Here is a 43,504-nt window from a genome sequence, read left to right on the forward strand (position 1 = left end):
TAAGGAGCGCATCGAGTGGCATCGCGTCGTCGTGTTCAACAGCCAGATCGCGGAGGTCGCTGAACGCTTCCTGAAAAGGGGTGCGAAGGTCTACGTCGAGGGCCAGCTTCAGACGCGGAAATGGGTCGACCAATCCGGCATTGAGCGCTACTCCACCGAGATCGTGCTCGCTCGCTTCAAAGGCGAGATGACGATGCTTTCGAGCACGAATGGTGGCCATCGCCAGACCGCCACGGCGGATGAAAGCATGGGCGATGGAGACCTGCCGCACACAGGCCGTGATTTGGACGACGAAGTTCCATTCTAGGGCTGCGCTCGCCAACGACCCGCGCTCCACGTGCGGGTCGTCAACCCTTCATCTCAATGTGGCGGATGCAAGTGAACCGCGCGACGGTCAATCGGATTGGGAGCCTCGCCAGCGTCGGCGCTTGTTGCGTCCTAAGATCGCGGCTTCAGGACGCGGCCGTGAGCCCCGGCCCCGGCCTGTTCCGGCGACATCCAGGATGTGTCGGCCCGTCCACGTCGCGCAACTCATCCGTCTAAGACCGCGGCCGATACCCTCTTCGGTGCAGGACGCTCACCCTCTGCTCCCGAAAGCCGCCTGTTCCACGCAGTGTCGGTAGGGTCTGGCCTGTGCAGATCCTCTCCAGCCTCCTCACCCAGCGAAGCAGAGGCAGAGGCAGGATCAGCATTTTCGGCAGCCGGTCGGGCAGCCCGCTCCGCTACGTCAATCTTGTGACAGCACTCCTTAGCCAACTTTCGACACGGTCGCGCTAAGAGTCGCGGCGTCGCAGCCTCTATGCCGATCAGTTTGGAATGGCGGTCAGTGAGGTTGAATTACTGCTCAATCCCCCGTGCGCTGAAGGTCGTTCCGAAGAACCTCCCATGCAAACCCGCGCCTTCGGCAGCCACGTTGCTTTGGCAAAAACCAGGTGCCGGTCCTCGATGACAGTCAGACCCTGGTGGCGAGAGACGGCCAAGGGGGCTCGGAGAATAGGGAGGCATGGGGCACAGGCTGGCACTCAATGCCGGGGGCGGTTCTCAAGGGACGGTGCAAGCACGGGCGGCGGTCTGGTGCGGGTCTTGCTGACCATGGGGAATCTCGATCGCATGCACCCACAGTCCTCCTGGTCTGCCCTGTCCGGTCTCACCCCTCGGGCTGTTGTGGTCTGAACCAGGCGTCACTCACTCCAACCCCCGCTTTGCCAAGCGGCAAAGCGCCTGCGGTTCGGACGGCACCGGGTCGCTGCGCTCCCGCACCACTGCCGTCCTCAGAGGCTTCCGCTCCCTCCTACCCGGTTCTGGTCGACCACACCCGAGGGGGAGAGCCGGCACTGGGCCGGCGAACCTTTCCGGCGCAAGAGAGATCGAAATCATGGCCAGCAAGACCCGCACCCAGACCGCCGCCCGCACCACCCAGACCCGCCAGCCCGTTACCCTCGAACTTGCCGCCAGCCTGTGCCCCCACAGTGCCCTCGCCGAAAACCTCTCCCGCACCTTCGGCCTCGAGCCCGTCGACACCGCCGGCATCCGCGAAGCAACCGAAGAGCACCTGGCCCTCGCCTCCAAGGAACTTCCCCTCTCCGAAAAAGCCCTCGAGATGCACCTGCAACGGATCGTCGGCGCTTATGTCAGCTCCGCCTTCGGGGCCGGCCAGTTCTACACCGGCAAGGTCACCCAGGCCCGCGACCTCACCATGAAGGTCGCTAATGAGGACCGCGACGAAGACCACGATGGCGTGAGCGGCTTTGAAAGCCGGGCTGAGCGCGCTCGCATCTTCGCCGGCGAAATGGGTCTCCAGGCGCATGCTCTCCTGGCCGCCGCCGAGGGCGCGGTCTCCGCCTACGCTCACCTTACCGGCAATGAGTGGAAGCCCTACGAGGCCCCGAGCCAGGCCCCGACCACCAGCCGCGCCAGCGCAACCGCCCAGATGGGCGCCTTTGGAGGCTAACACTACGGCGGGAGCTTCGGCTCCCGCCTCTACCTGCCAAGCAAACGAGTCTCGCACGTTGCGGTGCCCAACCGCGTGATGGCGCCGAACGCCGGCGCCACGAGGCAGTCTCCAAGGGCGAGCGTGCGCGGCCGCTCCACGACCCCCCTTCCGTCAGCGCCCCCAAGAGCGAGGGGCTGCCGGTTGCACGAAGCAGTTTTGGCACGTCAACGCCAAACTATGCGGGACAGTATGCTCGTCCAGTTTTCGCCGCGCGTAGCCGCCTTGTTCAAAACGAGATCATTGGCGCTCAGAGCCAAAGCTCCGCCGCTCCCGCACCAAATCCAGGTGCTCCTCACGACGTGACTCCGCATCGGCCGTCACGCGGATGAGCCGCTGCCAGGCGATGTCCAGATGCCGCGGATCGTGGCGGCACTGCACTGCGGGACGAAAGACCTCGCCCAGGCAGGGCAACGGGACCACGCTGCCTTGAATCTCATCGCAAAATACCGCCGAACCCGCCGAGACGATGATGCCGGCGATCGGCACGTTCAATCCCGCCAAGGCCGTCTCCACGTAAGCGTCTTCCGATCGACGCGGTTGACATAGCGTTGTGCCGAAGGTGACGATCGCACTGGCAGGGTCGGTTTGAGGCTGCAGTGATGGAGATTGACACAGACAAGATCGACGATGCGGTGCTGGCACTGCTTTGCCTGACGTTGCACGACAAGGTCAGAGCGTGGAAGGGTCATGATTGGGATGCCCTTGACCGTTTGTACCGCAAGGGGATGATTTATGACCCTGTCGGCAAGGCAAAGTCGGTCTTGCTGACGGATGAGGGCCTGGCGGCGAGCAGGCGATTGTTCGAGGAGTTGTTTGTCAAGTCTGGGGCGTAGAAGTGCGCCCACCAATTGACGGCTATTCCGCTCAGGCGGCGGCTGCGATCTGCGGTTGGAAGTTCCAGGGCAGAAGCTCATCAAGGCGGCTGATCGGATGGCCCCGCGCGAGGAGATCCAGAACGCTGGCGAGATAGGCCTCGGGATCAAGACCGTTCAATTTTGCTGACTCAATAATGGTGTAAGTTACCGCGGCGCGGGTCCCGCCACGATCGGAACCCAGGAATAGAAAATTCTTTCTTGTGACAGCGATTCCTCTGAGAAGCCTCTCCGATAAATTGTTATCGATACTGAGGCGGCCATCTTCAATGTAGCGCGTCAGAGCGTCCCATCGGCTCAGCGAATATTGGAATGCTTTCCCAAGCGGCATCTTGCTCGAGAGGCGCCGTCGTTGCGCGACAGCCCAGGTGTGGAAGGCGTCGAGGAGAGGCTTTGCCTGGGCCTGCCGCGCGGCCCGGCGTGGGGTCGCTGATTTGCCGCTGATCTCTTCCTCAATGGCATAAAGCTCTTGGATGCGCTGCAAGGCTTCTCCGGCGATCGGCGATTTGGTGGCCTCGAAGACGTCGAACAGTTTTCGTCGGGCATGAGCAAAGCAGGCCACATGCTGGATCCGGGGCGCGTTCCGGCCGTTCGGCCGGTACAATGCCTGGTAACCGGCGAACGCGTCAGCATGCAGATAACCGCTGAAGCCCTCGAGGTGCCCCTGAGGGCGCACACCCTTGCGGTCGGCGCTGTAGCGATAAAGCACGGCCCGATGGCCTGCCCCGCCATAGGGACGCGGATCCACGGCATAGCACCAGAACCGGGACAGGTTCGTTCTGCCCTTACCTGGCGCCAGCGTGCGGATTGGTGTGTCGTCGGTCCAGAGCACCGACTGAGCCATGACGTATTGGCCGATCCTCTCGGCCAAGGGGGCCAGCCACCAAGCGACGTGTCCAATCCATTCGGCCATCACGGCGCGCGAGATGTCGATGCCCTCGCGCGCCAGGATGCCTGCCTGACGATAGAGGGGGAGGCCGTCGCAATATTTCGAGACGGCGATGTGAGCCAGCAGACCAGGGCCAGGTCTCCCTTTCTCGATGGGCAATTCAGGCGCCGGCGACTGGAACACCATCTCGCAGCGGCGACACGCATATTTGGGCCGGACATGACGGATGACCTTCAGCCGGGCCGGGATCTTTTCCAACACCTCGGTTGTCGTCTCGCCGATCTTGGTCAGGCGGCCCGGGTCATAGTCGCCGCAATGACAGACGATCTGCGGCTCATGCACCACCACTTCCCGTGGCAGGTGCGGCGGCAGCGGCTTGCGACCAGTGGGTTTCCGACGTGGGTTGGATTGCTTGTCATTGGCTCCGTCGAGGCGGGGATTGGCAGCGTGTTGCTCCCCGACATTCTCCTCGAGATCCTCCAGGCGCAGTTCCAACTGCACGATTTCGCCGTCGAGCTTCTCCGAGGAATGCCCGTAACGTTGCCGCCGTAGCACCGCCAATTGCATTTTTATCTGCTCGATCTCGAGCAGCGCCACCTTCAGCCGGGCTTCAGAGGCCGCGAGTTCCGCCAGCCTGGCATCGCGTTCCGCCAGTTGGCTCCGCAGTGCCGCGATTTCTTCCTGAAGTGCCTCGACATCGGACATGAGCCGAGCTTATCAGTTCCGGCATCGATGTACAAAGACTCTCTCAGAGTTTTTGAAACGTCTGTGCTCAGACCACGACTTCTGGCCGGATCGTCCATGCCGTATTGCGCCAATCGATCGATTCCAGAAGCATGGAGAACTGCGCCATCGTCAAAGAAACAACGCCGTCCTTAGCTTGAGGCCATACGAAGCGGCCACGGTCCAGCTTTTTCACATACATGCACATGCCCTGGCGATCCCAAAATAGGCACTTGATCAAATCACCTCTGCGACCTCTGAAGAGAAAAATCGCGCCACTGTAGGGATCATGCTGCAGCACCGTCTGCACCTGCGCGGCCAAGGAATGGAATCCTTTCCGCATGTCCGTGATACCGCAAGCCAAGTAGATGCGGACCTCTCCTGCGGGCAGCATCATCCGCCGCCCAACGTTGATAGAACTCCGCGCAGCACAGACTCATCGGCAGCGCCATCTACGCGCACCCGGATGCCGTTCGGGAATTCAATCTCGATCCGTCCGGAAGAAGGCTTCAGCCGCACCGAGGCCCCCGGGATCGGCGGCGCCGCCGCCGCCTCGGGAGGTATACCTCTTTGAACCTGCACGGGAGCAAAGCCCGCCATCGCCGTCGACAACATCTCCTTCCGCCAAGTGTAAAGCAGGCCAGTCCCAACTCCATGGCGGCGTGCCACTGCCGCAATCACTTCGCCGGGGCGTAGCGTCTCCTGCACAATCCTCAGTTTCTCTTCTGGGCGCCAACGTCGATGCCGCTCTCGCCGCACACGCAGCTCAATCTCTTCCGTAAGAGCACTCAAACGACGGTCGTTCGACCGCTCGGTTCCATCCTCGGCAACCAATATCTCTTCCATGACCGCAAGGGTCGCCAATTCCCTCCCGAGCACGCAAGGCGCCAATCAGATGACGCTTACGGGCGACCGGAGGAGGCGCCGCTGTATCGGCCGGCTATTCCGGACCTCTGGCGCGTGGTGGATGCCTTGGCGCGGATCCAGACGCTGCTCGCCGAGTACCCGGCGGGCGGCGACCTCGCCGCCTTCTTGCCGCTCGTTGCCGAGGCGGCTACCGACCGCCCGCTTCGCGCACGGGCAGCGGTGGCGAGTACCTTTCTGGCGGGGCTCGAGCTGGGGCGCGGAGGCGCTCTGACTTTGGCGCAGGACGTGCCGTTCCGAGAGCTGCAGCTTGCCGGCGCCCCTCGAGCCTCGGCAAACGAGTCGCGGCTTCAGCGGCGGCCGCCTGATAACGGATCGACCACCAGCAGCCGCCTGACTAGACGCCGGTATATCGCTAGGGTTCGCCTATCAAAAAGATCGGCTTCCTCTCATTCGGGATTGGACGCCGTCTGCGCAGTCGCAGACACACTCTGCCGCCGATGCCCTCCTTCTATCGATCGACCCTCGCCGTTGCAGCGAAGGAGTAGAGGGCGGCCGGGTGAGGCATCGTTCTAACTGCCGACGATCCGCTGGCGCTTTGGGAAGATGAACTCGTTGCCCAGTTCCGACTCAGAGCTTCGGGTGGAGATTGCGAACGGGGCTCACCCGTTCCGGTAGTGCAGCCAGGTGTAGGATCGTGGGATTAGGAGCCGATATCTGGAGGGTAAGATTGTTTTACCTTGCCTAGACGGGCGGGGAGGGCGGGTTGCCGCGATTGGACTACAGTGATGACCGGGAATTGGGTCGCCGAGCCGGCGCGCCCCGCCCTTTAGAAGCCTCGGTGCCGTCCCAGATAGAGCGTAGTGTTGATCAGAACAGGGGCGAGGGAGCTCACCTCGGCTCTCTACTGCGCGTCTCTCTCTTGCTGTCGAGCTTGCCGACTCCAGCAGCTATTTCCGACGGTCATCGCAGAGGTATCTGAGGCAGCTCGGGATCGGCGCAGAACACCGGGAAGCCAACGAAAACTGAAATGACGCCGTTACAAACAACGATGAGGGTGATTGCGTTGACAAGGACGTCAATCTAGTGGCCTGGCCGGCTGGAGACATAGTTGGTCTCTGGCAGCCGGCGGAATAAAACGTGCAGGTCTGTCATGAAACGTGCTTACTGGCCGACACTATTGACGCTTTGCCTGATCTTGTATGGCTGCGCTGCCAATACCGGGCCTTCGACCACACCGACTGCGGAAACTGCCGCTGATACCGATGGCGGCCGCGATCTTATCAGGTGGATCCCCGTCACCGACGATTCGGGTGCGACCACGAAGATGGAAGCTCGTATTTGTCGCCCAGATGACGCAGCCCCAGCTCATCTGGTGGTCATCAATCACGGCTCGCCGCCGCATGCGGATGAGCGTCCTACGATGCAGTTGGAGGAGTGCAGCCAAAGAGCTGTGCGCTGGTTTGTCGACCGTGGTTTTGTCGTCGTGGAGGCCCTTCGTCGAGGCTATGGCGCGACCGGCGGCGTATGGGCTGAGGGCTACGGTTCCTGCGAGGATCCAGATTATGTTCGTGCGGGACTCGAGACCGCTCGCGATATCGGCGCCGTCGTCACCTACGCCACCGCGCTTCCCTTCGTTATTCCCGACGGTGTCACCGTGGTCGGGCAGTCGGCCGGCGGATGGGGAACGATTGCCTATGATAGCGTCCCCCACTCTCGGGTCGCCGCCTTCGTTGTAATGGCTGGAGGGCGGGGCGGTCATCATCGGGACATTGCCAACAATAACTGCCGGCCAGATTTGCTGGCCCAGGCCGCCGGACAGTTCGGTCGGACAGCGACAACGCCGATGCTGTGGATCTACGCAGAGAACGACAGCTTCTTCGGCCCGCCTGTCGCCAATTCCCTCCTTCAGGCCTTCACGGCTTCGGGTGGCCTGGTGGACTTCCACCGCCCTGGCCCCTACGGACAGGACGGCCACCATCTCTTCTTTGGAAAAGGGGGCACCGAGGTATGGGGGCCTCTGATAAAGAACTACCTCGTTCAGCGAGGAGCGCTTTCGCAGGCGGATTGGGACGCGGGAGGGTGACCCTGGACTGCGGCTCACTGGGTGCGTCTCCCGCATCTATATCCGGAGATCCGACGCCTTCGAAAGGGACGCGAAGAACTGCGGTCTGTCGCCGCTCCCCGTCACCAAAGCGCCACCGGCCGCGCGTGCTACATCTCACGCCCGATCGAGGCCGCCCATGCAAACGGCATTTAGCTTCGGTCACGCTTTCGATGCGGGCGATGGCGGCGTCTGCAAGTTTGCGGGCTGAAGTTTCTCTGGCTGCCAGCGCTATCGCGTGACACTAGTCGTTTCCGGCTGTCTTCATGTCACGGGCATTCAGCTCGGACTTCCGCCTCACCGTGAATACCCGTCAAAGTGCTGCTATACTGGAACAGCCTCTGAAGGAGACCATCTTCGTCGAACAGCGAAATCAGTTCCCGTCAGCAATCACCCTGAAGCAGTAGGTACGCTCAGACTTCCGCCGGCGGATAGTTTCGCACAGTCGATCGTGGTCGGCTTTCCATGTCCCGCCACCGTATTGCACAGGTGGATCTCCCTTCAGCAGCGATGAGTTTGAAGCTCGCGTGAACTCCTCTCGCCAGGATTAGCGCCTCTCCCCAGGGCGCTCCGCCCCGCGCTTCATGCCGACAACCGATACGCTTTCGAAGGCCACACACAACGGTACGTGAGAGCGAAGCCGAGCAGCATGTTCGGTTCGACCGCAGCGGGCGGTCCAGCCGAGTTGAAGATATTCACCCAGCGCTGCTGGTCCATGATTGTTTTCTGGCGGCCGGCACCGATTGTGATATTGGTCTTCCCTCTGAGTTCAGGATCGCTTCCACGAACGGCATGCCAAAGGCGCATCGCTCAGCGCCGACGGCCGCCTGCAGCCTCTCCGGATCGAATCTCTTGCCCATGAACTGGATGCAGGTCGCCGCACTTCGCTGCAGGTTCGGCAAAACCGCGTTGGTTTGGTGAGCTAGGAGCGTTACGATCACGAGATCATGGGGTATCGTTTCTTCAAGTCCATCGGAGACCGAGACGGGTGCCCGCTCGCCCTTGACGTCCGGCAACTCGACTAGGGTCGTCCACGTTGGTCGACAAGCGTAGAGTCAACGAAGACCGACTTTGGTAAGCTGCTAGATATCCCCACTCGCCGCTTCGGCATCAGGTGACGACGAACCCGTGAGCAAAGGGATCACGATCATCGATGAAGATCGTGTTGTATCCGGTCATCCTTGCCCACCCGGTGATCGTCGGGATAATCGCGGGTCGGTCTGCGACCGTTGTTGCCGCTTCGACGCGACCTTTGAAGACCGAGCCGATGATCGATTCATGCCAGAAGGGGTCTCCTACCTTGAGTTTGCCTTTGGCCTCAAGCTGCGCCATCCGGGCCGAGGTTCCAGTACCGCATGGCGACCGGTCGATTGCCTTGTCGCCGTAGAAGACCGCGTTCCGCGCGTGGGCACCCGAGACCGTGGGCTTGCCGGTCCACTGGATATGCGACAACCCATTGATCCCGGGATAAGCCGGGTGGACGAATTCGTATCTTGTATTCAGCGCCTTCCGGAGCACCGACGAGAAGCCGATGAGTTCTCCTGCCGTGAAATCGGCCATGTCCCGAAAATTTCTCTGCGGCTCGACGATCGCATAGAAATTGCCGCCATAGGCTACGTCGACAACGACCTCACCCAGCCCATCAACATGCGCCGCAAGACCTTCGGCATGGAGGAAGCTCGGCACGTTCGTCAGGGTCACCTCCTCAACGAAGCGGCCCTCCTGTCGGTACCGGATGTCGATCTTACCCGCAGGGGCATCCACAGAGAGCGCACCGGGCTCTCGTGGCGTGATCAAGCCATTCTCGATGCCCATGGTGATCGTTCCGATCGTGCCGTGGCCGCACATCGGAAGACAGCCCGAGGTCTCAATAAACAGCACGGCGACATCACAATCCGGCCGCGTAGGTGGATACAGGATCGATCCGGACATCATGTCATGCCCGCGCGGCTCGAACATCAGGCCAGTGCGGACCCAGTCGAAAGCTCGCAGGAAATGCGCTCGCTTCTCGAGCATGGTCTCGCCTTCGAGGCGCGGACCGCCGCTGGCAACTAAGCGTACCGGATTGCCGCAAGTGTGGCCGTCGAAGCAGGAAAAGGTATGAACCGTCATTTCAAAACCGTTGCGGAGAGAAGGGGTTGAGATCAATTGGCGGACGGTGACCGGTAAGTAAGTCGGCCACCACCCGTGCCGTGCCCGCCGACTGGGTCAAGCCCAGATGGCCGTGACCAAAGGCGTAGATGACGCGGCTGGTTGCTTTGGCGTAGCCCAGGGCCGGCAGGCTGTCGGGAAGCGAGGGGCGAAGGCCCATCCACTGGACGCCATTCCCGGTCTTCAAGCCTGGCAGGAAAAGCGCCGCCTTGCTCAGCATCGCCTCGGCACGCTTGAAATTTGGCGACAACGACAATCCTCCCAGTTCCACCGCACCACCCACACGAATGCCGGTTGAAAGGCGGGAAACCACGAAGCCGTGGCCTCCGAAGGTCACCTGGCAGCGCAGGTCGAACGCACAGGACGGTAAGGTTGTGTTGTAGCCGCGCTCGGGCTCCAGCGGGATCACCTCACCGATACTCCGCGCAATGCGATGCGAGAATGCACCTGCTGCGACCACGACTTGGTTCGCTGAAAAGGTTCGTCCAGCCATCACCTTGACGTCCGATTCTTCCAGCCGAAGGCCGCTCACTTCCGCGATCTCGGTCTTGCCGCCGCGCGCCCGGAAATGGCCCGCGAGCGCAAGCACGTATAACTTCGGATCGGCAATCGAATACCAACCTGGCGTGAAGGTTCCCCGCGTGAAGCGACGGGCGAGCCCGGGCTGCAGCTTGGTCATCTCGTCCGCGGTTAGGTGGCGGAAGTCGATGGCGTGCCGTGCGCGCGTCTCCCAGTTTGGCTGCGCCGCGCGAAACTCGCGCTCTCCTTCGTAGACCTCCAGGTTACCGTCGTGGCGAAGCATCGGCAGCGTACCGGTCACGGACAAAAAGTCCTCAAGTTCGGCCTTCGAAAGTTCCATCATGGCAGTTTGGGCGGCGGTCGAAGCTGCCACCCGCGTCGGCGTGCTCGCGCGCCAGAATTTGTATAGCCAGGGCATCATTTGCACCGCGTATGCGGGCGGAAGTGTGAGGGGTCCAAGGGGATCAAGCAGCCACCGCGGAGCCTTTCGCACTATTCCGGGCGAGGCGAGCGGAAAGATGTCGGTGAAGGCAAAGGCGCCCGCGTTACCGGCGGAGGCGCCTGCGGCAGGGCCCTCTCGGTCGATCACAGTAACCGAGAAACCGCGTGTGAGAGCGGCGATGGCCGCTGAAAGCCCTATCACCCCCGCACCAATGATGATTACCGTCTTACCACTCATGACCGAATGCGTCCCCAACGCCCCATATGATCCGCACCGGTTTCCGGCTCGCGGCAGCGAGCCGGCGCGCAGACGGGTTTACCAGGGCGTCGGCGACGCGCGGTCAGGCGGCCTGTCTCTGGCTCCCGAACTGCTTCGACCAATCGGCGTACCAAACCTCAAACAACTTGAGCTGAGTTTCAATGAAGCGCTTCTGGCTAACCGAAAGTTCGTCGGCCGCATTGAAGTTGAGGGAATATTCCGGGGCACCCTTCAACACCATCATGTGTTTGAAGAACAGAACGAGATCCGGGCCTGCGTCGACCACCGACAGCACATGAAGGGCGTCATCCAGCTCTTTTGCCTGGAAACGAGCCTTCGCATCACCTGCCGCCGCGGCCTGGCAAAGCGCAACCAGATGCAAAATCTCGCGCGGAAGCACGTTGCCGATTCCCGTGATAGCCCCGGCGGCGCCGCAATTGACGAACCCATGATAGACAGCAGTGTCGACGCCGATCATCAGTGTCACGTCGCTATCCGCATTGGTGATGTTTTCGGCGGCGTAGGAAAGATCGTCGTGTCCGCCGAATTCTTTGAACCCAACCAGGTTTGGATGCTCGGCGCGCAGAGCGAAAAATAGATCGGCACGGGTCGCGAAACCATAGTATGGGCTGTTGTAGATGACCGCAGGCAGGTCAGGTGCGGCTGTCAGGATGGCCTTGAAGTGTGCCTTCTGCGCCGCGATGACGGATCCACGCGATAGGACCCGGGGAATGACCATCAGGCCTCTTGCGCCAACCTTCTGTGCATGGGCGGCGTGCGCTACGGCAGTCGTGGTATTAACTGCGCCAGTGCCCACGATCAGGGGAATCCCCGCCTGCACCAGCTGCTCGACGCCTTCCATCCGCTGTGCATCCGTTAGCAACGGCCAATCACCCATCGAACCGCAATATACTACCCCGGACATTCCCAAGCTAATGAGATGCTTGGCTCTTCTGACCAGCGCCCCGAAATCGGGCGTACGGTTTGCCGTGCAGGGCGTCATCAGAGCAGGGATGGTCCCAGAAAACATTTTTGATTTCATTCGTCTCTCTCCTTGTGACGGGTTGAGTCTAGATGGTTCGGGCAGGCATAGGAGCCGCGGAACTGGGGACAGGGTCCTTTGGGATGGGTATACAGTCGACCGCTCTGCACCTTCGGCTGCAGATCACAATCCTCCGCCCGGTTCACGGATCGGCGTTAGGGATGGTCTCACTGGCAACCTCCACTTCAAGCAGTGGGGTCGAGCCTTTGGCTGAAGCGCCTGGTGAAGCGGTCGATAAGGATTGCGAGCACAACGACACTCAATCCCGTTTCCACTCCCCTGCCTACCTGCAGGCGAGAAATCGCGCGAATGATCTCATCACCAAGGCCACCGGCACCAATCATTGAAGCTATGATCACCATCGAAAGCGACATCATAATGCACTGATTTACGCCTGCCGTGATGGATTTGAACGCGAGAGGAAGCTTGATCAAGAAAAGAATAGTCAATCGTCCCGCGCCAAACGCCTCTCCAGCTTCGACCGCTTCGGGATCTACCATCCTGAGGCCGTGCGCCGTCAGCCGGATTGGCAATGGCATGCCAAAGAAGATCGTCGCGACAACGCCGGGTACGGTGCCCACACCAAAGAAAAAGACAGCCGGCACGAGCAACACAAATGGCGGCATCGTCTGCATAAAGTCGAGAACCGGATCAAACAGGGTATTCATCCTGGATGATTCCGCGACCAGCATACCGAGGGGAATGCCAATTGAGAGGGAAAATAGCGCCGACGTCAGAACCAGCGATAATGTAAGCATCGCGGGTGTCCACAAATTAAGGACGAGTATGAAGACGAGCCCAAGAGCACCGAAGACCGCCAGCGAATAGTGTCTCATCGAAACGCCGATCGCTGCGACCACCAGGATGATCAGCCATGCCGGAAGCCCAGTCAGAACGGCCGCCAAAGGTTTCTCGACGCCTAATATTACAGCGGAGATCGCATTGAACAGGCCAGCATAGTTGAAAGACAAATAATTTGTGAAGTTGTCGATGGCTGTGGCTATCTGCATAGAGAAATCGGAGAAATCCATCATTGTCCTCCATTCGCCGCCACGCTGTCGATCGCAAGTTGAGGCGGCGGTGGCGCGGGCGGATCTTTGGAAGCTTCGTGGGCATAGTGGGCGGAAAGTGCCCGGAGCATGGAATTCGGCGTTATCATCCCCACGAAGGTGCCGTCTTCCCTCGCCACCACAACCGACCGCTGCTGCGCCAAAGTGTCCAGATGAGGCGCAATTGGTGCATCGGGAGCGAGTCGTAGGTAATCCTGCGACAGCGTCGGCGTCAGCTCTCCAGGACGATCGGCTAGTCCAAGCATCTTGCCGCTCGCATCTGTCACCGGTAACGGGCCAACGAAGGGCCGGGCCAGTGCGAACGGCAAGACTTTGCTGCCGCTCAGTACGGCGGCAGGGCGAGTCGGATCGGTAACCTGCTCCGCACGAAGAACTCTGAAGATATCGATACCCCGGACGAATTCGCGGACGTAGTCGTTGGCAGGGGCCAACACCATATCCATGGGACGGCCTTGCTGAATTAAACGGCCTTTGAGCAAAATAGCGATTTTGTCTCCGAGTATCACGGCCTCGTTGGGATCATGCGTAACAAACACAATGGTTTTGCGCAGTGTTGCCTGTAGCCGGATCAACTCCTGCTGCATTTCGTCGCGGATGAGTGGGTCAAGCGCGCTAAACGGCTCGTCCATCAGCAGAACGGGGGTATCCATAACAAGTGCCCGCGCAAGTCCCACACGTTGCCGCATGCCGCCGCTGAGGCTCGCCGGCTTTCTGTCCCCCCAACCGTTGAGCCCTACCAGTTCCAAGGCTTTACCTGCGCGCTCGCGCCGTTTCTTGCGTGTGGTGCCGGCTATCCGGAGGCCGAGAGCAACATTTTCTACAACAGACATGTGCGGCAGCAGCGCAAAATGCTGGAAGACCATGCCGATACTTGAGGACCGGATGTTTCGCAACTCTTTGCGCCTGGCGTTCGTCACCTCTCGCCCGCAAACCGAGATCTTGCCAAATGTAGGATCAATCAGACGGTTGATACAGCGCAGCAGCGTAGATTTGCCGCTGCCGGACAAACCCATGACGACGCAAATCTGTCCGGGATTGATCGTGAGGTTGATGTTACTGAGGGCCACGAAATGGCCGGGGTCTAGCTCGGCCTCCGGATTGGCCCGCAAACGATCAACCGCCTGCTGCGGCCTAAGCCCATAGATCTTATAGAGATCCTGAATTCTGATAGCAGGCTCAATCGCTTCCATGTTGCTTATGTGAGCCAGGGCTCAATGATGCCTTTTCCTTTGGCTCCGTCGATCCACTTGGCGGCAGCGTCCTCCGGCGACATCCCTTTGTCGATCCAGCCCATGATCTTTGCTTCCTCGTCGTTAGGGAGGTGGAACTTGGCAAAAAAATCATAGGCTTTGGGAAGGTTCGTCTTAAGATCCTTACGAACGGCGTGAAAGCAATAGTACGGCTCGGCCATCATCGACTGCTTCGGGTCCTCCAGATAACGCATTTTATATCTTGTCCACATAGGCAACGGTTGCCAGGTGGTCACCACGACCCATTGCTTCCGGGCGTAAGCACGCTCGAACGCTGCTTCCATTGCAGCCTCACTGCCCTCCACCAGGTTGAGTTTCAACCCATAGGCTTTCACGGTCTTGTCGGCGGACTGCATCAATCCCGAGCCGGGATCGATCCCAATTATACCGTCCGGGAACTTGGCCGCGTTGTCGTTGAGTTGCTCGATACTATCGACAGTAACATAGTCTGGCACAGCGAGACCCTGTGTCATCGGACCCTCTGAGACTCCGACAATATCTATTGAGGAGGCTACCCGCTTGACGTAGTCGGCTTGGCCACCTTCGTATACGCCTTTGAGTGGACCTAGCCCCTGCATGTAGGAGTTCGAAAATACATCTACTTTGCCGGTCTGCATGGCGGCGTAGACGACTGCCGGCTGCGCTTGCAGCGTTTGGACTTTGATACCAAAATTATCTTGGATTAGTTTCGTTCCTACGTAAGTGATCGCGAGTGCATCAGACCAGTCTACATAGCCATAAACCATTGTACTTGTATCAGCCCGCGCGATTGCAGGCAGACCCGTTACGAGGGCTGCAGCACCGCCGGCTTTCAAGAGCGTCCGGCGGGAGATGGTTCCTTCGCCGATAGATGGTGTCTTCGACATGCCAGCCCCTTCAGATGCGTCTGTTGTTTCAGCATGACTGACGGGGTACACTTGTTACCTGCCGCCATCCGGGAAGGCTCTATTCATCGGAAATTCTTGGGGGTCGCAAGGTTTTTCGACCGGATGCCGGACCCGCCATGGCGCAAAAAACGCAAGTGGCACGTGATTTAATCTCTCTGGACAGCTCTTGCTTCCCTGCGGCACTTGTCATGCTTAGGTTGGTTCCGGCGTTTACTGTAAGGCGTCAGGAGACGATGGATGAGGGACGTTGGCAGGTGCGTCGCCGCCTCTTCGCTCCCGGGAGGCAGCCTCACGTATCCAACTACGAAGGACTTCCGCTGCCGGCGACAAGGCCCGGCCGTCATTCCAAGTCATATAATAGCCTCCCGGTGCCATGATCTCAAGATTAGTCAGACGCACCAGCTTGCCCTCTGCGAGCGGTCGCCGCACAAGCCGATGCCACCCAACTGCCACGCCCTGCTCTGCCTGGGCGGCTTCAATTGCGGTCGTGAACTTGCTGAAGCGGCGCCCCTTATTTGGACCATGAGGGATCTGCGCCCTGCCCAGGATCTCGTCCCAGTCCGGCCAGTCGGAGTCGGCCCAATCCACATGCAGCAACGGGAGCTCAGGCAGATCCTTAGCCAGGGAGGCTGAGTGCTGAGCGCCGAAGGCGGGACCGCACACTGGATAGATTGTATCATCGAAGAGAAACTCCGTCGTCTCGCCTGCCCAGGCACCAAATCCGTAGCGTACTCGCAGTTCCACCTCTACCCGGCGATAGTCGCGTGTATTATCCGAAATAAGATGGTCAACTGTGAGCTCAGGGAATCGCTTCCAGAAGTCAAGCATGCGGGGAATGAGCCACATGGCCGCAAAAGCGTCCGTGCAGGCGAGCGTGACATTGCGAGTGCGATCACCCCGCTTGATCATTCGCACCGCTTCAGATGTCCGGGAGAATGTGCTCGACAGCACGGCATAAAGGTCCTCGCCGGCTCCGGTCAGTGAAACCCCCGTTCCGAGCCGGTTGAACAGCGGCACACCAAGCTCCTCCTCAATTGCTTTGATCTGGCGGCTAACCGCGCCTGGAGTAACGTTTAGTTCGTCCGCCGCCAATTTGAACGACCTATGGCGTGCCGACGCCTCGAAGACGGCGAGCGTGGTTAGAGACGGCAGGTCGTAATAGCGACGAACCATGAGAATCCCTCCAGAGCCAAGCCGCCTAAGAGGCAGCCTTCCCGTAAACCGCCGCATGAGAATTTTGCAGGAGGATATTGGTCTGGCAGGCACAAGGCAAATGGATCTCATGCTGTATAAACTCTGTCTTTCCCGCGGAGTGGAGAATCCCGTGCAGAGCCGTCCGATTCCCTCAATCTCGACGCTGCTTTCGCAGCGGACTTCAGGTCACGCCCTTCCGGCGGGTCTCTACACGCGCGATGATGTGTTCGAGGCCGATATGGACATCTTCTTCCGGAACCACTGGATTTGCATTGGCGTGGAATGCGACGTGCCGGAGCCCGGCGATGCGATGGGCGTCAATATAGGAAGCTCAAGCGTCATCCTGCTGCGCGACGACGACGGCGACATCCGCGTTTTCCACAATGTATGCCGTCACCGTGGATCCCGGCTGATAGGCCCGGGAACTACGGTGGTCTCCAAGCTGGTCTGCCCGTATCATCAATGGACGTACGAGTTGAACGGCGAGCTCGCCTATGCCCCTCATATGGGCTTGGATTTGGATAAGACTTGCAGGGGTCTGAAGCCCGTGACGTCCAAATCGATCGGCGGACTGATCTACGTCTGCCTGTCCAACAACCCGCCAAAGGATATTTCGAAGCTCGAAGATGTGATGGAAGCGAGGCTGGAGCCCTACGACATCCGCAACGCAAAGGTTGCCTACCAAACAGACGTGATAGAAAACGGCAACTGGAAGCTCACGATGGAGAATAACCGGGAATGCTACCATTGCTCGGGAAGCCATCCGGAACTGTGCGTGTCGTTCGTTGACCTGGATTTTGGCTATGATCCAGAGAGCTTGAGCGTCGAGGACCGGGCGGCGGCTGTGCAGCATGAGGCACTCTACTCTTCGCAGACGGCGCGATGGGAAGCAGCAGGCTATCAATCCTCTCCGGTCGAACAGCTGGTTGACTGTGCGACAAACTTTAGGACACAGCGCCTGATCATTGCCGGGAGGGGAGAATCTCAGACTCTCGATGCCACTGCGGCGTCGACAAGACTGCTCGGAAGGATGACCCGCACCGACCTCGGCGACACTCACTTATGGGGTCACAATAGCTGGAACCATTTCATGGGGGATCATGCTGTTGTTGCTACTGTAGTGCCACTTTCCGCTCACAAGACGCTGGTGCGCACTAAATGGCTTGTACACAAGGATGCGGTAGAAGGAGCTGATTACGATCTGGAGAAGCTCACGAGTGTGTGGATTGCCACCACCGATCAAGACGCCGAGTTAATCGCGCGTTCTCACGCCGGCGTGCAGGACAACGCCTACGAACCTGGGCCTTACTCGCGCTTCGCGGAACAATACCTTGATAAATTTGCAGGCTGGTACATCGATCGCATGCGCGCCCACGGATACTGAGCGCTCTCTCCTGGAACTAATGTGCGCCACCATAGTCGTCCGTGTTCTACGCAATTGTGGCTGGACATCGGGCCGCTATGACTGCGCCAGAAGTATCCACATCGCAAAAAGCGGGGTGGGACCTGAGCGCATGGCGTGCCGAATTCCCGGGCTGTTATAGATCGTGCCGCCGATACCCGGTGAAAACCAGTCGCTTGCCGCATGCTGAAACTCGCCGTCGGAAAGAACGAGGTAAACCTCCTCGGGAGGGTGTCTGTGGTCCGGGTAGCGCACATGCGGAGCCAGAAGCGAAAAGCCGATTTGCACATCAGCCCGTTCCTCGAGCCCTCCGGGACCGAGGATCATCACATTTCCATGTCCGTCAAAAAAGTTCGGGCTCGCCGTCGCGTCGTAACTCTCGCGATGGCGCCAATGCAACATCGGTTCTATTATTGCAAAGCATTTCAGGAGCTCAACAAGTGCCTTATCGGTTGTCCCGATGCCAAGAGCAGCGCTAAGATTTGCGCAAGCGGGTAAACGCCGCGGATCAGCCACCCCAACTGCCTGTGGACTCTCCAACCTAGCGAAGATCTTTCGACTAGCTTTAAGGCCATTGGGTTCGCTTAGAAATCGGTCATAGGCGCCCTCAGCTGCATGGACAAAGGCCTGAAGTTCAGGATTTCGGCTTCTCATTTGGATTGTTCACCAGTGACCATTGCCCAGATAGGAGCGGAGCAGCGATACCTTTAACTAGGATGAAGAGGCCACGCCAGACAATTTGCTGCTTAACAGATGTTAGATGATAGGACCTTACATGTCACGGGGGACGCCAAACCAAGGGAGCCGCATTCTCGGGATGGCTATGCCTGCAGAGAGCAGTGAGGCCCGTCCGGTTGCTCCAGTCGACAAAAATATCATCGCCAGCATCTCGCGGATCGATCAAAAACGTCTTTCCCGTTATCGCCTCGACCGGCTGCGAGCAGAGTTACGAAGGCGGGACTTCGCGGCTTCGATTCTCTCGGACCCAATTAATATCCGCTATGCAACGGGCACCAGGAATCAGGCTATCTGGTCCATGCATGCACCTGGACGATACGCCTTTGTTGCGACAGATGGTCCAACTATCCTGTTCGAATTTGAGTCATCGAAGCATGTTACAGCCAACTCACCAATTGTGGACGAAGTGCGCCCTTGCACGCCGTGGCTTTACTTTCTTTCTGGTCCCCGGACGGAAGAAAAGGCGCATCACTGGGCTGGAGAGATTGACAGCCTGTTGCGCCAGTTCGGCGGTAAAAACCGCCGGCTTGCGGTTGATCGCTGCGACCCGCTGGGCGCCGCCCACCTGCAATACCTTGGCGTTCAGCTATTTGACGTTCAGGAAGCTGCCGAGCAGGCGAGGATGATAAAATCGACGGAAGAACTTGCGTGCATGCGGGTCGCCATGAATGTGTGTGATCTTGCCGCAGGCCGGATGCGGGCCGCGCTTGAGCCCGGTGTGAGCGAAAACCAGATTTGGGGCTTGCTTCACGACACGAACATAGCTCACGACGGGGAGTGGATAGAATGCCGCCTTTTCGCATCCGGCCCGCGGACGAACCCTTGGTTTCAGGAGTCGAGTAACCGCAAGATCCAGGCTGGTGACATGGTTGGCTTTGACACTGATATGGTAGGCCCGTTTGGATACTTAGCTGATATTTCGCGCAGCTGGCTCTGCCCTGGCGCCAAAGCCACAGATCGGCAGAGGAGGTTGTACGATCTCGCAACCGAGCAGGTACTCCATAATGTATCGCTTCTCCAACCAGGCCTAGGTTTCCGGGAGTTCGCGGAAAAGTCTTGGCCGGTTCCTGATGAGTTCATCGCTAACCGGTACGTCATGATGGCGCATGGCTGCGGTTTTGTAGATGAGTATCCTTCAGTGCCGTACACCGTGGATTGGAATGACTGGGGCTTTGACGGTACGTTTGCCCAAAATATGGTCGTTTCTGTGGAGAGCTTCATAGGTGAGGTCGGCGGCCCGGACGGTGTGAAGCTTGAACAACAGGTCATTATCGGTCCTAACGGCGCGGAAGTCATGTCCCAAACGCCTTTGTGCGACGCATTCACCCTGTGAATAGTGGAACGGCTAAATAGCTAACTCTTTCTGAGAAGCCTACAAACGTCTCTCCAAACGAAGGCACTCGCATCGGGCACTGACCGGGCGTGGTTTGTAAATAAAGCTTCGGGGTTTTGAAAATGACCGGTCGGGATCCAATTCTGCAGCCTTTCCAGCTGAAGACGCTCCGCATCAAGAATCGCATCGTCAGCACCCCGCACGCGCCGGCCTATGCGGAAGACGGCAAGCCGAAACTGCGCTATCAACTCTATCACGAAGAGAAGGCTAAAGGCGGCATTGGCATGACAATGTTTGGCGGATCGTCCTTTGTATCCGCCGATTCACCTGCGGTCTTCGGCCAAATCGACGTTAGCAATGACGACGTTATCCCGTATTTTCGAGAATTCTCGGAGCGTATTCACAAGTATGATTGCCGCCTTGTGTGCCAAATATCGCATCTCGGCCGCCGCACAACCTGGAACGTGGCCGACTGGCTACCGGTCGTAGCGCCTACGCGATTGCGTGAAGCGGCGCATCGCGGTTTTCCCAAGGAGATGGACCATCACGACATAAAGCGAGTTGTCAAGGACTACGCGGCAGCCGCATTACGCTGCAAGGAAGGTGGCTTAGACGGCTGCGAAATCCTGAACCATGGCCATCTGCCAGAGCAATTTCTCTCGCCTGCCACCAACAAGCGGACCGACAAATATGGAGGCTCGCTGAACAACCGGCTGCGCTTCACCCTGGAACTGCTGGAGGCGGTGCGCGCTGCCGTGAGCTCCGACTTTATCGTCGGTCTGCGGCAAGGGATCTCGGAGAATTTCGAGGGGGGCCTGACGAAAGATGAGGGACTTTGGGCTGCGGAAAAAGTCGTTGCCGAAGGCCTAATCGACTACATGACGGTTAACTTCGGCCACATCGATACCGATTATGCGGTGGCACAGCATATACCTGGCATGTGGGCGCCACTCGCTCCTTGGCTCGAAGCAATTCGCGCCTTCCGGGCGGCGATCAACATCCCCACCATTCATGCCTGTCGCATAGCTGACCTCTCAACGGCTCGCTACGCTGTGGAGTCAGGGATCCTCGATCTGGCAGCCATGGTGAGGGCCCATATTGCTGATCCATACATCGTCAGGAAGCTTGAGGCCGGGCAGGAGGACCAGATACGGCCTTGCGTCGGCGCAAATTACTGCCTCGACCGGATCTATCTCGGACAAGACATGCTGTGCATGCACAATGCCGCCACCGGACGGGAGGCGACGATGCCGCATATCGTTACGACAACCAGGGGGCCTACACGGAAGATAGTTGTGGTCGGTGGTGGACCGGGCGGCATGGAAGCGGCGCGCGTTTGCGCGGAGCGCGGTCATGCAGTCGTCCTATTTGAAGCGAGCGATCGTCTAGGTGGCCAGCTTAACATAGCGGCAATGGCCAGCTGGCGCAAGGATCTTGCGAGCGTCACTGGATGGCTTTCTCTGCAACTGGAAAGGTTGAATGTCACTGTCCGGTGGAACACGCTGGCGGATGCTGATGACGTGCGCGCGGAAAACCCTGATGTCGTGATCATAGCGACAGGCGGGCTTCCAGACATCGACTTGATCCCGGGCAGCGACCTCTGTATCAGCGTTTGGGACGCGCTCTGTGACCCGACTCTCAAAGGAACGGTGCTCATCTACGACGATAGCGGCCAGGCGCCCGGTGCGTCGTGCGCGGATGCGCTCAGCGACAGGGACGACGCGAGAGTAGAACTAGTCACGCCCGACCGCATGGCCGCGATGGAGATGGGCTCACAGAACTACCCGATTTTCCTGGAACATTTCTACCGCAAAGCTGTGACGATCACGCCCGACCATCGGATTCAGTCTGTACAGCGCCGTGAAAATCGCCTGAAAGTTACCTTCACCAATGAGTATGGCGGTCCCGCTATCGAACGGGTGGTGGATCACCTGGTGGTGGAGCACGGTACAATCCCGCTCGATGATCTGTTTATCGACCTCAGATCGCAGTCTGTGAATGACGGCGTTACTGACTATGACGCGCTGCTGACAGGCAAGCCTCAGCCGCTTAAGGGCATTGCCGGTGCTTTCGAACTCTACCGCATCGGCGATGCCGTCGCGAGCCGAAATGTACATGCTGCTATTTTCGACGCTCTTCGCTTGTGCAAAGATCTCTGATCGAACCGCCTGCTGAGCGTGTCCGGATATTGGCGCGACCTGATTACATCGCACGTGCTGTCGGGTAGGGAGCTGCGACGCCAGGTACGCCGATCGTGCGCAGAAGGCGGCCATCCAACGAACATTGCCTCACGCAGTGATTCCAGTCGTCCGTGAGCCACATTGTCTGGTCCGGAGCGACATGAAGGCCATGGGCGTGCGGAAACAGTTCATGGCCCCAGGATCGAAGAAACTCCCCTTGTCGTGAAAGGACCACGACGGGATGTTTGCCGCGATTGACGACCTAAACACAATCCTTGTCGTCGACCGCGACCGCGGCGACTTCGCCAAGCTCAATCTCGGCGGGTAGTTTTTCCCGTGCGTCGGGCGCCATCATTGCCAGGGCAAGTAACGGCACCGGCCAGGTCTTCTGGGCGCATTTAGACCGGCAGAGCTGTTCAAACCTTTTTCGCTCAAGCGGCGCAGTGCAAACCTTCCTGCGATGGAAGGGCTTGAACGGCTTCGATGGTCCGCGAGAAATATTAGCAACTCTGGAAATGTCCGGCTCTTAAAAGTCATTTCAGCTTGGGTTGGCTGAAGAAAGAGTTTTGCAAGACGGCCGGCTAAGCTCACTCTTAGCGCGGCTTCTTTTCCGTAAACACCTTTCAACAAGCCAAATCGCCTCGGAGAGCGGACCAGGCGCCTGTCTGGCATCAACGCGGCGAAGGCCGGTCCGGCACTTTGCGGGGGACGCCCAATAAGTTGTGGGGCAGCGCCCTGAGGTAGTCCCTGGCACCTCACCGAATCAAAGGCCTCCCGATTGCGCCACCTCAGATCGCGTGGCTTCTAGCTCGGGAATGCGACACTGCTGCCATCCGCACTAGATGGGGCTGTCGCCACTACGTGACGCAACTTATGAAGAGTCCTGAGCTTCGGCGGCATCGGCTGCTCAGGAAAGCACTGTGACCAGGTGCTGAGGGCGACATCTGCCACGTACATGTCTCCTTGACTGTCCAGAGCTATCCCGTGCGGCGCGATGAACTGCCCGGGGCCGGTGCCCGCTACGCAATCGCCAATTGTTGCAAGCCGTTCTCCGCTCATATCGAGCCCTGAAATTCGCGGACCGAGACCGGGCGCGGCTCGGTTAACCGGAAGGGTTGGCGGGAGCTCTCCGACGAGGCAATAGGGGGCAGCTGCCCTTTGCGAGGTGGATTGTGCAGGGCCGGTGCAGGTTGTTCCATTGTCTGGTAGCTTCCGTTTCCGTCGAAGGACTGAATGCGATGGTTCTCACGGTCCAGCACATAGACCCAGCCTTGAGCGTCACAAGCGATATTGTGCACGACGTTGAATTCGCCCGGACCCGATCCCGACTGGCACCAGGACCTGATCAATCTCCCGTCGGCGGTGAATTTGTGAATTTGTGAACGCGGGCGTTGCGGTATCCAAGGGTCCACCTTTGCTCGCAGAGACTGGACTCGGATTGCTTTCGAAGTTGAACTCTTGAAAGCCCAATCTACCTCCACCACCCAGCCAGCATGCGTTCATCAACACGCGATAACCTCCCTTGATCGGGATAGGGGGATGTCTCGCGACACCACCCCTCCCACACCACCGGGCATACGGGTCACGTACCACGGCGGTTCGACCGAGTTAAGCCGATGCCGGAACATAGAGTCGGGGAAGACCGAGTGAGTCGAAGTGGTGGTTGCGCAGGGCGGCTTGGACCGCCGGGTGTCCTGACATGCGCCAGAATACCGTCGGTGAGCCGGCGGCAACGGCTGCTCTGAACTGCGATACGCCGCGGCGTCAGAAGCATGCCTCCTCCGCTTCATGAGCGGCCAATCGGCGTCGCGCGCAAACAGACTCTCTGTAGAACATCAAGGGCGCCGGCGTTCTGCGCAGCCTTCCTAGCCCGATGTCGAAGATCCTAAACGCCTGTTCACTGACCTCGAAGCGAACGACCACGAGTTCGGCTAGGCCGAAGGTAAGGCATACCGTCGTTGCTCGAGCCAGCAGCTCCGAGATATTGCTCCTGCTTGGCAGTCGTCCCGTGCCGCCCGGGACGACTCGCGCGTGCGGAGGGCCAGCGGCGGGCTACTGGATAAGGCGCGGCGCACCCGTCTCCGCAGCCGACGCGCTCAATCCATTTGCGACGAGGATGCCGGCGATTGCACCGTTGGCGTGAAGCACGGCGATATCGTCGTCGAACGCCTTGGCCATAGCAACGTTGTCCTTGGTCATCGGATAAGTCGCCTGACCGGCTTCGAGACTCGCCGCGACACGCGGATCAGGTTTGATCACCTTGATAATGATCCCTTTCAGCGCCCCGTGCGCCTGCGCTACCACGCCGATCGAGTCGCCGTCCACACCGACTTCGATGCGGCCAGCCGTCAGATCCTGCTGCATGTCGACCGAGATCGGATATAGCTTAAACTTATCCCCCATCAAACGCTGCAAATCGGCATTCCAGAGATTGCCCTCTGTACTGCCGAGAGTTTTGCCAATCAGTTGATCAACCGTGTCGAGGCCCGTCTTCGAATACACGGCCATCTGATCGACATAGAGCGGCGCCGAGAGATGGACTACGCGTGCCCGCGCCGCTGTACGATACCAGTCTCCTGTTGTGGTGTCTGCCTTGTGGGCCATCACATACTGGATGCCGGCGCCCCCGTCGGCGAGCACCGCTTTGATCTTCAAACATTCCATATCGGCGATTTTGCTCAGAATATCGCCGTCGATCCCACCGAGCTGTCCTGAATTACCTATGTAGGAGAAAGGTGCGTAGGTTGTAGCCGCCACCGTGATGAAACCAGGCTCTACGACACTGAAATCGTGCCTCGGCGTGCAGGACGCCGCGTAGGCTGATGTAAGACCACACAATGAGGTCACCAGAAGAGCTGTTCCGACAAATTTGATCCACTGCGTCATCTTTTACATCCTTTGCTGTTGACTTAGCGGCGCGAATACTGGCCGCTCCGATGCTCTACGTAGGAGACAAGGAAGGACGCGGGAAGGCAGACTGCCACGTAGAAGAGACCGGCGAGTGCCAGAACGGGAAAGTAGAAAAACGTATCGGCACCGATTTCATAGGCGCGGCTGATCAACTCCGGCAAAGCCACGGTGAAGCACAGGGATGTGCCTTGGAAGACGAGGATCGCGAAACCCAGGAGTGGCGGCACGGCGACGCGCAGGCCCTGCGGCAGAATGACGTAGCGCAGTCCATCGATCGTGGACAGGCCAAGCGCGCTAAGGGCATCCCGCTGACCTGAGGGGACGGAGTCGAGGCCGGCCCGGATGATCTCGCTGGTGTAGGCACCCGTGCTCCAGCTTAGAGCAAAGGCGGAGGCTGCGAAGGAGCCGAGAGAAAGACCCGCGGACGGCAAGCCGAAATAAATAAACTGTAGCAGCACCAGCGCCGGCGCGCCGCGGCCTACTTCAACTAGAATCAAGGTGATTCGGCGCAGCATCCGGTTCCTCGCTTGAACTCCGAGGGCACCGATCAAGCCGAGAGGAATACCGCAGAGCAGGGTGACAAGCGTCAACTCTATGCTGACGACGAAGCCGCTGAGGAGCTCGGGGATCCAGCTAAGAACATCGCGCCAGGTGGCCCCCATCATCAACGTGTTCATCGGGCCACCTTTGCGCGAAGATAGAGATCCGCCGTTCGTGACATCCAGGCGATGGGCAGGCTCAGAAGAATATAGAGCAGCCCAGCGATGCCGAACATCTCGAGCCCATGGAAGTTCAGTTTCGAAAGTCGCGTCGCCTGGTAGGTGATCTCCGGTACGCCGATTGTCGAGGCGATAGCGGAATCTTTGAGCAAGCCGATCGCGTAGGTTGCAACCGACGGCAGAGCCACGCGAAACATCTGAGGCATGATCACCTCATGAAACGTGTGCCGCTTACTCAAATTCAGCGCTTGGGCTGCCTCCCATTGCCCGTGATGGATGGAGATAAGGCCGCCGCGGTAGATTTCCGCCATATTCGTTGCGGCTATCGCACCTAGGCCGACTAGCGCTGCCGTCAGAGGGCTCATGCTGAGCAGACCCGAGCCAACACCGAAGAAGATGATGAAGAGCCAGACGATTGGTGGCACCGCGCGCACCAGGCTGATCAGGGCTGTGCCGAGGATGCGCGTCGGAAGAAACCGGGCATTGCGCATCATCATGATGGGGAACCCCAGCACGGCGCCAATCGCGAGCGCCGCTACAGTGACCAAAGCGGTCCAGGGTAGACCGCGCAGGATGAGACCGATATCGAGCAGCATCAACGTTCGTTGACCGCGCGAAGGAAGCGTTTTCCGCGAATGGATTGCGGGTCGCGGATCACTTCCCGGCTCGGGCCATATTCGGTGATCGCGCCGTCTGCCATTACCGCGACGTGATCGGAGACGTTCTCTGCAAAGCTCATCTCATGTGTGACGACGATCATGGTCATGCCGCTCTTCGCCAGTTCACGCATCACACCCAGCACCTCCAGGCCGAGTTCCGGATCGAGTGCCGAGGTGGGCTCGTCGAACAGCATTACCTTCGGCTCCAACGCCAAGGCACGCGCGATAGCAATCCGCTGCTGCTGGCCGCCCGAACAGCGGATCGGATATTGCGCCGCTTTGTCGGCAAGTCCCACTCGCTCAAGAAGTTGCATGGCGACCTCGTCCGCCTCCCGCTTCGACCGCCCGAGCACGCGCTGCTGTGGCATGGTGACGTTACGCAGCACCGTCATATGCGGAAACAAGTTGAAGGACTGGAAGACCATGCCGAGCTGTCGCCGCAGCTGCGCCAACTCACGGCGCGGTAAGGGGCGGCCACCCTGAAGCGTTACGTCGCCAACAGTGACGATGCCGTCGTCAGGTGATTCGATAAAGTTAATGCAACGAAGGAGGGTGCTTTTACCCGACCCGCTGGGGCCGATAATCGCCAGAACGTCACCAGCAAAAACCGAGAGATTGATATCGGACAGCACGACATGTGAACCATAGGCCTTTCCGACGTGCTCCAGCTTGACGAATGGCTTTTCTCGTGCGGTCAACGACTTCTCTCTTCTCTTCTGTTGACGACGTCTGACACAGGTAACGATTGCTAAACGCATAGGCCCGTGCCCCGGGGCTCTTTCATCCTATGCAATCCTCCCGCCACTCAGCCGGGCCGTTCAGCAGAATACTTAGATCAGACTAGAGACTGTGCCGCCGCAATCTTTCAACCGATTTCGAAACTCACCCCCTGCGCCAAGGGCAGGGCGCTGCCGTAGTTGATCGTATTGGTCGCCCGGCGCATATAACTTTTCCAGGCGTCGGAGCCACTCTCGCGTCCACCGCCCGTTTCCTTCTCACCGCCGAAGGCACCACCAATCTCGGCGCCGGAGGGACCAATATTGACGTTTGCGATGCCGCAATCCGAGCCGCGCGCGGAGAGGAAACACTCCGCCTCCCGAAGGTCGTTGGTAAAGATTGAGGAAGAGAGTCCCTGTGGTACGCCATTCTGCAGTGCCAGGGCGTCGTCGAAATCTTCATAGCGCATGACATAGAGAATCGGCGCAAAGGTCTCTTCCAGCACAGGACCCGCCTGCTCCGGCATTTCGACCAAAGCGGGCCGCACATAAATCCCATGTTCCCCGTACGCGACGGTGACGCGTTCGCCCCCCGTGACATAGCCGCCGGCAGAGCGGGACGTCTTCAGTGCGTCCTGCATGGCGTCAAAGGCGTGAAGGTTGATCAGCGGCCCGACCAGCGTGCCGTCCCGCAGCGGATTTCCGACTTTAACCGACGCATACACCTGGCGCAGCTTCGGCACCAAAGTGTCATACACGCTCGTATGGACGAAGAGGCGGCGCAGAGTTGTGCATCGTTGCCCTGCCGTGCCCATGGCCGCGAAGGCTATCCCGCGGAGTGTGAGGTTGAGGTCGGCAGAGGGAGCGACGATGGCGGCATTGTTGCCGCCCAGCTCTAGCAGCGCCCGGCCGAAACGTTGCGCAAGCCGCGGGCCAAGCGCGCGACCCATGGCGGTCGACCCCGTGGCCGAAACGAGCGGCACCCCCGGGTGATCGGCCAGCGCCTCTCCAAGCCTGCGTCCGCCGATCAGCAATGCGGACAAGTCCTCTGGCGCTTCGCCACCTGCCGCGCGAAACGCGGCGAGCGCGCGGTCAAACAACACCTGAGTTGCCAGCGCCGTCAGCGGCGTCTTCTCCGATGGTTTCCAGATGATTGCATTGCCGCAGACCAGCGCGAGCGCCGCATTCCACGACCAGACCGCGACCGGGAAGTTGAAGGCAGAAATGATGCCTACAACGCCGAGCGGGTGCCATGTCTCCATCATCCGATGCTCACCGCGCTCGGTGGCGATAGTGCGACCGTAGAGCTGGCGCGACAGTCCTAGAGCGAAGTCGCAGATGTCGATCATCTCCTGCACCTCGCCGAGACCCTCGGAGATGACCTTGCCGACCTCGATTGAGACAAGGCGGCCGAGCGCCGCCTTGTGGATCCGAAGCTCCTCCCCGAACAGGCGCACGAGTTCGCCGCGCTTCGGCGGCGGTACATTGCGCCACTCTCGGAACGCAATCTGGGCGGTCTCGACTATGCCCGCCACATCTGACGCCGCAGTTTCGGTCAGGGCCGCCAATTTTTCGCCTGTGACCGGCGAGCGGACCACGAGTGTGCCTCCGGCAAGGTCAGCCACAGGAAGGCCGAAGTCGACGAGGATGTGCTGGACCTCCTCCGCCAGATTAAGAGCAGGATGGTCCTTTTCGCCTTCAGAGACTTGCTTGGTCATCCTGTGTCCTCGACCGCGGGAAAAGCGAAGTGCGCTACAGATTATTTAGACCCGTGCAGAGATATGGGCGATCTGCGAGCCGAATTCGTAATATGTTTCGCGGAGCCTCCGGAAGCGCTGCGCCGCCGGCGCGGTGACGGGCAGAGGCATATCCGCCTCGGCTAGGCGGCCTGTTACATGCTCCGCCAGTGCTCGGCCGAACACCGTGCCCGGGGCGATACCTCGGCCGTTGTAGCCGCTGAATGACAGGACGCGCTCGTCCAATCGATGAAATTTAGGCACCAGGTCCGCCGTCATGCCGATCATGCCATACCATTCCGCTTCGAATTCCACCGGGCCAAGCTGGGGGAACAGCAGGGCCAGCGTGCGCCGCGCCCAACTGCGATGGATCGCAGTGCCAGCACCGCGCAAGGCTCCAACGCTGCCAATCACGAGCCTTCCGGCATTGTCGAAACGATAGGAAGACAGGACATCCTTAGTGTCCCAAACACCCTGTCGCTCTGGCAGGATTGTCCGCCGTAGGTTGTCGTTGAGCGGACGTGTCGCGATGTTGAAGTAAGGAAGATGGACAACCTCCTGACGGATGGCTGGCCAGGCTCCGACCGTATAGGCATTCGTCGCGACGATCACCCATTCGGCAGTAACGGCACCGTGCGGCGTAGCTATATGCCAGGCGCCCCCCGTTCGACGGGAGGACACAACCGCGCTGCCCGTATAAATCCGGGCGCCCGCCGATAGCGCTGCGCGGGCGAGGCCTCGAGCATAAGCGAGCGGCTGGATGGTGCCAGCGCGTTGGTCAAGCAACGCGGCGGTATAGACGCTGTTTCCGACCCTGCGGCACGTCTCCTCGGCGTCAAGTAGTTGAACCGGGGCGCTCCGCGCCTGCCATTGACGGGCGCGCTCTGCGAGTTCGTCCGCACCCTTGGCTCCGACCCCGCAATGTAGGGTTCCGTTGCGCCGGGCCTCGCAATCGATGCCATGTGTTTCAACGAGTTTGAACACCAGCGCCGGCGCGTTGCCAAGCAGATCCAGTAACCGCTCCCCATGGAGAGGTCCCAAGATGCCAGGCAGTTCGGCAGGCATGACCCAGAGCCCAGCATTGACGAGACCAACGTTGCGGCCGGAGCCCCCGAACCCGATTTCGGCACCTTCCACCACGACCACGCTCGCGCCGGCCTCGGCCAGATGCAGCGCGGCGGACAGCCCCGTGAAACCGGCGCCCACGACGGCCACATCGGCGACGACATGATCCGAAAGGCGAGCCGTCAATGGCGCAGGCGGCGCTGTGCGCTCCCAAAGTCCGTGCGATCGGGGGTCGTTCAACATGCTGAGTTCGAGATGGACAAGACAATCCCAAATTCTTTGGGCCGCTGTAGAAGTGCGTGCAACGACTGCGAGAGATAACCCTTCAACGGGACCGGGCTCGCGTCACATAGTTCCTTCATCGCCCCAGCAAACCCTCCTCTCGTAGATAGCCCAAGATCCGGTCAGCAGCGTTTTCAGGATCGATATTGGCGAGCGTCGTCTCGTCGCCACCACGCTTGCCACTTCCGGTGTCTCCGCGCCCGGCACGCAGCCGCTCCGAGGCGCTGCCGCTTGCGCCTTGCATGGCGCGTGTGGGCCGGGCGCGGGCCGGGCGCGCGGCCCAGTCCTGCCTTGCATCTGGCTCGCCCCGGGCGGGTGCCGCGTACAAGACACCTCGGCGGGCGCGAGCGAAAGCGGAAAGCCGGGGCCCGGGCGCCCTACTTCCCACGGTTGCCAGCAGCGGCAATGGGCAAAACAGCTGGCGACGGCGGCCCCCCGGCACAGCCTGGACCATCGCAGCCTCCCCGCTCGCCATGGTCAGCCCAGCGATCGCCGGCACCAGCCGAAGACCGAGACGATGGGCCAGCCAGTACGGGACCATCCCGCTTCCCTCCCCGGCCTCTGCGGTCGTGCCGGTCAGGACCAGGCTTGGGCTCGCTGTCGCCAACCAAGCCGCGAGCGCCGGAAGAGGGTCGACCCCTGTCGGCATAGCCAGACAGACGAGGCGTGGCGCGCCCATACCCAGATAATCCCGCAAAATAGCTGGCGATGGGTCGCCGGCGTGCAGCAGGGTAAGCCGTTCCGCAGGCACGACGCGCAGGGCCAACTCAACCGCACGCGCGTCCGAAGCAGCGCGTCTTGCTTGGCCCGAAACTGGGTGACGCCCGATCGAGACCAGTACCACAGCCGAAACCAAGCTATCCACCGGATGAAACCCGGAGCCGTCGTATCAACGCCGGCATCACCGCCTGCGCATCGGCGATGATAGCTAGGTCCGCGCGGCGGACCATCTCCGCATGCAGGTCGGTGTTAACAGCGATCACCCTTTGGCAACGCGCGATCCCCTGCAAGTGTTGCGACGCGCCCGCAATTCCGAGGGCGATGTAGCAGGCTGGCGCGATTAGGCTGCCGGATGCTCCGACTTGTGCGGTGCGCGGCATGTGACCGGCATCTACCACCGCTCGACTGCCTGCCTCCGCCGCACCCAGCAGCCCTGCCAAAACATGGAAGGACGACCAGTCTGTCAGCCCGTTGCCGGCACTCACGACAAGTTCCGCCTCGTCGATCGGGACCGATTGCGGATCGAAGTCCAGCAGACCACCATCGCGCACATCTCCACTGGCGACCCGCCATACGGGCGCGGGCAGGGACCGCGCCTCTCGCAACCGCGCCTCGGCGATCGGAGCGAAAGCGCCGCCCGCCACGATCAACACACGCGGCGCCGGCCGTCTCACGTCGGTAAGGCCACCATCCTGCCGGCACTCTACCTGGTCATCCACCCAGCGAATCATGCCGGTTGCCGGCCGGTCGCCTAGCCACATCGCCACTCGCCGCCCGAGATCGCCACCTCCGAGGGGATCCTCGGAGAAAAGCACATGGCGCAGCTCTAGAGTCTCCACGACATCCGACAGCGCGACAGCGCGCAGAGCGGGCGCATATCCGGCGAAACCCTCATGATGCAATTCCAGCACGCGGTCCACGCCCGCTTGTGCCGGATCGCCGCGCAGCTTCTCGCCCAACGGCAGTAGTAGGATGAGTACCACCGCACCGCCAAGGCTATCCGCGACCTGCCGCGCCGCTGCCAGCAGCGACAAGTCAGCCTGGGAGAGGCGGCCCCTATCCAACATCGCCACGGCGCCGATCAGGTGGGACGGGTTCTCAACCCGGAGTACTTCGCCAAGGATGTGTTCGGCGGCTACGGCGGCGCGGGCACGGCCGGACAGGCGCTGACGCGGATCGACCCTTTGGCGCCCGCTCATGGCCTCGTGACCAGGGACGGCAGGATCAGCTCCGCGAGATCGGCCACCTCCGGATGAATACCCGGTACGCCTTCCAGCATCTGCATGCAGCCCGGGCAAGCCACAGCGATCACGGGTGCCCCTGTCTCCCGCGCGTGGTCCATGCGAATTTCCGGGATGCGGCGCCGGCCGGGAATGTCGGCCAGGGCTGCGCCCCCACCACCGCCGCAACAGGAGGCGCGGCTGCGCGCGCGCTCCATCTCCACTATGTGGATGCCGGCCGCCTGCAGCAGCCTGCGGGGCGCATCGAACTCACCCATGTAGCGACCGAGATAGCAGGGGTCGTGGTAGGTGACGCAACGGTCCCCCGTGGGCTGAAGCTCCAGCGAACCCGACTTGACCAGCGACAATAGCAGCACCGAATGGTGCACGACCTGCCAGACGCCGCCAAAGGCCGGATATTCCCGGGCGAGGCAGTGGAGCGCATGCGGGTCCGCGGTGACGATCCTGGCGAAGTTCCGGCCCGACAGCGCCGCGACGGTCGCCTGCGCCAAGACCTGAAACGTAGCCTCGTCACCTAATCGGCGAGCGAGATCGCCGCAATCCGGTTCCTCCTCCAGCACCGCGTAATCGACACGGGCGGCCCGCAGCAATCGGCAAAGTGCACGCAGCGTCCGCTGGTGACGCGCATCGAAGCCGCCTTCGCCGATCCATAGCAGGACGTCGCAGGTGCCCTCGGGCCCCAGACGGGGCAGGTCCAGATCGGTTGCCCAGTCTAGCCGCGCCGAAATCTTCTGGACACTCACCGTCCCCGTTTCGCGCAAAGCGACCAACGCGTCCGCGGCCTTCTCGGGCACCGCGCCTGTCTCTAACGCAGCGTAGCGGCGCAGGTCGATGACCGCGTCCACATGCTCGATAAGCATTGGGCATTCCTGCACGCAGGCCCGGCAGGTCGTGCAGGCCCAAAGCGTTCCCGGCGAGACCAGCTCCCGGACGGCCGTCGCTTCGGGCGACAGACCAGGATGTGGCGAACCCCCATAGAAAGCGGCATCCGAGCCGGTTGCGGCAACCAAATCCTGGATCAACCGTTTCGGGTTGAGCGGCTGCCCGGCGGCGAAGGCGGGACAGGCGCGTTCACAGCGGCCGCATTGCACGCAGGCATCGAAGGCGACTAGCCGGTTCCAGTTGAAGTCCGCTGCTCGGTCCACACCCAGCCGCTCCGCCCGGAGATCGAGCGGCACTAGCGCCGTCTCTATCCGCCCCGAAGGCCGGCCAGGGCGCGGATGGGCGATCAGGTGCAGCGCCCCCGCGACCGCATGCCGTAGCGGTCCGCGCCAAACGCCGGCCAGGAGCCAGGTCAGTCCGACAGCGCCGACCCCGTCGATCACCAGCCACCCCTCAACGCCCGGCTCAAAGCCGAAGAATGGCGGGAGGGCGGCTAGTCCTAGAAAACCAGCGACCAGGGCGATAGCAAAAGGAAAGCGCTCATACGGCCCGCCTGACAGATGCGTCGGCCGCACCGGCTGACGCCGCAGGATATCCGCCGCGGCGCCGATCCCCGTTGCCATGACCGCCAGCACAACCAACACTGCCAGCGCCCGACCGCCCAGCCCAGCTAGATGCAGCGGAAGAGACAGGAGAACGGCCGCAATCAGCCCACCCGCCACAAGCATATGCATGCGCGCCACGGCCGGTTCGCGGGAAACGATCTCATGGACGGTATGGAGGTAGGCATGCGGTAGACCCGCAAAACCACCCATCCAATCGACCTCCGCGTGGCGGCCGATCCGCCACCGCAGGCTCAGTCGTAAAATCTGCAGCAGAAGCACGACCGCCGCCGCCGCCAGAAGCAGACCGGCCGGATCGGGCGTCAACATGCGCTAGCACCGAATCGCGGTGGCGCGTTGCATCACGGGACCGCCTGCTCCAACAACCACTGCTCCCGCAACCAGGCAATGGTGAAGAGGTCGAGATGCGAACCGCCGATGTTCTTGAATACCGTAATCTCGTCTAGTGTCATGCGACCGAGGGCGTCTCCTGTGCAAAGCTGCCAGAGATCAGCAAGGATATCATCGCGGGTGATCACCCCGTCACGCAGTGGCGAGGCGAGATCACCGCTACCCTCGATATTTGTAGCGTTGTCTATGAAGATTCGGCCGCGCCGCATCACCTCGTCATCGCTTTCCCGCATCTGCGGTAGGTAGGCGCCGATGAGGTCGAGATGCGCGCCAGGTCGCAGCAGCGCCCCCTTTACCAGCGGCGTCTCCGACATGGTGACGCAGGATATGATATCCGCTTGGGTGATCGCCGCATCCAGATCCGGCGCCCAAGCGATCGCAATGCCTGGATGGGACAGCCGCGATACCAAAGCCTGGGCCCGAGCCGGCGTGCGGTTCCAGATCAAGACGCGTCGAAGCGAGGGACGCACCGTGAGGAATGCTTCAACCACGTGCGGCGCCAGGGCGCCGGCACCAACTACCAGCAGCGTAGCGGCATTACGCCGCGCCAAAAGATCCACCCCAAGGGCGGAATCCGCTGCCGTCTTTCGTTCCGTCATCGCGGCGCCATCGGCGGCGAGCATCGCCGCACCGGTCGTCGCGTCGAACATTGCCACAATCCCCTGCACCGTAGGCTGCGGCGGATCGAGCGAGAGGTTGCCCGGAAAAACGCCGACCAGCTTGACGGAAATCGCCTCGTTCGGTCGCCAAGCGCCTAGCGCTAGGAAGAGGTTGCTGCCACCGGGCTCGTCGATATGGAGCACCTTGGAGGCGACCTTCCCACCGCGATGCGCCACACGCAGGGCCTGGACTAGGTCCGGATAGGGCAGCAGGCGATGGACGTCCGCGTTGGCGACGAAGTGCATCGGGATGCGGCCTAGACGTCTTTGACGAGTCGAAGCGCATCGTAAAGCGCAGAGTGCACGTTTCGGCTCATGATGGCGTCGCCTATCCGGAAGAGCTGGAAGGTTCCTTCAGGCTGCGACCGCAGATTCTGCGTCCTACCAGATAGAAGTGCGTCGTAATCTACTGCGCCGCGGTTCGACGAAAACGGCCGCAGCGCGTAATAGAGATCATCATTTGGCCGTGTCCCAGTCTCATAAACGACCTGATCGACCATCCGCTCCTCTTCCGAGCCGGTATATTCATTGCGCAGCACGGCCACGAGACCATTGCCTTCCCGATACAGCTGCGTCAGCCGCACATCAGGCGTCTGCAGCACCTTGTTCTTGTACAGGTTGCGCACGTGGGCAACATAGGCCGTGTGGCCGATCGCCTCGCCCACCAGCCGATCCGGCGTGGCGAGTTCCACCTCCGATCCGCGGAGCGCCAGATACTCGGCAACGGTCGCGCCGCTTTGCTGGCCGATCTCGTCATACACCAGAACCGTATGGCCCGGCTCGGTCGTGCCGCTCATCACATCCCAGGCCGAAACGGCAAGATCCGCGCCTGTTGCAACCGGCGGATTCGGGCGACCGCCGGTTGCGACCACTACGACGTCGGGGCGTGCCGCCTGCACCGCCTCAGCCGTCGCTCTCTCGTTGAGCCGAATTTCGACCCCGCCTTGGCGCACCTGTTGCTCCAGCCAGCGGATAATGCCCAATAGGCTCTCGCGCCAGGCGATACTGCGCGCCAAGTTAAGCTGCCCGCCTAGCTTGGCCGAGGCTTCGAACAGTACCACTTCATGGCCGCGCGCCGCTGCGACGCGAGCCGCTTCCAACCCACCTGGACCGCCGCCCGCGACGACGACGCGGCGGCGCTCCGCCGCAAGCGGCACGATATGCGGCAGCGATTGTTCTTTTGCGGTCGCCGCATTTTGAATGCAGCCGATGCCGCCCTGGCCTGCGTGATCGACACAGTAATTGGCGCCGACGCATTGCCGAATTTGATCCGCCTTCCCGGCCATGATCTTGTTGACGATATGCGGGTCCGCAATGTGGGCTCGGGTCATCGCCACCATATCGACGTGCCCCTCGGCCAGCGCGCGGGCAGCGGTCGCAATGTCGCGGATCGCGGAGGCATGGAGCACCGGCAGGTCAGTTTCCGACTTCAGGGCGCTCGGCAGGTGAAGGAAGGGAGCAGTGGGGAAAGACATGTCCGGCATCATGCCCACCAGCCCGGCTCCTGTGTCGCCATGTGCCTGGTAGACGCTGATGCAATCGATCAGGCCGCTGTTGGCAAAGCCGGCCATGATACGCAGCCCCTCCGCCTGGTCGATGCCGCCATCCTGGAAGTCATCGCCGGCGATCCGCATGCCGACCACAAAATCGCTGCCCACGCGCTCGCGGATCGCCGTCATCACCTCCATGCCGAAGCGCATGCGGTTCTCGAGGCTGCCACCGTAGCGGTCGGTCCGCGTATTGGTCACGGGCGAGAGGAAGCTATCGATTAGGTGATGCGCCGCGGCAATTACCTCGATACCGTCTAACCCGCCGCGCTTACAGCGGTCAGCTGCATCGGCAAATGCCTTTATGACGCGAGTGAAGTCCCAGTCCTCCATCTCCTTCGCGTAGGAACGATGGAGCTGTTCCCGGTTGTACGACGGCGCGATCAGCGGCAGGCCGTCGCGTCCTTCCGGCGCGCCACGGCGTCCGAGATGGGTCAGCTGGCAGAACAGCGCCGCGCCATGAGCGTGGATGCGGCGAGAGAACCCCTCCAAATACGGCAGGATGCGGTCGCTGCTACAATCGATCTGCGAGAAAGATAGTGGCGAATCGACGGCGACGGCAGAGGATCCGCCAAAGATCGTCAAGGCGAGACCGCCCTTTGCCTTTTCCTCGTGGTAGCGCTGATAGCGCTCTCCTGGCATTCCGTCATTGGCAAGGCCGGGCGCGTGGCCCGTGCTGAAGATCCGGTTGCGCAGTTGGAGAGGACCGATCCGTATTGGCTTTAGCAGCGCATCATAGTCGCCCATCGATCATCCTCCGACCACTGCTCGAACATCTTTCGTCCCAGATGGAACGATGTCAAGACAGGTCAGCTAGCTGCGAGCTCAGTTAGAAATCGATGCGCCAGTCCGGCATGGATGCCATCAGTTTGCCGAGGATCCCATCGAGCGCAGCTAGTTCAGTCTCGTCGAGCGCCTGCAGCATCCTGCGCTCCCGCTCCAGGAATAGCGGCAGCAGCCGAGCAAAAGTCTCCCGTCCTTTCTTGCGCACGGTCAAAAGACTTCGCCGGCGATCCTCTGGGTCAGTCGTGCGCCCGATAAGATGGCGCAAGCACAGGCGCTCCACGGCCCGGCTCACGCTGTTTTTGGGTCGTCCGGTCAGGTCGCAGATGGTCGTCGCCGTCAGGCCGCCGCAGAAGACGACACAATAGAGAATATTGACGTCGTCACGCAGCAGGCCGAAGTCGCGCTCGATCGTGGCGTAGGTCGGGTTGGTGAGGAAGTTGCTCCACAGACTCATTCGCCAGCCGTTGCGTAGCGGCAGGCGGGACACCAGCACGCCCAGCATCGCCGCAGTAACCGTTATCTGCTCGGCGTTCATCTTTTCTCTAAGCCCCGCCGGAAAGGCGAGCATCCTTGACTTGATAATTCCATTTGGGACAAACTGGCACAAGAGCAGCCGCGGGGTCGAGCCATGGAAACCTTCGACGTCGCGGTCGTTGGCGGCGGCATCACAGGCGCAAGCGCTGCAAATCATCTTATATCATTAGGCTTCTCTACGGTTTTGCTAGACCGTGGAGATATCGGCGGCGCGACCTCCGGGCGCACAAGCCGGCTGCAATATTGCGGCCTCTCCTATTTCTCCACCATCCAGTCGCTCGGCAAGATCGCGGCGCACCCGGTCGAATCCCTCGAAGGTGTCGCAATGGCCCGCCGCGCCATGAAGAACCGGTCCGAGTTTGTGCGCTCCAATCCGGAGCGGGTGCGTGCCGTCACGTTCCATTTTCCGCTTTATAAGGAAGACACCTTCCCGCTCTGGCAAGTCCGGGCCGGCTTCTCCCTTCTGCAACGGCTGGATCCGCGCGGCGTGCCGCTCGACATCGTGCAGATCACGCCCGATCAGGCGCGACGGCACCCCATGCTGTCCCGGATGCGCGACCTCGACCGTCTCGCTGGCGTGCTGCAGTATACGGAGTATCAATTCGATTGGCCGGAACGCATCGTGGCCGATGCCGCGCTCAACGCCGAGGAACTCGGCGCCCGCATCCTGAACTACACTCTGGTAGCCGGCATCACTCAGAACGCCGACAAAAGCTGGATGCTGGACTGTCTCGATAGGCGCAGTGGAGAAAGGCGCTCCCTCCGCGCCCGGGCCTTGGTCAATACGGCGGGTGTATGGGTGGATCAGCTCGCGGCAAGTTCCAAGCTCGGACTGCCGCGCCTGAATCAGGGCGCCAAAGGCGTCAACATCATGTTTCGCCTGCCCGATGCTTTCCGTGGCTTGGGCTTCGAGACGATGACGCGCGGCGGCGAACCCTTCTACGTCATCCCGTGGGACGATCTTCACTATATCGGCCCGCGCAACAAGCCGCATGACGGCGGTCCCGACGGCTTCCTCGTGGAGGAGCAGGAAATCGCGGATCTCCTTGACGAGATGAACTACCAGTTCCCATCGCTCAATCTGAAACGGCGCGACCTGCGCTACGCCTGGGCCGGCGTCAGGCCGCGCACGGCGCATCGGCACGAAGCGGCGGGCGGACATATCAGCATGCTGCATGACATGAGCGGTCAGGGCGCCCCCAACTACTACTGCTACACGGGCGGTTTACTGATGACGCATCGCACGGCGGGCCGCACGATCGCACGGGCTGTCGCGAAGCGAACTAAACCCTCGAGACCCGCACAGCCGGAGCAGCTTGTCGCGCGAGCTTTCCCGCGCGCGGACAACAGCTCCCCTTTGCCGGGAGCTTATCGTGATCTCCGCTGGGGCGACCTCCGTCATGCCGCCGCGCACGAACATGTCCATACGTTTGACGACCTTATGTTCCGCCGCGTCCGGCTGGGCTGGACGGAGCGCATGGGGGCCGACATTGCCCATGATGTCGCCGCGGAAGTTCGTGATGTCCTAGGCTGGTCGCCGGAGGAGGCCAACGCTCGAGCCAATGCTTATATCAATGATCTCCGGACCACATTCCACTTCGTCGAACCCTGAGGATGGGGATGCCGATCAATGCCGCGCCGGACATGCTAGGCCGAGCTATCTCGTTTGACAAACTCGAGGCGTCGCTGACTATGCGCGGCAAGACACTCCGCAGCCGCGTCTTTCTTCCGGGTCATCAGCCCGGCCTCGCAGAAGCTGGCGTTCCGGGCGAACGCTACATCGACTACCATCGGCAACGGGCTCGCGCCGGCCTCGGCATGCAGATCACTGGCGCCACGCCCGTGATGTGGTCGGAGGTCTGGGCTGACGGCCTTACCCTCGTCAACATCGATGACAGGATCATCCCCGGCTACCGCAGGCTTGCCGCCGCCGTCCATGACGAGGGCGGCCTAATGCTTGCCCAGCTTGCCCATGTCGGGGCAATGGAAACTTCGGGTGATGCCATCCTCTCCGCGTCCTGGGAATCCTCTGAACTCAGCCAGCGGATGGCGCGGGAAGCCTCGGCGGAAGAGCTAGCCACAATTGTCGGCTTCTACCACGCTGCGGCGGCCCGATGTAAAAGCGGCGACCTGGACGGTGTCGAGGTTACCATGGCGCATGGCATGCTCCTGGCGAGCTTCCTCTCCCCACTGATGAACCGCCGCACCGATAGGTTTGGCGGCGACGTAGAAGGGCGAACGCTTTTTCCACGTCAGATTCTGGCAGCCGTGCGGACAGCAATCGGACCGGACAGCATCCTCGGCATACGTATCCCGGGCGATGAACTAGTGGAGGGCGGCATTCGCGCCGCTGAGGCCGCTACGCTGGCGAAGCGCCTCGTCGCTACCGGGGAAGTGGATTATGTCAGCGTAACCGCGGGTAACAACACACGGAAGCTCGCCCGCGTGGACCATTGGCCGCCAACGCCGGCCCCCTTCGGCACCTTCCGCCATCTTGCACGCGCCGTGAAGGACGCCGTCGACGTGCCAGTGGCAACGGTAGGGCGCATAACGACGCTGGCGCTTGCGGAACAGATACTGACTGCGGGCGACGCTGACCTTATCGGCATGGTGCGCGCGAATATCGCGGATCCCGCAATCATGCCAAAGACGCGATCCGGGCAAACAAGGACGGTACGCCCCTGCATCGGCGCCAACGTCTGCATCAACGCCTTGCTGGAGCACAAGTCGCTCTCCTGCATGGTCAATCCGGAGATCGGACGGGGGCGCGACGCGATCGAACAGCCGATCGACACGAACAGTTCCGCCGTCGTCGTCGGCGGTGGCCCCGCCGGCCTGGAGGCCGCGCGCCGCCTTGCCCTCCGCGGCTTCGCGACGATCCTCTTTGATGCGCAGCCGGAACTCGGGGGTCAGATGCGGCTGTGGTCCGGGACGGCGTCACGCCGCGAGTTCAAGACCATCATCGGCTGGTGGCAGGACGAATTGGTGCGGCTGCGCGTCCAGATCAGGGTGAACGCGCACCTGGGAGCCACCGAGCTGCTCGCACTTCGGCCCTCCGTAGTTCTGCTGGCGACCGGTTCCAGGCCGATCGCCTCCGCGATCCTGTCGAATCGCGATGCCGTGTCCCAGTTCGGTCCTTACAATGCACCGCAATCGGGGGGTCATGTCCTCGTACGCGATGAGATGGGTCGGCTCGCGGCCATGCTGACAGCGGAGCGGCTTTCGGAAACCTGGGCGAAGGTCACTCTCGTCACCGCGTCGCTCTATCCTGGCGAGGGCGAAGGCGTCACGACTCTCTATCCAATGATTCGATCTCTCGGCGAGCGTGGGGTGGAAGTGATCGACCGTGCCAAGCTTGTTCGGCTCGAAGGCCGAACCGCCTTTCTGACCGGAACCTTTCACGAAAGGCGTCCACCCGTCGAGAATCTCGATGCGGTGGTTTCTGTCCTCGGATCGATCAGCGATACTGAACTCCTGCAGCCGCTGCGCGCGGCGGAGATCGAGACAGGGCTCGTTGGCGATGCCAAGCTTCCGCGCGGCGTGACCGAGGCGGTGGCCGATGCCGCATCGACGGTCTGGTCGCTCCAGAAAGGGGGCAAAACCCCCTTGTGACCGATCATGCCGTACGCTGACGAAGCGCGCCGGAATAGACTTGAATCAGCTCCAACAGCGAGGAATCATTCGATGCTCGACCCCCTTTCTGGGGGAGGTCGTCCGCCTCGCGTTCAGCCTTTCTCAAGCGCCCAAGCGACAGCGGCTCTTTTTTCGCCGGATGTACCAGATGGACCGAGCTGCGAGGTTCTCCTCTTTTTAGCTCGCGGCCGCCATTCATTAAAGAAGTCGTTCTTTTTGCGTGGCGGCCATAGCCGATCGTGACGCGTTTTCGATAGCCGCCTTGAAATAACAAACCTTGTAACGCGCGTTTGCTACAACTTATACCAGCCCGCTGGCTCTGATTCTCGGGGTTTTCAATTGCTGTGAGTTCCTGATCCGATCTCCTGGAGCCGATTCGCAGGAGGACGTAGGGTAGGGCAAGCGCTGGAAATCTCGCGGACGAGCCATACGGCGTCGGAGCTACGGGCAGCAGCGAGCAAGAGTGGAGATGCCGCTCAGGTTCCCCGGATGTTGGCGATCGCGCTGGTCTTGGACGGCGATGCGCGCACTGAGGCGGCGGAGCAGGATGGCATGGAACGACAAACGCTGCGGGACTGGGTGCGGCGTTACAACGACTTTGGGATTGAAGGCCTGAAGTCCCTTACCAGTCCGGCCGCGGGCCATTGCTGACGAAGCCGAATTGAAAGCTCTGGTTATCGCCGGCCCGGACCCAGAGCGCGATAAGGTGGTCCGTTGGCGCTGTGTTGATCTGCGCGAAGAAGTCGCCCGTCGGTTCTCGGTGGAAGTGCATGAGAGCACGATCGGAAAATGGCTGCGCCACTTGGACCTGACCCGGCTGCAGCCACGCCCGGTTCATCCCAAGAAGAATGCTGCCGTGCAGGAGGAATATAAAAAAATTCGGCACTTTGCTGAAGAAAGTGCTGCTCGGCTGCACGCATGCGACGCCGATCGAGACCTGGGTTCAAGACGAAGCTCGGGTCGGGCAGAAGGGAACGCACGCCTACATTTGGGCGCCAGTCGGTTCACGTCCAGTCATGGTACGCGACAATCGCCATGACTCCGCCTATCTGTTCGGTGCCATATGCCCTGCCCGGCGGATAGGAGCGGCCATCATCATGCCGTCCGCGAACACGGAAGCGATGAACGAGCATCTGGCCGAGATCAGCACCCAGGTCGCGCCGAACGCCCATGCAGTGCTCCTCGTCGATGGTGCAGGCTGGCACCAGAGAGGAGATCGTCTGATCGTCCCGGAGAACATTTCTCTGCTGCCTCTGTCACCCTATTCGCCCGAGTTGAACCCGATGGAGAACGTCTGGGAATACCTGCGTGCCAACAAACTTTGCAGCCGCGTCTGGGAAAGCTACGACGAAATCGTCAATGCTTGCAGAAAAGCCTGGAACTTTCCGGTCGATGATCCTGACCGCATCCGTCCCGTCGGATCCCGTGATTGACTATGGGTCAATCTTTAAGCGAGTCGGTATTAACCCCCTTTCCGATAAGATCTCGCGTATTGATGCTCAATGCCATTTGCGGGTTGGAAAGGCGACGTGATTGGCATCTCGCTGCCACTTGGAAGGGACAACGGTGGCATTAACTCGCGAAAAGAGATCGCCGCTTTCGTCGGCGCTGAATGACAGCGTCCTTACCCGTTGCGACCTCACAGGTTACATCGTGGCGAGGCCAGTCGCGTTTATCCCGCAAGTAGATGCGATCGCGGGAGGATAGTCAGTGCTCACTCGTCAGCGAACGGAAGCTCTTTGCAGAGGGTAATATCTTCCGTGCGAATCAAGCTCCGAAGCCGCCACTTCTTCCTCTGTCCCGGGGATAATCAGACCGTCCCTGGCAGTAAGTGATCAAGACTAGGGTCGCCTTTGCTTCAGGATGGCAGTAGCCGCCCTTCGCCGTATCTCAGAACATGAAGTCGCAGATCGTCACCATGTCAGTCCCATGCTGCGTTTCACCGAGGTGATGGGAACACTACGCTGCGGGTCCTTCCCCAGATGCGGGGATCGGGTTCGTTACAAGCTAAGGTTGACAGCTACTCCACAAAAACCGGTTCGGCCTTGAGGAGCTCGAATGCCGCCTGTTGGAGGGCAGCTGGTTTGCTTGCCGCGGTGATTGGGCCTCGGAGGCGCCGGGGACAGAAACGAGGTTGATGCGCTGGGTCGCCGGATGTGCCATGGGATCGCCGAAGCTGCAGTGGCAGTCCGCGGTCGGTTCGTCGTCGCCCACGCTTGCGTAGTGCGGAAGTTGATTGTTGGCGCTGGTAGGGTGAGGCGATGAGGATGCGAGAGCGTCTCACACAGATTGGCGCGCCATAGGCGGGGGCGGCGGGCGAAGCTCTTTCCCGCTCGGCCGGCCATGAGGCCATGAGGTCATGGTCGTGGAACAGGCTTGGCCCCCATTGCTCGGCCCAATTGGCTAGGCCCGCCCTATTCAGCGGTAAGCGCTGATAAAGGCGGAAACGCGTAGGGCGCGGCTGCTCGACGCGCTTCTTTGTCGCTTGTTC

At 60.8% G+C, this 43,504-nt stretch carries 34 protein-coding genes and 1 pseudogene; 10 read left to right on the plus strand and 25 right to left on the minus strand.

The window, feature by feature from the left end; genetic code table 11:
* Together ssb and GSQ92_RS25850 are read left to right on the plus strand one after the other, a co-directional pair.
* A partial coding sequence (gene ssb, locus GSQ92_RS25845; protein WP_159014516.1) for a single-stranded DNA-binding protein occupies positions 1–307 on the plus strand: 307 nt, incomplete at its 5' end.
* A gap of 1,068 nt (positions 308–1,375) precedes the next feature.
* Complete coding sequence (locus GSQ92_RS25850; RefSeq protein ID WP_159014474.1) at positions 1,376–1,951, plus strand: hypothetical protein; 576 nt, start codon at positions 1,376–1,378, stop codon at positions 1,949–1,951.
* Positions 1,952–2,230: 279 nt separating this feature from the next.
* Here GSQ92_RS25850 and GSQ92_RS25855 read toward each other — a convergent pair whose 3' ends face one another.
* The gene (locus GSQ92_RS25855; protein WP_159014476.1) at positions 2,231–2,494 is read right to left on the minus strand and encodes a hypothetical protein; all 264 of its coding nucleotides are present in this window, start codon (positions 2,492–2,494) and stop codon (positions 2,231–2,233) included.
* A 98-nt stretch (positions 2,495–2,592) separates the two neighbouring features.
* Here GSQ92_RS25855 and GSQ92_RS25860 point away from each other — a divergent pair, with 98 nt between their 5' ends.
* A complete protein-coding gene (locus tag GSQ92_RS25860; RefSeq protein ID WP_159014478.1) occupies positions 2,593–2,826 on the plus strand; it encodes a DUF6429 family protein in 234 nt (77 codons plus the stop codon).
* 31 nt (positions 2,827–2,857) lie between these two features.
* Here GSQ92_RS25860 and tnpC read toward each other — a convergent pair whose 3' ends face one another.
* The 3 genes from tnpC to tnpA form a co-directional block, all read right to left on the minus strand.
* Positions 2,858–4,459, minus strand: a complete 1,602-nt coding sequence (gene tnpC, locus GSQ92_RS25865) for an IS66 family transposase (RefSeq protein WP_159014480.1) — start codon at positions 4,457–4,459, stop codon at positions 2,858–2,860.
* A 67-nt stretch (positions 4,460–4,526) separates the two neighbouring features.
* Entirely contained in the window at positions 4,527–4,874 is a 348-nt protein-coding gene (gene tnpB / locus GSQ92_RS25870; RefSeq protein ID WP_216856963.1) for an IS66 family insertion sequence element accessory protein TnpB, read from the minus strand.
* On the minus strand, positions 4,871–5,341 hold the full coding sequence (tnpA, locus tag GSQ92_RS31930) for an IS66-like element accessory protein TnpA (RefSeq protein ID WP_159014482.1): 471 nt from the start codon (positions 5,339–5,341) through the stop codon (positions 4,871–4,873). The genes tnpB and tnpA overlap by 4 nt, the downstream gene beginning before the upstream one ends.
* A gap of 1,153 nt (positions 5,342–6,494) precedes the next feature.
* Here tnpA and GSQ92_RS25880 point away from each other — a divergent pair.
* The gene (locus tag GSQ92_RS25880; protein ID WP_216856964.1) at positions 6,495–7,427 is read left to right on the plus strand and encodes a dienelactone hydrolase family protein; all 933 of its coding nucleotides are present in this window, start codon (positions 6,495–6,497) and stop codon (positions 7,425–7,427) included.
* A 713-nt stretch (positions 7,428–8,140) separates the two neighbouring features.
* On the opposite strand, the gene GSQ92_RS25885 is transcribed toward GSQ92_RS25880, so the two are convergent.
* The 8 genes from GSQ92_RS25885 to GSQ92_RS25920 all read right to left on the minus strand — a co-directional run bounded on the left by GSQ92_RS25885 (position 8,141) and on the right by GSQ92_RS25920 (position 16,237).
* On the minus strand, positions 8,141–8,461 hold the full coding sequence (locus GSQ92_RS25885; RefSeq protein WP_159014484.1) for a hypothetical protein: 321 nt from the start codon (positions 8,459–8,461) through the stop codon (positions 8,141–8,143).
* A gap of 94 nt (positions 8,462–8,555) precedes the next feature.
* A complete protein-coding gene (locus GSQ92_RS25890) occupies positions 8,556–9,557 on the minus strand; it encodes a 4-hydroxyproline epimerase (protein WP_159014486.1) in 1,002 nt (333 codons plus the stop codon).
* 1 nt (position 9,558) lies between these two features.
* Positions 9,559–10,794 carry an FAD-binding oxidoreductase gene (locus GSQ92_RS25895; protein ID WP_159014487.1) on the minus strand — a complete coding sequence of 412 codons (1,236 nt, stop codon included), beginning with the start codon at positions 10,792–10,794 and terminating at the stop codon, positions 9,559–9,561.
* Positions 10,795–10,897: 103 nt separating this feature from the next.
* Positions 10,898–11,857, minus strand: coding sequence for a dihydrodipicolinate synthase family protein (locus GSQ92_RS25900; protein ID WP_159014488.1), 960 nt, complete (start codon positions 11,855–11,857; stop codon positions 10,898–10,900).
* A 185-nt stretch (positions 11,858–12,042) separates the two neighbouring features.
* Positions 12,043–12,888: a proline/glycine betaine ABC transporter permease gene (locus tag GSQ92_RS25905; protein WP_159014489.1), complete on the minus strand. Its 846-nt coding sequence runs from the start codon at positions 12,886–12,888 to the stop codon at positions 12,043–12,045.
* Positions 12,888–14,117, minus strand: coding sequence for a glycine betaine/L-proline ABC transporter ATP-binding protein (locus GSQ92_RS25910; protein WP_159014490.1), 1,230 nt, complete (start codon positions 14,115–14,117; stop codon positions 12,888–12,890). Before GSQ92_RS25910 ends, GSQ92_RS25905 begins: the two co-directional genes overlap by 1 nt.
* A gap of 5 nt (positions 14,118–14,122) precedes the next feature.
* Complete coding sequence (locus GSQ92_RS25915; protein WP_159014491.1) at positions 14,123–15,043, minus strand: glycine betaine ABC transporter substrate-binding protein; 921 nt, start codon at positions 15,041–15,043, stop codon at positions 14,123–14,125.
* A 231-nt stretch (positions 15,044–15,274) separates the two neighbouring features.
* Positions 15,275–16,237 carry a LysR substrate-binding domain-containing protein gene (locus tag GSQ92_RS25920; protein ID WP_159014492.1) on the minus strand — a complete coding sequence of 321 codons (963 nt, stop codon included), beginning with the start codon at positions 16,235–16,237 and terminating at the stop codon, positions 15,275–15,277.
* 100 nt (positions 16,238–16,337) lie between these two features.
* On the opposite strand from GSQ92_RS25920, the gene GSQ92_RS25925 reads away from it, so the two are divergent.
* The gene (locus GSQ92_RS25925; protein ID WP_254066701.1) at positions 16,338–17,642 is read left to right on the plus strand and encodes an SRPBCC family protein; all 1,305 of its coding nucleotides are present in this window, start codon (positions 16,338–16,340) and stop codon (positions 17,640–17,642) included.
* Between the two features lie 75 nt (positions 17,643–17,717).
* Here GSQ92_RS25925 and GSQ92_RS25930 read toward each other — a convergent pair whose 3' ends face one another.
* A complete protein-coding gene (locus tag GSQ92_RS25930; protein ID WP_159014494.1) occupies positions 17,718–18,314 on the minus strand; it encodes a dimethylsulfonioproprionate lyase family protein in 597 nt (198 codons plus the stop codon).
* Between the two features lie 169 nt (positions 18,315–18,483).
* Here GSQ92_RS25930 and GSQ92_RS25935 point away from each other — a divergent pair, with 169 nt between their 5' ends.
* Together GSQ92_RS25935 and GSQ92_RS25940 are read left to right on the plus strand one after the other, a co-directional pair.
* On the plus strand, positions 18,484–19,731 hold the full coding sequence (locus tag GSQ92_RS25935; RefSeq protein ID WP_216856965.1) for a Xaa-Pro peptidase family protein: 1,248 nt from the start codon (positions 18,484–18,486) through the stop codon (positions 19,729–19,731).
* 122 nt (positions 19,732–19,853) lie between these two features.
* The gene (locus tag GSQ92_RS25940) at positions 19,854–21,890 is read left to right on the plus strand and encodes an NADH:flavin oxidoreductase (protein WP_159014498.1); all 2,037 of its coding nucleotides are present in this window, start codon (positions 19,854–19,856) and stop codon (positions 21,888–21,890) included.
* 2,073 nt (positions 21,891–23,963) lie between these two features.
* Here GSQ92_RS25940 and GSQ92_RS25945 read toward each other — a convergent pair.
* The 12 genes from GSQ92_RS25945 to GSQ92_RS26000 all read right to left on the minus strand — a co-directional run bounded on the left by GSQ92_RS25945 (position 23,964) and on the right by GSQ92_RS26000 (position 37,381).
* Entirely contained in the window at positions 23,964–24,797 is an 834-nt protein-coding gene (locus GSQ92_RS25945) for an ABC transporter substrate-binding protein (protein ID WP_159014499.1), read from the minus strand.
* A 23-nt stretch (positions 24,798–24,820) separates the two neighbouring features.
* Positions 24,821–25,498 (minus strand): amino acid ABC transporter permease, encoded by a 678-nt coding sequence (locus GSQ92_RS25950; RefSeq protein WP_216856966.1) that lies wholly within the window; start codon positions 25,496–25,498, stop codon positions 24,821–24,823.
* Positions 25,495–26,136 carry an amino acid ABC transporter permease gene (locus tag GSQ92_RS25955; protein ID WP_159014500.1) on the minus strand — a complete coding sequence of 214 codons (642 nt, stop codon included), beginning with the start codon at positions 26,134–26,136 and terminating at the stop codon, positions 25,495–25,497. Before GSQ92_RS25955 ends, GSQ92_RS25950 begins: the two co-directional genes overlap by 4 nt.
* Positions 26,136–26,957 (minus strand): amino acid ABC transporter ATP-binding protein, encoded by an 822-nt coding sequence (locus GSQ92_RS25960; RefSeq protein ID WP_159014502.1) that lies wholly within the window; start codon positions 26,955–26,957, stop codon positions 26,136–26,138. The genes GSQ92_RS25955 and GSQ92_RS25960 overlap by 1 nt, the downstream gene beginning before the upstream one ends.
* Before the next feature lie 107 nt (positions 26,958–27,064).
* Positions 27,065–28,633, minus strand: a complete 1,569-nt coding sequence (locus GSQ92_RS25965; RefSeq protein WP_159014503.1) for an aldehyde dehydrogenase family protein — start codon at positions 28,631–28,633, stop codon at positions 27,065–27,067.
* 45 nt (positions 28,634–28,678) lie between these two features.
* Positions 28,679–29,959 (minus strand): FAD-binding oxidoreductase, encoded by a 1,281-nt coding sequence (locus GSQ92_RS25970; RefSeq protein ID WP_159014504.1) that lies wholly within the window; start codon positions 29,957–29,959, stop codon positions 28,679–28,681.
* Between the two features lie 115 nt (positions 29,960–30,074).
* A complete protein-coding gene (locus GSQ92_RS25975; RefSeq protein WP_159014505.1) occupies positions 30,075–30,863 on the minus strand; it encodes an electron transfer flavoprotein subunit beta in 789 nt (262 codons plus the stop codon).
* Positions 30,856–31,917: an electron transfer flavoprotein subunit alpha/FixB family protein gene (locus tag GSQ92_RS25980; RefSeq protein ID WP_159014506.1), complete on the minus strand. Its 1,062-nt coding sequence runs from the start codon at positions 31,915–31,917 to the stop codon at positions 30,856–30,858. Before GSQ92_RS25980 ends, GSQ92_RS25975 begins: the two co-directional genes overlap by 8 nt.
* Positions 31,914–33,773 carry a DUF3483 domain-containing protein gene (locus tag GSQ92_RS25985; RefSeq protein ID WP_159014507.1) on the minus strand — a complete coding sequence of 620 codons (1,860 nt, stop codon included), beginning with the start codon at positions 33,771–33,773 and terminating at the stop codon, positions 31,914–31,916. Before GSQ92_RS25985 ends, GSQ92_RS25980 begins: the two co-directional genes overlap by 4 nt.
* A gap of 32 nt (positions 33,774–33,805) precedes the next feature.
* Entirely contained in the window at positions 33,806–34,759 is a 954-nt protein-coding gene (locus GSQ92_RS25990) for an ornithine cyclodeaminase family protein (RefSeq protein ID WP_159014508.1), read from the minus strand.
* Positions 34,760–34,770: 11 nt separating this feature from the next.
* Entirely contained in the window at positions 34,771–36,807 is a 2,037-nt protein-coding gene (locus GSQ92_RS25995; RefSeq protein WP_159014509.1) for an NADH:flavin oxidoreductase, read from the minus strand.
* An 82-nt stretch (positions 36,808–36,889) separates the two neighbouring features.
* The gene (locus GSQ92_RS26000; protein ID WP_159014510.1) at positions 36,890–37,381 is read right to left on the minus strand and encodes a MarR family winged helix-turn-helix transcriptional regulator; all 492 of its coding nucleotides are present in this window, start codon (positions 37,379–37,381) and stop codon (positions 36,890–36,892) included.
* 93 nt (positions 37,382–37,474) lie between these two features.
* Here GSQ92_RS26000 and GSQ92_RS26005 point away from each other — a divergent pair, with 93 nt between their 5' ends.
* The 3 genes and pseudogenes from GSQ92_RS26005 to GSQ92_RS31935 all read left to right on the plus strand — a co-directional run bounded on the left by GSQ92_RS26005 (position 37,475) and on the right by GSQ92_RS31935 (position 42,446).
* On the plus strand, positions 37,475–38,992 hold the full coding sequence (locus GSQ92_RS26005; RefSeq protein ID WP_159014511.1) for an FAD-dependent oxidoreductase: 1,518 nt from the start codon (positions 37,475–37,477) through the stop codon (positions 38,990–38,992).
* A gap of 80 nt (positions 38,993–39,072) precedes the next feature.
* Positions 39,073–40,992 carry an FAD-dependent oxidoreductase gene (locus GSQ92_RS26010; RefSeq protein WP_216856967.1) on the plus strand — a complete coding sequence of 640 codons (1,920 nt, stop codon included), beginning with the start codon at positions 39,073–39,075 and terminating at the stop codon, positions 40,990–40,992.
* 381 nt (positions 40,993–41,373) lie between these two features.
* Positions 41,374–42,446: pseudogene (locus GSQ92_RS31935) on the plus strand (IS630 family transposase).
* Positions 42,447–43,504: the final 1,058 nt, after the last annotated feature.

Source organism: Acidisoma sp. S159 (genome assembly GCF_009766125.1).
GTDB lineage: Bacteria > Pseudomonadota > Alphaproteobacteria > Acetobacterales > Acetobacteraceae > Acidisoma.

Coding starts and splice junctions, on each gene's coding strand:
- tnpC (WP_159014480.1), bottom strand. CDS start 4,459: ATGTCCGATGTCGAGGCACTTCAGGAAGAAATCGCGGCACTGCGGAGC.
- GSQ92_RS26005 (WP_159014511.1), top strand. CDS start 37,475: ATGGAAACCTTCGACGTCGCGGTCGTTGGCGGCGGCATCACAGGCGCA.
- GSQ92_RS25945 (WP_159014499.1), bottom strand. CDS start 24,797: ATGACGCAGTGGATCAAATTTGTCGGAACAGCTCTTCTGGTGACCTCA.
- GSQ92_RS25950 (WP_216856966.1), bottom strand. CDS start 25,498: ATGAACACGTTGATGATGGGGGCCACCTGGCGCGATGTTCTTAGCTGG.
- GSQ92_RS25920 (WP_159014492.1), bottom strand. CDS start 16,237: ATGGTTCGTCGCTATTACGACCTGCCGTCTCTAACCACGCTCGCCGTC.
- GSQ92_RS25850 (WP_159014474.1), top strand. CDS start 1,376: ATGGCCAGCAAGACCCGCACCCAGACCGCCGCCCGCACCACCCAGACC.
- GSQ92_RS25990 (WP_159014508.1), bottom strand. CDS start 34,759: ATGCACTTCGTCGCCAACGCGGACGTCCATCGCCTGCTGCCCTATCCG.
- GSQ92_RS25995 (WP_159014509.1), bottom strand. CDS start 36,807: ATGGGCGACTATGATGCGCTGCTAAAGCCAATACGGATCGGTCCTCTC.
- tnpB (WP_216856963.1), bottom strand. CDS start 4,874: ATGATGCTGCCCGCAGGAGAGGTCCGCATCTACTTGGCTTGCGGTATC.
- GSQ92_RS25910 (WP_159014490.1), bottom strand. CDS start 14,117: ATGGAAGCGATTGAGCCTGCTATCAGAATTCAGGATCTCTATAAGATC.
- GSQ92_RS25915 (WP_159014491.1), bottom strand. CDS start 15,043: ATGTCGAAGACACCATCTATCGGCGAAGGAACCATCTCCCGCCGGACG.
- GSQ92_RS26010 (WP_216856967.1), top strand. CDS start 39,073: ATGCGCGGCAAGACACTCCGCAGCCGCGTCTTTCTTCCGGGTCATCAG.
- GSQ92_RS25955 (WP_159014500.1), bottom strand. CDS start 26,136: ATGCTGCTCGATATCGGTCTCATCCTGCGCGGTCTACCCTGGACCGCT.
- GSQ92_RS25900 (WP_159014488.1), bottom strand. CDS start 11,857: ATGAAATCAAAAATGTTTTCTGGGACCATCCCTGCTCTGATGACGCCC.
- GSQ92_RS25960 (WP_159014502.1), bottom strand. CDS start 26,957: ATGCGTTTAGCAATCGTTACCTGTGTCAGACGTCGTCAACAGAAGAGA.
- GSQ92_RS26000 (WP_159014510.1), bottom strand. CDS start 37,381: ATGAACGCCGAGCAGATAACGGTTACTGCGGCGATGCTGGGCGTGCTG.
- GSQ92_RS25980 (WP_159014506.1), bottom strand. CDS start 31,917: ATGAGCGGGCGCCAAAGGGTCGATCCGCGTCAGCGCCTGTCCGGCCGT.
- GSQ92_RS25925 (WP_254066701.1), top strand. CDS start 16,338: ATGGATCTCATGCTGTATAAACTCTGTCTTTCCCGCGGAGTGGAGAAT.
- GSQ92_RS25890 (WP_159014486.1), bottom strand. CDS start 9,557: ATGACGGTTCATACCTTTTCCTGCTTCGACGGCCACACTTGCGGCAAT.
- GSQ92_RS25935 (WP_216856965.1), top strand. CDS start 18,484: ATGCCTGCAGAGAGCAGTGAGGCCCGTCCGGTTGCTCCAGTCGACAAA.
- GSQ92_RS25965 (WP_159014503.1), bottom strand. CDS start 28,633: ATGACCAAGCAAGTCTCTGAAGGCGAAAAGGACCATCCTGCTCTTAAT.
- GSQ92_RS25905 (WP_159014489.1), bottom strand. CDS start 12,888: ATGGATTTCTCCGATTTCTCTATGCAGATAGCCACAGCCATCGACAAC.
- GSQ92_RS25895 (WP_159014487.1), bottom strand. CDS start 10,794: ATGAGTGGTAAGACGGTAATCATCATTGGTGCGGGGGTGATAGGGCTT.
- GSQ92_RS25940 (WP_159014498.1), top strand. CDS start 19,854: ATGACCGGTCGGGATCCAATTCTGCAGCCTTTCCAGCTGAAGACGCTC.
- GSQ92_RS25860 (WP_159014478.1), top strand. CDS start 2,593: ATGGAGATTGACACAGACAAGATCGACGATGCGGTGCTGGCACTGCTT.
- GSQ92_RS25930 (WP_159014494.1), bottom strand. CDS start 18,314: ATGAGAAGCCGAAATCCTGAACTTCAGGCCTTTGTCCATGCAGCTGAG.
- GSQ92_RS25985 (WP_159014507.1), bottom strand. CDS start 33,773: ATGTTGACGCCCGATCCGGCCGGTCTGCTTCTGGCGGCGGCGGCGGTC.
- GSQ92_RS25880 (WP_216856964.1), top strand. CDS start 6,495: ATGAAACGTGCTTACTGGCCGACACTATTGACGCTTTGCCTGATCTTG.
- GSQ92_RS25970 (WP_159014504.1), bottom strand. CDS start 29,959: ATGTTGAACGACCCCCGATCGCACGGACTTTGGGAGCGCACAGCGCCG.